Source organism: Pseudoduganella flava, from assembly GCF_007830495.1.
GTDB lineage: Bacteria > Pseudomonadota > Gammaproteobacteria > Burkholderiales > Burkholderiaceae_D > Rugamonas > Rugamonas flava.
Genome location: NZ_VLKW01000006.1, coordinates 341529 through 396329 on the forward strand (window position 1 = coordinate 341529; position 54801 = coordinate 396329).

The 54801-nt window shown below is 66.9% G+C and carries 60 protein-coding genes and 1 tRNA gene (2 of these 61 running past the window's edge); 41 read left to right on the forward strand and 20 right to left on the reverse strand.

What is annotated here, in order from left to right; genetic code table 11:
* The 3 genes from icmF to IP92_RS17515 all read right to left on the reverse strand — a co-directional run.
* Nucleotides 1-581, reverse strand: the start of a protein-coding gene (gene icmF, locus IP92_RS17505) for a fused isobutyryl-CoA mutase/GTPase IcmF (protein ID WP_145877300.1). 2719 nt of this gene lie to the left of the window's left edge; the window shows 581 of its 3300 coding nt (coding positions 1-581); the start codon lies at nt 579-581; its stop codon lies off the left edge, out of view.
* Between the two features lie 134 nt (nt 582-715).
* On the reverse strand, nt 716-4291 hold the full coding sequence (locus tag IP92_RS17510) for an indolepyruvate ferredoxin oxidoreductase family protein (RefSeq protein ID WP_145877302.1): 3576 nt from the start codon (nt 4289-4291) through the stop codon (nt 716-718).
* 228 nt (nt 4292-4519) lie between these two features.
* Nucleotides 4520-5446 carry a LysR substrate-binding domain-containing protein gene (locus IP92_RS17515; protein ID WP_145877304.1) on the reverse strand — a complete coding sequence of 309 codons (927 nt, stop codon included), beginning with the start codon at nt 5444-5446 and terminating at the stop codon, nt 4520-4522.
* A gap of 77 nt (nt 5447-5523) precedes the next feature.
* On the opposite strand from IP92_RS17515, the gene IP92_RS17520 reads away from it, so the two are divergent.
* Nucleotides 5524-6741, forward strand: a complete 1218-nt coding sequence (locus IP92_RS17520; RefSeq protein ID WP_145877305.1) for an HD-GYP domain-containing protein — start codon at nt 5524-5526, stop codon at nt 6739-6741.
* A 12-nt stretch (nt 6742-6753) separates the two neighbouring features.
* Here the strand turns inward: IP92_RS17520 and IP92_RS17525 are convergent, their stop codons facing one another.
* Nucleotides 6754-7803, reverse strand: coding sequence for a GGDEF domain-containing protein (locus IP92_RS17525; RefSeq protein WP_145877308.1), 1050 nt, complete (start codon nt 7801-7803; stop codon nt 6754-6756).
* Nucleotides 7804-8191: 388 nt separating this feature from the next.
* On the opposite strand from IP92_RS17525, the gene IP92_RS17530 reads away from it, so the two are divergent.
* The 14 genes from IP92_RS17530 to IP92_RS17595 all read left to right on the forward strand — a co-directional run bounded on the left by IP92_RS17530 (nt 8192) and on the right by IP92_RS17595 (nt 21063).
* Nucleotides 8192-8380, forward strand: coding sequence for a Flp family type IVb pilin (locus IP92_RS17530; protein ID WP_145877310.1), 189 nt, complete (start codon nt 8192-8194; stop codon nt 8378-8380).
* Nucleotides 8381-8437: 57 nt separating this feature from the next.
* Nucleotides 8438-8980, forward strand: coding sequence for an A24 family peptidase (locus IP92_RS17535; RefSeq protein WP_145877312.1), 543 nt, complete (start codon nt 8438-8440; stop codon nt 8978-8980).
* Between the two features lie 61 nt (nt 8981-9041).
* Nucleotides 9042-10403 (forward strand): ATP-binding protein, encoded by a 1362-nt coding sequence (locus tag IP92_RS17540; RefSeq protein WP_145877314.1) that lies wholly within the window; start codon nt 9042-9044, stop codon nt 10401-10403.
* Complete coding sequence (gene cpaB, locus IP92_RS17545) at nt 10400-11230, forward strand: Flp pilus assembly protein CpaB (protein ID WP_145877315.1); 831 nt, start codon at nt 10400-10402, stop codon at nt 11228-11230. The genes IP92_RS17540 and cpaB overlap by 4 nt, the downstream gene beginning before the upstream one ends.
* Before the next feature lie 19 nt (nt 11231-11249).
* Nucleotides 11250-12734: a type II and III secretion system protein family protein gene (locus tag IP92_RS17550; RefSeq protein ID WP_145877318.1), complete on the forward strand. Its 1485-nt coding sequence runs from the start codon at nt 11250-11252 to the stop codon at nt 12732-12734.
* A 10-nt stretch (nt 12735-12744) separates the two neighbouring features.
* Entirely contained in the window at nt 12745-13029 is a 285-nt protein-coding gene (locus IP92_RS17555; RefSeq protein ID WP_145877320.1) for a hypothetical protein, read from the forward strand.
* Entirely contained in the window at nt 13026-14423 is a 1398-nt protein-coding gene (locus IP92_RS17560) for a pilus assembly protein TadG-related protein (protein ID WP_145877322.1), read from the forward strand. The genes IP92_RS17555 and IP92_RS17560 overlap by 4 nt, the downstream gene beginning before the upstream one ends.
* Nucleotides 14420-14905: a TadE/TadG family type IV pilus assembly protein gene (locus IP92_RS17565; protein ID WP_145877324.1), complete on the forward strand. Its 486-nt coding sequence runs from the start codon at nt 14420-14422 to the stop codon at nt 14903-14905. The genes IP92_RS17560 and IP92_RS17565 overlap by 4 nt, the downstream gene beginning before the upstream one ends.
* Nucleotides 14875-15456 (forward strand): TadE/TadG family type IV pilus assembly protein, encoded by a 582-nt coding sequence (locus tag IP92_RS17570; protein ID WP_145877326.1) that lies wholly within the window; start codon nt 14875-14877, stop codon nt 15454-15456. Before IP92_RS17565 ends, IP92_RS17570 begins: the two co-directional genes overlap by 31 nt.
* 17 nt (nt 15457-15473) lie before the next feature.
* Nucleotides 15474-16649, forward strand: a complete 1176-nt coding sequence (locus tag IP92_RS17575; protein WP_145877329.1) for a CpaE/TadZ family protein — start codon at nt 15474-15476, stop codon at nt 16647-16649.
* 18 nt (nt 16650-16667) lie between these two features.
* Entirely contained in the window at nt 16668-18014 is a 1347-nt protein-coding gene (locus IP92_RS17580; RefSeq protein ID WP_145877331.1) for a TadA family conjugal transfer-associated ATPase, read from the forward strand.
* 9 nt (nt 18015-18023) lie between these two features.
* Nucleotides 18024-18998: a type II secretion system F family protein gene (locus IP92_RS17585; RefSeq protein WP_145877334.1), complete on the forward strand. Its 975-nt coding sequence runs from the start codon at nt 18024-18026 to the stop codon at nt 18996-18998.
* Nucleotides 18995-19939: a type II secretion system F family protein gene (locus IP92_RS17590; protein ID WP_145877336.1), complete on the forward strand. Its 945-nt coding sequence runs from the start codon at nt 18995-18997 to the stop codon at nt 19937-19939. The genes IP92_RS17585 and IP92_RS17590 overlap by 4 nt, the downstream gene beginning before the upstream one ends.
* 14 nt (nt 19940-19953) lie before the next feature.
* Nucleotides 19954-21063 (forward strand): LytR C-terminal domain-containing protein, encoded by a 1110-nt coding sequence (locus IP92_RS17595; protein WP_158206772.1) that lies wholly within the window; start codon nt 19954-19956, stop codon nt 21061-21063.
* A gap of 14 nt (nt 21064-21077) precedes the next feature.
* On the opposite strand, the gene IP92_RS17600 is transcribed toward IP92_RS17595, so the two are convergent.
* The 3 genes from IP92_RS17600 to IP92_RS17610 all read right to left on the reverse strand — a co-directional run bounded on the left by IP92_RS17600 (nt 21078) and on the right by IP92_RS17610 (nt 23327).
* On the reverse strand, nt 21078-21842 hold the full coding sequence (locus IP92_RS17600; RefSeq protein ID WP_145877340.1) for a GIN domain-containing protein: 765 nt from the start codon (nt 21840-21842) through the stop codon (nt 21078-21080).
* A gap of 32 nt (nt 21843-21874) precedes the next feature.
* Nucleotides 21875-22072, reverse strand: a complete 198-nt coding sequence (locus IP92_RS17605) for a hypothetical protein (RefSeq protein WP_145877342.1) — start codon at nt 22070-22072, stop codon at nt 21875-21877.
* Between the two features lie 169 nt (nt 22073-22241).
* Nucleotides 22242-23327 (reverse strand): tartrate dehydrogenase, encoded by a 1086-nt coding sequence (locus IP92_RS17610; RefSeq protein WP_260071376.1) that lies wholly within the window; start codon nt 23325-23327, stop codon nt 22242-22244.
* Nucleotides 23328-23427: 100 nt separating this feature from the next.
* Here IP92_RS17610 and IP92_RS17615 point away from each other — a divergent pair, with 100 nt between their 5' ends.
* Nucleotides 23428-24327 carry a LysR family transcriptional regulator gene (locus IP92_RS17615; RefSeq protein WP_145877347.1) on the forward strand — a complete coding sequence of 300 codons (900 nt, stop codon included), beginning with the start codon at nt 23428-23430 and terminating at the stop codon, nt 24325-24327.
* Between the two features lie 7 nt (nt 24328-24334).
* Here IP92_RS17615 and IP92_RS17620 read toward each other — a convergent pair whose 3' ends face one another.
* The gene (locus tag IP92_RS17620; protein WP_145877349.1) at nt 24335-26419 is read right to left on the reverse strand and encodes a TonB-dependent receptor plug domain-containing protein; all 2085 of its coding nucleotides are present in this window, start codon (nt 26417-26419) and stop codon (nt 24335-24337) included.
* 124 nt (nt 26420-26543) lie between these two features.
* Here IP92_RS17620 and IP92_RS17625 point away from each other — a divergent pair, with 124 nt between their 5' ends.
* Complete coding sequence (locus IP92_RS17625) at nt 26544-27647, forward strand: sensor histidine kinase (RefSeq protein ID WP_158206773.1); 1104 nt, start codon at nt 26544-26546, stop codon at nt 27645-27647.
* A complete protein-coding gene (locus IP92_RS17630) occupies nt 27644-28399 on the forward strand; it encodes a LytR/AlgR family response regulator transcription factor (RefSeq protein WP_199271791.1) in 756 nt (251 codons plus the stop codon). The genes IP92_RS17625 and IP92_RS17630 overlap by 4 nt, the downstream gene beginning before the upstream one ends.
* Here IP92_RS17630 and IP92_RS17635 read toward each other — a convergent pair.
* The 3 genes from IP92_RS17635 to mscL are packed head-to-tail and all read right to left on the reverse strand — an operon-like array spanning nt 28396 to nt 30698.
* The gene (locus tag IP92_RS17635; protein ID WP_145877353.1) at nt 28396-29091 is read right to left on the reverse strand and encodes a DUF2461 domain-containing protein; all 696 of its coding nucleotides are present in this window, start codon (nt 29089-29091) and stop codon (nt 28396-28398) included. The genes IP92_RS17630 and IP92_RS17635 overlap by 4 nt on opposite strands.
* 1 nt (nt 29092) lies before the next feature.
* Nucleotides 29093-30250 (reverse strand): Do family serine endopeptidase, encoded by a 1158-nt coding sequence (locus IP92_RS17640; protein WP_145877355.1) that lies wholly within the window; start codon nt 30248-30250, stop codon nt 29093-29095.
* A 19-nt stretch (nt 30251-30269) separates the two neighbouring features.
* Nucleotides 30270-30698, reverse strand: coding sequence for a large conductance mechanosensitive channel protein MscL (mscL, locus tag IP92_RS17645; protein WP_145877358.1), 429 nt, complete (start codon nt 30696-30698; stop codon nt 30270-30272).
* Between the two features lie 258 nt (nt 30699-30956).
* Between mscL and petA the strand changes: the two genes are divergently transcribed.
* The 21 genes from petA to IP92_RS17750 all read left to right on the forward strand — a co-directional run bounded on the left by petA (nt 30957) and on the right by IP92_RS17750 (nt 46654).
* Nucleotides 30957-31565, forward strand: coding sequence for a ubiquinol-cytochrome c reductase iron-sulfur subunit (petA, locus tag IP92_RS17650; protein WP_145877360.1), 609 nt, complete (start codon nt 30957-30959; stop codon nt 31563-31565).
* 1 nt (nt 31566) lies between these two features.
* A complete protein-coding gene (locus IP92_RS17655) occupies nt 31567-32979 on the forward strand; it encodes a cytochrome b (RefSeq protein WP_145877363.1) in 1413 nt (470 codons plus the stop codon).
* A 26-nt stretch (nt 32980-33005) separates the two neighbouring features.
* A complete protein-coding gene (locus IP92_RS17660) occupies nt 33006-33770 on the forward strand; it encodes a cytochrome c1 (protein WP_145877365.1) in 765 nt (254 codons plus the stop codon).
* Nucleotides 33771-33896: 126 nt separating this feature from the next.
* Nucleotides 33897-34508 (forward strand): glutathione S-transferase N-terminal domain-containing protein, encoded by a 612-nt coding sequence (locus IP92_RS17665; protein ID WP_090436157.1) that lies wholly within the window; start codon nt 33897-33899, stop codon nt 34506-34508.
* A 67-nt stretch (nt 34509-34575) separates the two neighbouring features.
* On the forward strand, nt 34576-35085 hold the full coding sequence (locus IP92_RS17670) for a ClpXP protease specificity-enhancing factor (RefSeq protein WP_145877367.1): 510 nt from the start codon (nt 34576-34578) through the stop codon (nt 35083-35085).
* 38 nt (nt 35086-35123) lie between these two features.
* Nucleotides 35124-35199 (forward strand) — tRNA-Thr (locus IP92_RS17675).
* A 130-nt stretch (nt 35200-35329) separates the two neighbouring features.
* Nucleotides 35330-35947 carry a cytochrome c biogenesis heme-transporting ATPase CcmA gene (gene ccmA / locus IP92_RS17680; RefSeq protein WP_145877370.1) on the forward strand — a complete coding sequence of 206 codons (618 nt, stop codon included), beginning with the start codon at nt 35330-35332 and terminating at the stop codon, nt 35945-35947.
* Nucleotides 35941-36609: a heme exporter protein CcmB gene (gene ccmB / locus IP92_RS17685; RefSeq protein WP_145877372.1), complete on the forward strand. Its 669-nt coding sequence runs from the start codon at nt 35941-35943 to the stop codon at nt 36607-36609. Before ccmA ends, ccmB begins: the two co-directional genes overlap by 7 nt.
* Nucleotides 36610-36617: 8 nt before the next feature.
* Nucleotides 36618-37376 carry a heme ABC transporter permease CcmC gene (ccmC, locus tag IP92_RS17690; RefSeq protein ID WP_145877374.1) on the forward strand — a complete coding sequence of 253 codons (759 nt, stop codon included), beginning with the start codon at nt 36618-36620 and terminating at the stop codon, nt 37374-37376.
* Complete coding sequence (gene ccmD, locus IP92_RS17695; RefSeq protein ID WP_145877377.1) at nt 37373-37525, forward strand: heme exporter protein CcmD; 153 nt, start codon at nt 37373-37375, stop codon at nt 37523-37525. Before ccmC ends, ccmD begins: the two co-directional genes overlap by 4 nt.
* Nucleotides 37522-37974 carry a cytochrome c maturation protein CcmE gene (ccmE, locus tag IP92_RS17700; RefSeq protein WP_145877379.1) on the forward strand — a complete coding sequence of 151 codons (453 nt, stop codon included), beginning with the start codon at nt 37522-37524 and terminating at the stop codon, nt 37972-37974. The genes ccmD and ccmE overlap by 4 nt, the downstream gene beginning before the upstream one ends.
* On the forward strand, nt 37955-39943 hold the full coding sequence (locus IP92_RS17705; RefSeq protein ID WP_145877381.1) for a heme lyase CcmF/NrfE family subunit: 1989 nt from the start codon (nt 37955-37957) through the stop codon (nt 39941-39943). The genes ccmE and IP92_RS17705 overlap by 20 nt, the downstream gene beginning before the upstream one ends.
* Nucleotides 39944-39945: 2 nt before the next feature.
* Nucleotides 39946-40473, forward strand: coding sequence for a DsbE family thiol:disulfide interchange protein (locus tag IP92_RS17710; protein WP_145877383.1), 528 nt, complete (start codon nt 39946-39948; stop codon nt 40471-40473).
* 1 nt (nt 40474) lies between these two features.
* A complete protein-coding gene (locus IP92_RS17715; RefSeq protein WP_307724858.1) occupies nt 40475-40903 on the forward strand; it encodes a cytochrome c-type biogenesis protein in 429 nt (142 codons plus the stop codon).
* Nucleotides 40900-42132, forward strand: a complete 1233-nt coding sequence (gene ccmI, locus IP92_RS17720) for a c-type cytochrome biogenesis protein CcmI (RefSeq protein ID WP_145877388.1) — start codon at nt 40900-40902, stop codon at nt 42130-42132. Before IP92_RS17715 ends, ccmI begins: the two co-directional genes overlap by 4 nt.
* Before the next feature lie 86 nt (nt 42133-42218).
* Nucleotides 42219-42383: a periplasmic nitrate reductase, NapE protein gene (locus tag IP92_RS17725; RefSeq protein WP_145877390.1), complete on the forward strand. Its 165-nt coding sequence runs from the start codon at nt 42219-42221 to the stop codon at nt 42381-42383.
* Between the two features lie 2 nt (nt 42384-42385).
* Nucleotides 42386-42655 (forward strand): chaperone NapD, encoded by a 270-nt coding sequence (locus IP92_RS17730; protein WP_145877392.1) that lies wholly within the window; start codon nt 42386-42388, stop codon nt 42653-42655.
* Nucleotides 42652-45150 carry a nitrate reductase catalytic subunit NapA gene (gene napA, locus IP92_RS17735; RefSeq protein ID WP_145877394.1) on the forward strand — a complete coding sequence of 833 codons (2499 nt, stop codon included), beginning with the start codon at nt 42652-42654 and terminating at the stop codon, nt 45148-45150. Before IP92_RS17730 ends, napA begins: the two co-directional genes overlap by 4 nt.
* 11 nt (nt 45151-45161) lie before the next feature.
* On the forward strand, nt 45162-45632 hold the full coding sequence (locus IP92_RS17740) for a nitrate reductase cytochrome c-type subunit (RefSeq protein WP_145877396.1): 471 nt from the start codon (nt 45162-45164) through the stop codon (nt 45630-45632).
* Nucleotides 45633-45641: 9 nt separating this feature from the next.
* Nucleotides 45642-46220, forward strand: coding sequence for a cytochrome c3 family protein (locus tag IP92_RS17745; RefSeq protein ID WP_145877399.1), 579 nt, complete (start codon nt 45642-45644; stop codon nt 46218-46220).
* A 104-nt stretch (nt 46221-46324) separates the two neighbouring features.
* On the forward strand, nt 46325-46654 hold the full coding sequence (locus IP92_RS17750) for a cupin domain-containing protein (RefSeq protein WP_145877402.1): 330 nt from the start codon (nt 46325-46327) through the stop codon (nt 46652-46654).
* Nucleotides 46655-46657: 3 nt separating this feature from the next.
* Here IP92_RS17750 and IP92_RS17755 read toward each other — a convergent pair whose 3' ends face one another.
* The 9 genes from IP92_RS17755 to IP92_RS17790 form a co-directional block, all read right to left on the reverse strand.
* Entirely contained in the window at nt 46658-48478 is a 1821-nt protein-coding gene (locus tag IP92_RS17755) for a hypothetical protein (protein WP_145877405.1), read from the reverse strand.
* Nucleotides 48475-48621, reverse strand: coding sequence for a hypothetical protein (locus IP92_RS29940; protein ID WP_158206774.1), 147 nt, complete (start codon nt 48619-48621; stop codon nt 48475-48477). Before IP92_RS29940 ends, IP92_RS17755 begins: the two co-directional genes overlap by 4 nt.
* The gene (locus IP92_RS17760) at nt 48618-49637 is read right to left on the reverse strand and encodes a glycosyltransferase family 2 protein (protein WP_145877408.1); all 1020 of its coding nucleotides are present in this window, start codon (nt 49635-49637) and stop codon (nt 48618-48620) included. Before IP92_RS17760 ends, IP92_RS29940 begins: the two co-directional genes overlap by 4 nt.
* On the reverse strand, nt 49586-50002 hold the full coding sequence (locus tag IP92_RS17765) for a GtrA family protein (RefSeq protein WP_145877410.1): 417 nt from the start codon (nt 50000-50002) through the stop codon (nt 49586-49588). The genes IP92_RS17760 and IP92_RS17765 overlap by 52 nt, the downstream gene beginning before the upstream one ends.
* Before the next feature lie 75 nt (nt 50003-50077).
* Nucleotides 50078-51127, reverse strand: coding sequence for an NAD(P)H-dependent glycerol-3-phosphate dehydrogenase (locus IP92_RS17770; RefSeq protein WP_145877412.1), 1050 nt, complete (start codon nt 51125-51127; stop codon nt 50078-50080).
* Nucleotide 51128: 1 nt separating this feature from the next.
* Nucleotides 51129-51572 carry an SH3 domain-containing protein gene (locus IP92_RS17775; RefSeq protein ID WP_145877414.1) on the reverse strand — a complete coding sequence of 148 codons (444 nt, stop codon included), beginning with the start codon at nt 51570-51572 and terminating at the stop codon, nt 51129-51131.
* A gap of 94 nt (nt 51573-51666) precedes the next feature.
* Complete coding sequence (gene secB / locus IP92_RS17780; protein WP_145877416.1) at nt 51667-52143, reverse strand: protein-export chaperone SecB; 477 nt, start codon at nt 52141-52143, stop codon at nt 51667-51669.
* Nucleotides 52144-52284: 141 nt separating this feature from the next.
* Nucleotides 52285-52545 carry a glutaredoxin 3 gene (gene grxC / locus IP92_RS17785; protein ID WP_145877418.1) on the reverse strand — a complete coding sequence of 87 codons (261 nt, stop codon included), beginning with the start codon at nt 52543-52545 and terminating at the stop codon, nt 52285-52287.
* 16 nt (nt 52546-52561) lie between these two features.
* The gene (locus IP92_RS17790; protein WP_145877420.1) at nt 52562-52963 is read right to left on the reverse strand and encodes a rhodanese-like domain-containing protein; all 402 of its coding nucleotides are present in this window, start codon (nt 52961-52963) and stop codon (nt 52562-52564) included.
* A 114-nt stretch (nt 52964-53077) separates the two neighbouring features.
* Between IP92_RS17790 and gpmA the strand changes: the two genes are divergently transcribed.
* On the forward strand, nt 53078-53824 hold the full coding sequence (gpmA, locus tag IP92_RS17795) for a 2,3-diphosphoglycerate-dependent phosphoglycerate mutase (protein WP_145877422.1): 747 nt from the start codon (nt 53078-53080) through the stop codon (nt 53822-53824).
* 7 nt (nt 53825-53831) lie between these two features.
* Nucleotides 53832-54801, forward strand: partial view of a murein hydrolase activator EnvC family protein gene (locus IP92_RS17800; protein ID WP_145877425.1) — the 5' portion only. 485 nt of this gene lie beyond the right edge of the window; only the first 970 of its 1455 coding nucleotides appear in the window; the start codon lies at nt 53832-53834; its stop codon lies off the right edge, out of view.

Sequence of the window (54801 nt, forward strand, 5' to 3'; positions counted from 1 at the left end):
TCGGGCGCTGCCTTGTCGTTCTCCAGCGCCGTGATCAACTGCGCCAGCGGGCGGTGACGGTCCACGATGTCGCCGCCTTGCAGCGGCGCCAGCGACGTCGGCGAATACTGCGACAGGTCGACGTCGCACTGCTGCACCATCCACTGGATCATGCCGGCAAGGCCCATGCGCTGGCCGTCCTCCGGGCTGAAGATGCGCGTCACGCCATAGTCGTGCAGTTCCGCGATCTCGGATGGCACGATGACGCCGCCGCCACCACCGAACACCTTGATGTGGGCACCGCCGCGCTGGCGCAGCAGGTCGATCATGTACTTGAAGTACTCGACGTGGCCGCCCTGGTAGCTGGAGATCGCGATGCCCTGCACGTCTTCCGCCAGGGCAGCGGTGACCACCTCGTCGACGGAACGGTTATGTCCGAGGTGCACGACCTCGACGCCATGCGACTGCAGGATGCGGCGCATGATGTTGATGGAAGCATCGTGGCCGTCGAACAGCGAAGCGGCCGTCACGAAGCGCACCTTGTTGGCCGGCCGCGCCGGCGTGTCGGCGGCGAGGGTCTTGGCGGAAGTCAGATCGTTCATGGGTGTCCCTGATAATTCTTCTATTACGTTAACGTAAACGTAAAATGGGGAAGGTTTCAAGCGGTTTTTCGCGCGCTCACCGCCCCCAAGAGGCAAATGCTGGGGTCAGACCCGGCGGGTCTGACCCCGAACTGCTAGGCTGCGTGCTGGTGCGAGCCGCCGAAGACGGACAGCAGCCGCGCCTGCTCGGCGTGGTAAGCCACGACGGCTTTTTCCTTCACGTGGCCGAAGCCGCGGATTTTTTCCGGCAGGGCGGCGATCAGCACCGCGGTGTCGTAGTTATCAGGCGTCAGGCGGGCCAGCACGTCGGCGATCGTCTGGCGGTATTCGGCGATCAGCGCGCGCTCCATCTTGCGCTCGGCGGTGCGGCCGAACACGTCGAGCGGGCCGCCGCGCAAGCCTTTCAGCTTGGCCAGCACCTTGAACGCCTTCCACATCCACGAGCCGTATTGCGCCTTGACGAGGTGGCCCTGTGCATCCTTCTTCGCGAAGATCGGCGGCGCCAGGTTGAACTTCAGCGTGAAGTCGCCTTCGAACTGCGTCTTCAGCTGCTCGACGAAGCGGCCGTCCGTGTACAGGCGCGCCACTTCGTATTCGTCCTTGTACGCCATCAGCTTCGCCAGCGATTTCGCCACCGCCAGCGACAGCTTGTTGGACAGGCCCAGCGCACTTTCGCGCGCCCGTACCTGCTCGACGAATTGCTGGTATTGCGAAGCGTAGGCGGCATCCTGGTAGCCCGTCAGGAACTTGACGCGCTTCTTGATCACGGAGTCCAGGCTCTGCGGCATTTGCAGCACGACCGGTTGTGCGGGCGTGGCGATCTGCTCGACGCGCTTCACGTCCACCGCGGCGCGGCGGCCCCACAGGAAGCTCTTCTTGTTCGATTCGACCGCCACGCCGTTCATCTCGATCGCCCGCAGCAGCGCCGCTTCCGACAGCGGAATGCGGCCGCGCTGCCACGCATAGCCCAGCATGAACAGGTTGGCGGCGATCGAGTCGCCCATCAGCGCGGTGGCCAGCTTCGTCGCATCGATGAAGTCCGCGGCGTCCGGCCCACCGACCGACTCCTCGATCAGCGCGCGCACGTCGCCGGCCGGGTATTCCCAGTCGGCGTTCTGCGCGAACGTGCCAGGCGGCTGCTCGTGCAGGTTGACGACGGCCAGCGTGCGGCCGGGGCGCATCTTCGAGACCGCGTCGGCGGCGCCGGCCGTCAGCATGTCGCAGCCCAGCACGAGGTCCGCCTCGCCGGTGGCGATGCGTTGCGCGCGCAGGTGGGCCGGCGACTTCGCGATCTTCACGTGCGACGTCACCGAGCCGTTCTTCTGCGACATGCCCGTCATGTCCAGCACCGATGCGCCTTTGCCTTCCAGGTGCGCGGCCATGCCCATCAACGCGCCGACGGTGATCACGCCCGTGCCGCCGATGCCGTTGATCAGGATGTTGTACGGCTGCTCGCAGTCGGGCAGCTTCGGCAGGGGCAGCGTGCCCCAGTCGTCCGTATTGCCCTTGCCGGCCTTGGACTTCTTCAGCGTGCCGCCTTCGACAGTGACGAAGCTGGGGCAGAAGCCCTTCGCGCACGAGTAATCCTTGTTGCAGCTGGACTGGTCGATGGTGCGCTTGCGGCCGAACTCCGTTTCCTTCGGCAGGATCGACACGCAGTTCGACTGGATGCCGCAGTCGCCGCAGCCCTCGCACACGGCATCGTTGATGACCATGCGCTTGTTCGGGTCCGGGTACTCGTTCTTTTTCCTGCGGCGGCGCTTCTCGGCCGCGCAGGTCTGGTCGTAGATCAGCACCGTGCAGCCCGGGATCTCGCGCAGCTCGCGCTGCACGGCGTCCATCTCCTTGCGATCGTGCAGCGTCACGAAGGCCGGCAGGTTCGAACGGTCTTCATAGCGCGACAGGTCTTCCGTCACCAGCGCGATGCGCTGGACGCCTTCGGCCGCCATCTGCTGCGCGATCATCGGCACGGACACGGTGCCGTCCACCGGCTGGCCGCCCGTCATCGCGACGGCGTCGTTGTACAGGATCTTGTAGGTGATGTTGACCTTGGCCGCGACGGCGGCGCGGATCGCCAGGTAGCCGGAGTGGAAGTAGGTGCCGTCTCCCAGGTTCTGGAACACGTGCGGCACTTTCGAGAACGCGGCCTGGCCGATCCATGGCGCGCCTTCGCCGCCCATGTGCGTCGTCAGCTTGTTCATCTCCGGGTAGATCGACGTGGCCATCACGTGGCAGCCGATGCCGGCCAGCGCGAAGCTGCCGTCCGGGACTTTCGTCGACGTGTTGTGCGGGCAGCCGGAGCAATAGAACGCGGGGCGGAACGGCGTGCTGATCGCCTTCTTCAGCACGGCGTCCTTCGCGTCGAGGAACGTCAGGCGCGCCTTGATCTGATCCTGGATATGCGTGTCCGTCACATAGCGCTTCACGCGCGAGGCGATCACGCGCGCCACCTGCGACACCGAGAAGTCGGCCTTCGGCGGCAGCAGCCATTCGCCGCGGGGCGCGACCCACTCGCCCTTGTCGTCGAACTTGCCGATCACGCGGGGGCGCACGTCGTCGCGCCAGTTGTACAGCTGTTCCTTCAACTGGTACTCGACGAACTGGCGCTTCTCTTCGACCACCAGGATCTCGTCGAGGCCCTGGGCGAATTCGCGCACCGAGTCCGGCTCCAGTGGCCACGGCATCGATACCTTGAACAGGCGCAGGCCGACCTTGGCGGCCATCTCCTCGTCGATGCCCAGCTCTTCGAGCGCTTCGAGCACGTCCAGATACGACTTGCCGGAGGCGATGATGCCCAGCTTCGCATCGGGGTTGTCGATCGTCGTGTGATTGAGCTTGTTCTCCCGCGCGTACGCGAGCGCCGCATAGATCTTGTAGTCCTGCATCAGCGCTTCCTGGTTGCGCGCCTGCTGGCCCAGCGGGATCGACGACAGCCGCGCATTCAGGCCGCCCTCCGGCATGTGGAAGTCCTGCGGAATCTTCACCTGCACGCGGAATGGATCGGCATCGACGGAGGCCGACGATTCCACGGTGTCGGCCAGTGCCTTGAACGCGACGGCGCAACCGGAGAAGCGCGACATCGCCCAGCCATGCACACCCAGGTCCAGGTATTCCTGCACATTGCACGGGTACAGCACGGGGATCATGCAGGCCGAGAAGATGTGGTCGGACTGGTGCGGCAAGGTCGACGAATAGGCGCCGTGGTCGTCACCGGCCACCAGCAGGATGCCGCCGTGTTTCGCCGTGCCGGCATGGTTCATGTGCTTGAAGACGTCGCCGCAGCGGTCGACGCCGGGGCCCTTGCCGTACCACATCGCGAACACGCCGTCGTACTTGGCCGGGCCGATCAAGTCCACCTGCTGCGAGCCCCACACGGCCGTCGCGGCAAGGTCCTCGTTCACGCCCGGCACGAACTGGACGTGGCTCGCTTCCAGGTGCTTCCGCGTCTTCCACAGCGTTTCATCGAGGCCGCCGAGGGGCGAGCCGCGGTAGCCGGAAATGAAGCCCGCGGTGTTCAGGCCGGCAGCTTCGTCGCGCTTTTTCTGCATCAGCGGGAGGCGGACGAGGGCTTGGATACCGGAGAGGAAGATCTTGCCGGAAGTGGCGGTGTACTTGTCGTCCAGGCTGACGTCGTTCAGACGGACTGGCTGCGCGGGGTCCGGGGCGCCGGGTAGGGGCGCGGCGGCACCCATTGCCGAGGTGTCGGGCATGGCTTGTCTCCAAAATGCTTATTTCGGTTGCGCCTGCGCCATCGCACGTCGGGTAGAAGCGATCCGGCCCAGGCCACTGTCGTGCCCGTACCGGTCTGCCGCCGGCTGGTGTCGGGCCCGTGACCGCTGTTTGCGGTCCTTCGGCTGCCAAGTCTACGCCCCGGTTGACGTATACGGAAATAGCGTTTGGGGATGGGGGTATAAGAAAAACTGATGGCCGCCGAGAGGCTACAGCAGTGTGGCACCCGGCCATGTGCCTTGGTCGCAGAGCCGGCGCACCACGTCGCTGGCCAGCCGGCTGACCGCCGCCGCCGCATTCGTCAGCGGCAGCGAGCGCGACGCGCACAGCACCACCGTGCGCGAGATCGCCGGGCTGTGGATGTCCAGCGAGCGCATCTGGCCCCGCTCGATTTCCGGCAGCACCGGCGCCACCGGCAGGATCGTCGCACCCATGTCGGCCATGATCGCGGACTTCAGGATCGCGATCGAGTTGATCTCGATGACCCCCGAGGTCACCAGTCCCGCCCCCCGCGCCACCGCCTCGATGCGCGGGCGCACGCCATGCTGCAGGCCGGGCAGGATCAACGTGGCGGACAGCGCCTCGGCCAGCGTGACGTCCTTGCGGCCGGCAAACCATGGCGCATCGGCGCGGCAGATGAAGCGCAGCGCTTCCTCGGCCAGCGGCGTCGTCGCGAACGGTGTCAGTTGGCCGTCGTCGAACAGCACGGCGAGGTTGACGCGGCCGGACTTGAGCTGTTCGGCCAGATTCCCCGTCAGCTCCTCGGTCAGCTGCAACGTGATGTCCGGGTACTGCTCACGGGCGGCGGACAGCAGCGGCAGCGCCAGCGCCGCCGAGATGCTGTGCGGCAGGCCCAGCGTGACCGTGCCGGACGGGCGGGCCGACTGGGTGACGGCCGAGCGGGCGTCCGCCACCTGCTTCAGGATCGCCTGCGCGTGTTCATAGAATACCTTGCCGGCATCCGTGCTGTGCACACCCTGGGCGCTGCGATGCAGCAGCTGGGCTCCCAGCTCCTCCTCGAGCTGGCGCAGTTGCTGCGTCAGCGCGGGCTGGGCCACGTGCAGCACGACGGCCGCCCGCGACAGGGAGCCGTGGTCGACGATCGCAACGAAATACCGCAGCTGGCGCAGTTCCATAATTTACAACACGTAATAGTGCATTTTGGAAACCTTTTGATATACTGGTATGGTAACCATCCTTATCGCTGTCCCGCATGCTCAAGAAAATCGCATCATCGCAGTTAAAGCCGGGCATGTACATCCACGATCTTTCCTGCGACTGGATGGACCATCCTTTCATGCGCAGCCGCTTCGCACTGTCGAGCGATGCGGAAGTGCGCAAGATCCTCGATGCCGGCATCCACACGGTGGTGATCGATACGGCCAGGGGCGACGACGTGGATGCGCCGACCGTCGAGGAGGCGGACGCGGCGCTCGAGGAGGAAGTGCGCCGGATCGCCGAGCAGCCGGTGCGGCCCGCGAAGGTGGCGTTGGGCGAGGAGCTGGAACGGGCCGCGAAGATCCGCCGCGAAGCATCGGACCTCGTGAAGAACGTGATGGCCGACGCGCGCCTGGGCAGGGCGATCGAGATCGGCCACGTGCAGCCGATGGTGCAGAACGTCACCGAATCGATCCTTCGTAATCCGGGCGCATTGACGGGGCTGCTGCGCATCAAGACGAAGGACGACTACACGTTCCTGCATTCGGTCAGCGTGTGCGCGCTGCTGGTCGCGTTCTGCCAGTCGCGCGGCATGGAGGCGGACCTGGTGCGCGAAGCGGGCCTGGGCGGGCTGCTGCACGATACCGGCAAGGCGCTGGTGCCGGATGCGATCCTGAACAAGCCGGGCCGGTTGACGGACGAGGAATTCGCGATCATCCGCCGCCACCCGGAAGACGGCTACAACATCCTGCGCCGCTCGCCCGAAGTGAGCGAGATCGCGCTCGAGATCACGCTGCACCACCATGAGCGGCGCGACGGCAGCGGCTATCCGCATAAGCTGGCGAGCGACGACATCAGCCTGCTGGCGCAGATGGCGGCGATCGTCGACGTCTACGACGCGATCACGGCGGACCGCTGCTACCACCGCGGCATCGCACCGGCCGCCGCGCTGCGCAAGCTGTATGAGTGGAGCAAGTTCCACTTCAACCCGCAACTGGTGCAGGAATTCATGCGCTGCGTCGGCATCTACCCGGTGGGCACGCTGGTGCGGCTGGAGTCGGGGCGCCTCGGCGTCGTCGTCGAGCCGCACGAGAGCAATCTGCTGGCGCCGAAAGTGAACGTGTTCTTCAGCGCGAAGAACAATGTCTACATCAAGCCGGAAACGGTGGACCTGGCGCGGGGCCTGGGCTTTGGCGGGGCCGACCGGATCGTCAGCCATGAGAATGCCGCGCAGTGGAACGTGGACCCGATGCGCTTCCTGACGCTCGGGTAGCAGCCAAGCCGCTCAGAAGAACTCGGCGGTGTCGTTCGATTCGACGGTCTGCAGCAGGCCGCCGCTGACCAGTTCGTCGTAATGGCACGCCATGTTGCGGCCGTGGCTCTTCGCGTAGTACAGCGCCTGGTCGGCGCGCCCCAGCACCACCACCGGCGGCTCATAGGCGCTGATCGCGACGAAGCCGACGCTGACCGTCACCTTGCCCACCTGCGGGAAATCGTGCTGCTCGACGTTCATGCGGAAGCGGTCGATGATCTTCTTCGCATTCGCCAGGGTGGACGAGCGCAGCAGCACGACGAATTCCTCGCCGCCGAAGCGGAATACGCGGTCCTGCGCGCGGAACGACGACGTCAGCAGGTTGGCGATCAGGATCAGCACTTCGTCGCCATACAGGTGGCCGAACTTGTCGTTGACGTGCTTGAAATGGTCGACGTCGACAACGGCCAGCCATTGCTTTTCTTCTTCCGAGTGCTGGCGCCGTTCCGGCTCGCCCGGCGGCAAGGTCAGCGAATCCTGTTCGGTCGACGAGGCCTGCAGCATCTTCGCCAGCTGGTCGTCGAAGGTCTTGCGGTTGAGCAGGCCCGTCAGCGAGTCGCGTTCGCTGTAGTCGAGCAGGTTCTGGAAATTGCGGTAGACGCTGACGATGCCGCCGATCACATGGATCGTGTCCGCCGTGTAGGGCGTCGGGTTGACGATCTCCAGGCACGTATCGGCCTTGTCGCCCAGCCAGATCGGCAGCCACAGCGTGTGCCGGCCTTCCGCGTCCATCTGGTCCGCCGAGGATTCGTGGCGCGCGATGCATGCCGCCAGTGCCGGGAAATTGCCGATCGGCTCGCCCGGACTGGCCGGGTCGGGATTCTCCTCCATCCGCGCCGGTTTGCCGGCGCTGATCACCGCACGGGAACGTACGTACAGCTGGCCGCGCACGCTGGCCAGCGTCAGGACGCGGGCACGGCTGGCGCCGGCCAGTTCCTGGACCGCCGAGATCACGGAGATGTCCAGCATCGTGTGATCGCGGTGACCGGTCATGTCCACCATGTGTTTCAGTAGGGAATCCATGCTCGTACTCTCAGTTGCGGCGAGTGTTTCCGAAAATCAAGGCACACAGTGACGCAAAGCACGAGGCCTTTCCCAAGGACAGCTGATCAGCATAAATCCTTTTTGCATTACTGGCAATTATCCTTAGCGAAAATTCTTGAAAAACGCCACGATTCTACCCTTTGTTCGCGGGGGAGAGCGCCTTCCTCCCGCCATTCCACGGTAGCGCTAGCCAGAATGCAACAAATGGGCTCCGGCGCCCCCGACGCCGGTGCGGACCCGGTTCTCAACGGAAAGCTTGTCGCTCATCAATATTTCTCTAAAGCATAAATCGTATAGTGACTGCAATGGCGCACGGTATGTTGCCAGAGGGAAGTCCATCAACAGGTTGTTCGTGACGGAGGGAATCATGAAGACGTTAATTGTTGCAGCCCGGGAGTTCGCCCGGGATGAAGAGGGTATCACCGCGATCGAGTATGGCCTGATCGCGGCGGTGATTGCCGGTGTGATCAGCGTTGCATTCACCAGCGTCGGCACCGCCATCAAGGGGGCGTTCGAGACGATCTCCACCAAGATCACCACTGCCGTCGGCAGCTGACGCCCGCGCGCTGCCCGCCGGCGACCCCGGCGGGCTTTTCTTTTTTGGGGTGGCGCGATGAACCTGGCACTTCAATCGATGCTGTTGTGGCTGATGGCCCAGGCCGCCATCACTGACCTGGCGCTGCGCCGCATTCCAAACGTTCTCGTGTTTTGCGGCTTGCTCATAGCGTTGCTGCTGCACGTGTTCACGGGCCGCGGGTACGACTGGCTGTCGATCTGGCTCAGCGGGCTCGGTACCGGTTTCTTCCTGTTCCTGCCGTTGTACATGCTGCGTGGCATGGCGGCCGGCGACGTCAAGCTGATGGCGATGACGGGCGCCTTTGTCGGGCCTGCCCTCACCGTCGAGATCGCCGTGCTGACGTGCCTGATCGGTGGCGTGCTCGCGCTGCTGATGGTCGCGTGCAGCGGCCGCTGGCGCATGTTGCTGCGTAACCTGAAAGTCATGGCGTGGCCGCTGCTGGGCCGCGCCGTCGGCTACCCGTTGGAACCCGTGCCGCTGCCGCGCGAAGCCAGTGCCGGCGGCATTCCGTATGGCGTGGCGATTGCGCTGGGAACGACGGCCGTGGTGCTGCAGCCACATTGGCCCTCTTTTGCTTGACGTCAATATCCACACGGAAACGCATCGCTATCATCGGCTCCTCTATAAGGGGGATCAGGCAATGATGGACCTTCAAACGAATCTGACGGGTGAACGGAACGAGGCACAGCCGCAGCTGCCGCCCCAGCCGAAAACAGTACGCGAGACGGGCCTGGAGCTGGCGCTGCTCGTCGAACTGGCGGCGAAAAGCCTGTTCAGTTCCGGCAAGACGCACCTGCCCGTCCTGACGACCCGGCTGCGCCTGTCGATCAATGTGCTGCGCGAAGTGCTGGACTTCATGGTGGCCGAGCAACTGGCCGAGGTGGCCTGGCGGGGCGAGGCGGACATCGACGTGCAGTACCAGCTGACATCCGCCGGTCGCCAGCGCGCCGTGGCAATGCTGGAACGATGTGCCTACGCCGGGCCGGCGCCGGTGCCGCTGGATGCCTACCGCGCCATGGTGCAACGCCAGTCGGCATTGCTGCCGGCCGTGACGGCCGCCGACGTGGCCGCCGAATTTGCCGACGACTGCCTGCCCGCCAGCGTGCGCCAGCTGGCCGGCGCGGCACTGCATGCGCACCGCTCGCTGTTGCTGCACGGCCCATCCGGCAGCGGCAAGACGACGCTGGCGCGGCGCCTGGGGCGGCTGCTGCAGGGCACGGTCGGCGTACCGTACGCCATCGCCGTCGGCCAGCAGATCGTGCAGCTGTTCGACGGTGCGATCCACCAGAGCCCGATGGCGCCGCCGCAAGGCCGTGCGCTCGGCGAGCGCCGCAGCACCGACAGCCGCTGGGCACTGTGCCGCCGGCCCGTGCTGCACATGGGCGCCGAGCTGACGCTGGACATGCTGGACCTGCGCCACGACCCGTTCTCCGGCAGCTACCACGCACCGCCGCACGTGAAGGCGGCCGGCGGGCTGTTCATCGTGGACGACCTGGGCCGGCACCGGGTGCCCGCGGCCGAGCTGCTGAATCGCTTCACCCAGCCGCTCGATACGGGGGCCGAGCACCTGAGCCTGCAGGGCGGCCACAAGTTCGCCGTGCCGTTCGACGCGACGATGATCTTCGTGACGAACTTCGAGCCGCAGGCGCTGCTCGATCCGTCTTCGCTGCGCCGGCTCGGCTACAAGGTGCACGTGGGGCCGATCGGCGAGGCGGCGTACCGCACGCTGTTCCGCCAGCAGTGCCGGACGTTCGGCATCGTGCCGGACGAGGTGGCGCTGTCCTACCTGATCGACGAGCTGCACCGTGGCGGTGGCCAGCCGCTGCTGGCCAGCTTCCCGCGCGAGATCCTGTCGCGCATCGCCGATTTCGCCGCGTTCGCCGGGCAATCGCCCGGCATGTCGGTGGCCACCGTCGACCAGGCATGGTCGAGCATGTTCGCCACCGAGGGACCGCTGTCGGCCGCGCCGGCCGACGCAAGCCTGTTCGAGAGGATAGGATGAAAAACCGCCGCGCCTACATGATGATGGCGTTCGCCATCGTGCTGGGTCTTGCCGCCGTCGCGCTGGCATCGCGCTGGCTGCTGGGCCAGACCCCGACTACCAGCGCCCGCATCGTCGTCGCCGCCAGCGACGTCAGCCTGGGTCAGCGCCTCGGGCCCGAGATGGTGAAACTGTCCGAGTGGCCGGCCGACAGCGTGCCGGCCGGCGCACTGCGCGATCCGCTGAAACTGTCGGGCCGCGTGCTGAAGACCAGCGTGCTGCGCGGTGAGCCGCTGACGGAAGTGAAGCTGGCCCCCGTGGGCACGCTGGGCGGCCTGTCGGCGCTGATCGGCGAAGGCAAGCGGGCGATCACCGTGCGGGTCAACGACGTGATCGGCGTGGCCGGCTTCGCACTGCCGGGCAACTTCGTCGACATCCTCGTCAGCACGTCCGACGGGGTCGCGAATCTCAATGGCCACGAGCAGGCGATCTCGAAGATCGTGCTGGAGCGCATTCTCGTGCTGGCCGTGGCCCAGGAAGTCAGCCGCGACGATACCAAGCCGCGCGTCGTCAACGCCGTCACGCTCGAGGTCGCACCGGCGCAGGCGGAAAAGCTGGACCTTGCCCGCAGCGTCGGCAGCCTGTCGCTGGTGCTGCGCAACCAGGTCGATCCGACGCCGGGCACGACGAGCGGCGCGACGAAGAGCAGCCTGCTGGGCACGGCCACTGCCGCATCGGAGAAGCCGGCGGAGCCGGTACGCCGCGCGCCGCAACAAGTGGCCGCAGGGGCGCCGCGCCACTGTGTCGGCACCATCGACGGGCTGAAAAGCCGCCAGGAATGCCTGTAACGGCATCGTGAGGACGCCCATGAATCCGCTACCGCGCCATATCCGCTTAGCCACCTTCGCTCTCGCCGGCGTGCTCGCCGCCCGCGCCGGCGCCGCCACGGACCCGGCAGCCAGCGAGCCCGCCGCCACGCCGGCGCCGGCCCGCAAGGCCGCGCCGGCGCACGTCGAAGGCCCCCGCTGCCGTGGCGAGGCGGCGGCGCCGGGGCAGCTCGCCCTGCAGCTGGGAAAATCCCGGCTGTTGCGGCTGCCCGAGCCCGTCGTCAACCGCAGCGTTGGCGACTCCGCCGTGCTGCAATCGATGCTGGTCGCGCCCGAGACGCTGTACGTGGTCGGCGTCGACGTCGGCAGCACCAACATGATCGTGCAGGGCAGCAGTGGCAAGTGCAGCGTCATCGAGGTGACCGTCAGCATGGACGTGTCCGCCCTGCAGGCCACCCTGGCGGCCGTGCTGCCGGAAGAGAAGGATATCCACGTGACCGCCGCGTCCGACTCCGTCGTGCTGAGCGGCACGGTGACGGATGGCGCAACGTTGGCACGCGTGCTGGAACTGGCGCAAGCCCACGTGCGCCGGCCCGTCAAGCCGCTGACGGACAAGGACGACAAGGCCGCGACCGCGGTGCAGGGCGGTTCGCGCATCGTCAACATGCTGGGCGTCAGTGCGCCGCAGCAGGTGATGCTCGAGGTGAAGATCGCCGAGGTGTCGAAGACACTGCTCGACAAGCTTGAAGCGGGTACGGCCGTGCGACTGCGCGGCGGCGAGTGGACGGCGTCCCTGCTGTCCAATTTCCTCACCGGTACGCTGAAGAGCGGCCTCACGCTGTTCAAGTCGGCGCAGAACCAGCTCAATCTGGACGCGCAGCGCGACGACGCGCTGGTCCGCCTGCTGGCCGAGCCGACCGTGATGGCGATCAGCGGCCAGGAGGGCAGCTTCCTCGCCGGCGGCAAGATCTTCATTCCTGTCGCCCAGGACAACAACAAGATCACGCTGGAAGAGAAGGAGTTCGGCGTCGGGCTGCGCTTCACGCCCACGGTGATGGCGGGCGGGCGCATCAGCCTGAAGGTGGCGCCGGAAGTGTCCGAACTGTCGCGCGAAGGCGTCGGCATCAGTGCGGCCGGTGTCAATGCGACGGCGATCATGCCCTTGATCACCACGCGGCGGGCAACGACGACGGTGCAGTTGTACGACGGACAGAGCTTCGCGATCGGCGGGCTGATCCGCAACAACCAGGTCAGCAACCTGAAGGCGCTGCCCGTGCTGGGCGAGGTGCCGGTGCTGGGATCGTTGTTCCGCAGCACCGATTTCCAGCAGGACCGCACCGAGCTGCTGTTCGTCGTCACGGCCCACCTGGTCAAGCCGCTGCCGCCCGGGTATGCGCTGCCGACCGATGCGTTGCAGCCGGCCAGCCGCGCCGACCTGTTCATGAACGGCAAGATGGAAGCGCCGGCGGACCGCCCCGTTGCGCCGCCCGTGCCCGCCGGACAGTCCGGTTTTCAGCTGAAGTAAGGAGACCGCCATGACCATTCGCCCCCTGTCCGCATTGCTGCTGCTGGGACTGCTGGCCGGCTGCGGCAATCCGATCCAGCGCACGACGCCGCACTGGGACGCCCGCTTCGGCGACGCGACGCGGGCCGCGTTCGCGCAGCAGGTCATCAACCCGGCCGCCGCGGCCGATCCCCGTCCCGTGACGGGAACGGATGGCCAGAGCGCGGCCGCGGCGCAACAGCGCTACCAGAAATCCTATACCGATCCGGCGCCAGTGCAGGGCTCGTTCACGATCGGGATCGGCGGCGGGAAATGACTACGCATGCACCCGGCAGCCCCGCGCGCCAGGGTGGGGCCGTCATGATCCTGTACGCCCTGGCGCTCGTGATGATCCTGGGCTTTGCCGGGCTTGTGCTCGACCTGGGCATGGCCTACGCGCGCATGGCCCAGTTGCAGATCGTTGCCGACCAGATTGCCCTGTCGGCCGCGACGCGCCTGGACGGTACCGCGGCAGGGGTGACGGCCGCCGCCAACTCGGCCGTGGATCGGTGGAAGTCAAGATGGGGAGTCAACAATACCGCGTGGGTGCCGGACGCGTTGCGCTTTTCCGACGATGCGAACGCCGGCGAGGCCGGCTGGCTGAGCGCCACCGCGGCAGCGACGGCGCCGGCCACGATGGTGTACGCCCGCGTCGATACCGGCCTGCTGGCCGCGCGCGTGCGCCAGGTGCAGCCAACCCTGATGAGCGTACTTGGCGTCACGGCACCGATGGATATTCGGCCGCGCTCGATCGCCGGCCGGCGGCGCCTGCGCGTGCTGCCATTCGGGATCTGCGCGATGGGCCCGGAAACGGCGACGCGCGGTTCGGGCAGCACTGCCGAACTGGTCAGCTATGGCTTCCGCTCCGGCATCGCCTACAACCTGCTGATGCTGAACACGACCGGCGCCGCGATGGGCGAGTACTTCTACGTCAACCCGCTGGTGAACGGCGATGCGCCAAACGACCCGAACGCGCTGACGGACGAGACGGTTGCCCCGTTCATGTGTTCCGGTACGCTGGCATATCCCCGCATCCCGGGGGGCCGGGTACACGTACGCCGGGCCGACGCGTTCAACCTGTGGAACCAGCTCAACTCGCGGTTCGAGGAATACCTAGGCGCGAATCCGTGTAACAAGCTCAACGGTCCGGCCGACACGAACATCAAGAACTACGTCGGCAACAATGTGTTGAGCTGGCAGGGCCCGACGGTGCCGCGTGCCACCGCATTGTCGAAAGTCGTCAACGGCAAGCTGGCGACCATTGCCGAACTGACCACCGGCCAGACGTATCTGCCGGCCGAGTACGGTACGCGCTGGGCGTACGGGCCGGCGAAGAATACGGATGGATCGAGCAAGCTGATGTCGAGCTGGGCCGCGCTGTACCCATCCAGCCCGGCGGCCACCTATACGCAGACAACCTCGCCATACCGCAGCTACACCCAGCCGGCGACCGAGATGGCCAAGGCACAGAACTTGCGCCGCCTGCTCTACGTGCCCCTGCTGCAGTGCCCCGTGCCAGCCGGGCTGTACGCCGACGCCACGATCCTGGCGTACGGCAGGTTCTTCTTGACGGCAAAGGCCAGTGCCGGAGAGCTCCCCGGCGAATTCGCCGGCGTGCTTGCGCGCGACGCCGAAGCAAGGCTGGCCGACGAAGCGGAGCTCCTCGAATGATCGGGCGTGACCGCCGCGAACAGGGCACCGCCGCGATCGAAATGGTGCTGGTACTCGTATTCGGCATGGTGCTGCTGGCGGGCATGGTGCTGTTCGGCCGCCTGACGATGCACATGATCGCGCTGGAAAAGGCGATCGGCAACACGACCCGGATCGTGGCGACGCTGCCGCGCCCGATGCTGACGGCCGAGAACGCCGACCTGACCATGCCGGCGCTGGGAGCAAGACTGGTGCGTGACGCGACTCTCTCGGCTGGCCTCGATATCCAGCCGAGGGCCTCTTCCATCGGAGTGCTGTGTGAAGAGATGTACTGCGGCACCGGCGTGGCCACCACCATGGTCTCCGTCAGCACGAACATTTCCTTCACGGACACCGTGTTCCGCAACGCCTACACGGCCACGATCATGCCTGCGTCCGGCAGCCTGCCGCTATCGTTCAAGTACTCCGAGCTATGTGCCATCCCCTTCACCGTCGCGCCCTGAGCCGCCGCCGCGACGCCGGCGTCGTCACCGTCGAACTGGCCATGGTCCTGCTGATACTGCTGTCGCTGATCCTGGGCACGCTGGAAGTCGCGCGTGCACTGTACCTGTTCAACACGGTGCAGGAGGTGACGCGTGCGGCGGCGCGGATGGCGTCGATCACGGATTTCTCCGACGCTGCCGCGATGGACGCGCTGAAGCGCAATGCGCTGTTTGGCCGCACCGCGCTGCCGCTGGCGCCGGAGATCGGCACGGCCCAGCTGCGCATCGAGTACCTGGCGCAAAGTGCGACCGGCGACCCGGTGGCGCTCACGCAGATGCCGGCCTGCCCGGAACGGAACATCGTCAATTGCGCGCAGAACCCGCAAGGCACGTCCTGCATCGCCTTTGTGCGGGCCAGCATCTGCGTTCCTGGCGGCGACTGCACGGCGCTGCCGTACCGCCCGCTGACGACGCTGCTGCCCAGGTTCGCGGACATGCACGTTCCCATCGCCGCCACGCTCGTCAAGGCCGAACGGCTCGGCTACCAGCCGGGCACCAACAACTGTCTCTGACCCAAAGGAAGAATCGTATGAAAGCGCTCATGATCAGCAAGGATAGCCTGTTGCACGCCGAGGTCGCCGCGCAGGGCTCGGCGCGCATGCCCGCGGTGCAGCTCGTCGCATCGCGCCAGGGCTTGCGCGATGCCGCCGAGCGGCCGCTGGCGGACCCGCCGGAACTGGTGATCTTCGATGCCAGCGACGTCGAGCCCGGCGAATGGGAGCTGGTGGAACGGCTCGCGCGGCACTACCCGCAAGCGCGCTTCATGCTACTGGCCCGCGAGGCGCACCAGGAGCTGCTGATCCGCGCGATGCGGGCCGGCATGCGCGAGGTGCTGCAGCTGCCGCTCGTGCACCGCGCGTTCCACGAGGCGATGGACCGGATCGAGATCGAGGCCGGCGTCACCCGCCTGCGCGACGGCAAGGTGCTCGCCTTCATCGCCTGCAAGGGCGGCAGCGGCGCGACGTTTCTCGCCACGAACTTCGGCTACGCGCTGGCCGCGCTGGCGGAAAAGAAGGTATTGCTGATCGACCTGCATGGCCAGTTCGGCGACGCCACGCTGTACGTGTCCGACCAGAAGCCGGCGATGACGCTGTCGGACGTCTGCCGGCAGATCAACCGCATCGATGGCGCCTTCCTCGAATCGTGCCTGGTGCACGTGACGCCGGCCTTCGGCGTGCTGGCCGGCGCGGACGACCCGGCCCAGGCCACCGACATGAAGCCGGAGCACATGGACACGATCCTGCGGGTGGCGCGCCAGCACTACGACTTCGTCGTGCTGGACGTGGGCCGCCAGATCGATGCGCTGTCGATGCGCGCGCTCGACAGCGCGGACACGATCTACCCGGTGCTGCAGCTGGCGCTGCCCGACATTCGCGACGGCCGCCGCCTGCTCGACATCTTCCGTTCGCTCGGCTATCCGGTCGAGCGCACGCGCCTGATCGTCAACCGCTACGAGAAGGGCGGCAAGCTGCGGCTGGCGGACCTGGAGCATGCACTCGGCGCGGACGTCGTGCACACGGTGCCGAACGACTACCTGTCGGCGACGGATTCCGTCAACCAGGGCATCCCCGTGCTGCAGCTGTCGCGCGGCAGTCCCGTCGCGCGCAGCCTCGCCGACCTGGTCGAACTCGTCACCGAGCGGCGCGTATCGGAATCGAAAGGGCTGTTCGACCGGCTGTTCGGCCGCAGCGACGCCGAACAGTAAACCACCAAGGAGCGGATCATGAGTTTGCGCGAACGCCTGGCCCTGGCGGAAGAGGGCAGGAGCACCGGAGTCACCTTGCCGGCGCAATCGCAGGCAGCCTACCAGGAGCTGAAGGCCACGATGCACCAGCTGATCCTGGAGCGGATCGACCTGGAGCGCCTGAAGCGCCTCACGCCGGAACAATTCAAGCACGAGCTGGCACTGCTGGTCCAGCGCATCATCGAGGACGAGCGCATCGTGCTGAACCAGAGCGAGCGCCATCAGCTGGTCCTCGACATCCAGCACGAGATGCTGGGCTTCGGCCCGCTGGAGCGGCTGCTGGCCGACCAGGGCATCTCGGACATCCTCGTCAACACGCATGCGAAGGTGTACGTCGAGCGCGCCGGCCGCCTCGAGCTGACGGACGTGACGTTCACCGACAATGCGCACCTGATGAAGATCATCGAGAAGATCGTGTCGCGCGTGGGCCGGCGCGTCGACGAGTCCAGCCCGATGGTCGATGCGCGGCTGCCGGACGGGTCACGCGTCAACGCGATCATCCCGCCGCTGGCGGTGGATGGGCCGATCCTGTCGATCCGCCGCTTCTCCGCCAATCCGCTGACGATGCAGAACCTGATCGAGTACAAGAGCCTGACGCCGCCGATGATGCAGGTGCTGCAGGCGCTGGGCCATGCCAAGATCAACATCCTGATTTCCGGCGGCACGGGCAGCGGCAAGACGACGTTGCTCAACGTGCTGTCCGGGTACATCCCGGCGGCCGAACGGATCGTGACGATCGAGGACGCGGCCGAGCTGGCACTGCGCCAGCCGCACGTCGTGCGCCTGGAAACGCGCCCGCCGAACATCGAGGGCAAGGGCGAGGTGAACCAGCGTGCACTGGTGCGCAATGCGCTGCGGATGCGGCCCGATCGCATCATCCTCGGCGAGGTGCGCGGCGCCGAGGCCGTCGACATGCTGCAGGCGATGAACACCGGCCACGAAGGCTCGCTGGCGACGATCCACTCGAACACGCCGCGCGATGCGCTGGCGCGGCTGGAGAACATGGTCGGCATGTCCGGCGTGAACCTGACGCCGCGCGCGACCCGGCAGCAGATCTCCTCCGCCGTCACCGTCGTGATGCAGGTGTCGCGCCTGACGGACGGCGCGCGCAAGCTCGTCAGCCTGCAGGAAGTCACCGGCATGGAAGGCGACGTGATCGCGATGCAGGAAATCTTCCGCTTCGAGCAGACCGGCGTGGACGCGAACGGCAAGGTGCAGGGGCACTTCTTCGCCACCGGCGTGCGGCCCCGCTTCGCCGACCGCCTGAAGATGTTCGGCATGCCGGTGCCGGACAGCGTCTTCGATCCGGACCGCGTGTTCGAATAGGAGGCGGCGATGGACACGATGTTTACGGCGTTCGCCGTGCTGCTGTTCGCCGCCGTGATCTTCATGGTCGAGGGAGCGTGGATGTGGTGGAGCACGAGCCACGGCCGCGGTGCACGCCGCATCGCCCGCCGGCTCGACCTGATGGCCGGCCGCAACGAAGGGGGCGAGCGGATCAGCATCCTGAAGCAGCGCCGCTACGCGACGTCGCCGGCGCTCGATCACTGGCTGCGCGGTATTCCGCGCATGGCCGCGCTCGACCGGTTGCTGCTGCAGGCAGGCATGCGCTGGCAGGTGGGCCAATTCCTGGCCGGGTCGGCTGGCCTGCTGGCGGCCGCGCTGTTCGCGTTGCCGATCCTCGCAATGCCCTGGCTGCCCTCCGCCATGCTGCTCGCCGGTGCGGCCGGGGCGCCGTACGGCATGCTGCTGCGGGCGCGCGCGATCCGGTTGAAGAAGATCGAGGAACAGCTGCCGGAGGCGGCGGACTTCCTCGCCCGCGCACTGCGCGCCGGCCACTCGTTCGCCAACGTGCTGAAGATGGTGGGCGACGAGATCCCCGACCCGATCGGCAGCGAGTTCAAGGCGACGTACGAGGAAATCAACTATGGCGCGCCGATGAACGAGGCGCTGCAGAACCTCGCCGCGCGCATCCCGCTGACCGACCTGCGCTACTTCGTGCTGGCCGTGCTGATCCAGCGCGAGTCGGGCGGCAACCTGGCCGAACTGCTCGGCAACGTCAGCCGCCTGACGCGTGCGCGCCTGAAGCTGCACGGGCAGGTACGGGTGTTGTCGGCCGAGGGCCGCATGTCGGCCTGGATCCTTGGCCTGCTGCCGCTCGTCATGCTCGCCATCATGAGCGTCACGAACTACCAGTACGTCAGCGTGCTGTGGACCGATCCTGCCGGTATCAACCTGTTGTGGACGGCCGGCGGCGCCATGGTGCTGGGATCGTTCTGGATGCGCGGCCTCGTCAGGATTCGCGTATGAACGGCCGCCAGCTTGCCTTCCTGCTGATCGTCTTCGTCGTCGTGGCCGGGCTGGCGCTGGCCGCGGTGGCGATCTTCTCGCCGGTGCCGCTGCGCGAGCGCCTGCGCGCCTTCCTCGGCACTGCCGACGAAACTCCCGGCGCCGGCGACGGCCAGTGGGTCGAGCGCGTGGCGCGCGCCGCGAAGCCGCTGACGAAGCTGTCGCTGCCGGAAGAGGGCTGGGAACGCTCGCCGCTGCGCACGAAATTCATCAACGCCGGCTGGCGCAGCGCGTCCGCCCCCACGCTGTATTTCGCGGCGAAGACGGTGCTGGCGCTCGGCACGCCCGCCATGCTGGCGATGCTGGTGGCGGGCATGGCCGGCGGCGTGTTGCGCAACGGATTCCTGCTGGTGATGTTCAGCGGCGCCGGCCTCGGCTACTACCTGCCGAACGTGGTCCTCACGCGCAAGGCGGCAAGCCGCCAGCGCGATATCTTCGAGAACATTCCGGATGCGCTCGACCTGCTGACGGTCTGCGTCGAGGCCGGCTTGTCGATGGAGCGGGCGCTGACGAAGGTGGCGGCCGAGATCGACGTGAAGAGCGTCGTGCTGGCGCAAGAGCTGCAACTGGTGCTGATGGAAATGCGCGCCGGCTTCTCGAAGGAGCGGGCGCTGCGCAACTTCGCGCTGCGCAGCGGCGTCGAAGACGTCGACACGCTGGTGGCGATGCTGATCCAGGCCGAACGGTTCGGGACCAGCATGGGCGACTCGCTGCGCGTCCATTCGGACAACCTGCGCCAGAAGCGCACGCTGCTGGCCGAGGAGGCTGCCGCGAAGATCGGGCTGAAGCTGCTGTTCCCGCTGATCTTTTGCATGTTCCCGGCATTGATGCTGGTGCTGGTGGGCCCGGCCGGCATCCAGATGGTGCGGGTCGTGATGCCGGCGATGATGGGCAACCAATGACAGGGAGAGGGACCATGCGATCGACACGTAACTGGGCGGGAGCGGCATGCATCGGCGCGCTGCTGCTCGCATGCGGCAGCCGGCAGCCGCTGGTCACCGCGCCGCCGGTGCCGGCCGCCAGCGCGGATGCCTATTACGCGCTGGGCCGGGCCGAACACGCGGCGCGCCGCTATGCGCTGGCGCGCCGGGCCTGGCAACAGGCACTGCAGCTCGACCCCGCCCACACGCAGGCCCGCAACGGCATGGCCGTGCTGCTCGCCGAGGAAGGGGACTACGCCCGCGCGATCGGGCTGTGGCGCGCGCTGGTGGACGAAGGGCGCGACCTGCCGCGCACCGAACTGGCCTTCCTGCTCGGGAACCTGGGCTATGCGTTGCACCTGCAGGGCGGGCACGACGAGGCGCTGACGATGCTGCGGAAGGCCTGCGTGCTGGACCCATACCAGCCCGCCACGTGGGAGCACCTGGCCGCCGTGCTGGAAACGCAGGGCGAGACGGACAAGGCGCTGCGGATGATGAAGCAGGCACGCATGCTGCGCAGTCACGACATCCGCGGCGACTACGCGCTGACGGGTGCCGAGCCGCCCGCCGCGGCCGCGCAGCCGGCCGTGCAGCCAGCCGAAGCGTCGCCGTGGCCGGCTGGCCTGGCGCGCACGGAGCTGCACCAGGCGGGCGGGGTGGTCGAAGTGCGGCACGTGCCGGCGGCCGCCAGCGGCGCCGAGCCGGCGGCCGTACCGCCCGCACCGCGCGTGCCGTCCGCCCCGTCAGAGGCGACAGCCGTGGGGCTGGAGATCAGTAACGGCAATGGTGTGCGCGGCATGGCGGCCGCTTGGGCGCGCCGGCTGCGTGATGTGCAGTGGAAGAGCGTGCGGCTGACGAACGTGAAGCCGTTCGCGGTGCCCGTCACGCGGATCGAGTACCGCGACGATCCCGCCGCGCAGGCCGTGGCGCGGAGTTTGGCCGAACGCCTCGGCCTGCCGGCACCGCGGCCGGCGGCGGCCGGCGCCTCCGACCTGCGCATCGTGCTGGGCTGGGACCAGCGCGATGCGGGCGGCACGTGGGCCGCGCAGGGGAGTGCGAAAGGTAGTGCGAAAGGGTCCGCGCAGGGCGCCCGCCGGGCACCCTGACGCGAGATTGATCTTCAGTGCCAGTTCACGTGGCCGAGGCCGCGCGCGCTGGCGCTGCGGCTGGCCGGCTGGCCATACACGGTGGCCGAACCCAGGCCCGTCAGGCGCAGGCTGGCGGACGTCTTCGCGTAGACGGTCGCGCCGCCCAGGCCCGTCATGTCCACGTCCACGCTGTCGGCCTTGAGCTGCTGCGCATCGAGGCTGCCGACGCCGCCGAGACGGGCGCGCAGGCTGCGGCTCTCGCCGCTGACGACCATCTGGCCGGCACCGCGCAAGTTCAGGTCGACGTTCTCGGCCAGCCCCGTGTTGACGGTCATGCTGCCCGCGCCGTTCAGGTTCGCGTTCAGGTTCCGGTATTGCGACGTCATGTGCACGGCACCGGCGCCGTCGAGCGCGATGCGCAGCTTGTCGCCCGAGAAGCCCTGCACCTCGGCCGAGCCGACGCCGGCCGAGACCAGCTCGGACAGGTTGGGTAACGTCAGCTCCGCACGCAGTTGCGGCCGGCCGATGTGGATGCCCTGCAGGTCGGTGCCGATGCGCAGCGTGTCGCCGCGCTGGGTCACGATGACTTTCGGCAGGTAGCGCCGGTCGCCGGAGATGACGAGCCCCGGCTGCGCGCCGTATTTCAGCGTCAGGTCGATGACGCCATCCAGTACCACCTTCACGATGCGCGCGTCGACCGCGCGGGACTCGCTGACGATATCGGCAGCCTGCGCGGCACCGGCCGCGTTCGCATACAGGGCAACTGCCATCATCGTTGCGTTGACAAAGCTGTTCATCAGGGTCTCCGTCCGTGCAGGTGGCGTGGCGATTACAGGGCGGCTTTTTCGGCAGCCGACAGGCGCTTCGCGGTGACCTTCACGACGGCGACCTGACCGTCGGCTGTGGCGACGATGGCGCCGCTGTCGCGGTGCTGCAGCTTGGTGACGGCGGCGGTGGCCATGCTGGTCGCGCCGATCAGCACGAGGGCGGCAACGAAGATGGTTTCCATGTGTTTGGCGATGTTCATGATGAGCTCCTTGGGTTGTCTGGTTCGTGTTGCGATGGTTGAACTATAGACAGGCCCGCGGCGGCTCACCATCGCCGTGCGACGAACGGTGGTTTTCGCGAGATGAACTGCGGATAAGGCGGGATTTTGCTGCGCGCGGCGGTGCGTGGGCACCGCCGCGACAAGGACATCAGATCAGTGCGGCGATCGCCTCGCCCATCCGCGTGGTGCTGGCCGTGCCGCGCATGTCCGGCGTGTGCGGCCCCGTGCGCAGCACCTGCTCGACCGCGGCCATGATCGCGTCGTGCGCCGCCCGATAGTCGCCCTGGCGTTCCGGCTGGGCGGCGCCAAGGAAGTCCAGCATCATCGCGCCGCTCCAGATCATCGCGACGGGGTTGGCGATGTTGCGGCCGGCGATGTCCGGCGCCGAACCGTGCACGGGCTCGAACAGCGACGGGAACTTGCGCTCCGGGTTCAGGTTGGCGGACGGCGCGATGCCGATCGTGCCCGTGCAGGCGGGCCCCAGGTCGGACAGGATGTCGCCGAACAGGTTGGAGGCCACGACGACGTCGAAGCGCTCGGGGCTCAGCACGAAGCGGGCGCACAGGATGTCGATGTGGTACTTGTCCCACTTCACGTCCGCATACGACGGGGCGATTGCTTCCACCCGTTCGTCCCAGTACGGCATGCTGATCGAGATGCCGTTCGACTTCGTGGCCGATGTCAGGTGCTTCTTCGGCCGCGACTGCGCGAGTTCGAACGCATACTTCAGGATGCGGTCCACGCCGTGGCGCGTGAACACGGCTTCCTGGAGCACCGTCTCGCGCTCGGTGCCTTCAAAGATCTTGCCGCCGACGGAAGAGTATTCGCCTTCGGTGTTCTCGCGCACCACGTAGAAGTCGATGTCGCCCGGCTGCTTGTTCGCCAGCGGGCACGGCACCCCCGGCATCAGCCGCACGGGGCGCAGGTTCACGTACTGGTCGAACTGGCGGCGGAACTGGATCAGCGAACCCCACAGCGACACGTGGTCGGGCACCTTGTCCGGCCAGCCCACCGCGCCGAAATAGATCGCGTCGAAGTCCTTCAGCTGCGCGTACCAGTCCTCCGGCATCATGCGGCCGTGCTGCAGGTAGTAGTCGCAATGGGCCCAGTCGAACGTCGTGAATTCCAAGGGCAGCTCGAAGCGGTGTGCGGCCGCCTGCAGCGCGCGCAGGCCTTCCGGCATCACTTCCTGGCCGATGCCGTCGCCGGCGATGACGGCGATGCGTTGTGCGATTCGTTGTTTTTCATGATGGTCTCCCGGTTGAATGAGACAAGGATAATGTGTGCGGTTGCGTTTACAATCACCTGACTCGTTACTTCATCATGCACGAATCGTGAACGATCTTCCGCTGCTGGACGATCTGCGCCTGTTCTGCGCGATTGTCCGCCATAAGAGCTTTGCCGCGACCGCCCGCGCACTCGGGGTGTCGAACGCCTATGTCAGCAAGCGCCTCGGCATCCTGGAGGAGACGATGCAGGCGCGCCTGCTGCACCGGACCACCCGCACCACGGCGCTGACGGAACAGGGCCAGGTCGTGCACGGCTGGGCTCTGCGCATCCTGGAAGACGTCGAGCAGATGGCGGAGGCCGTATCGACGGAGCAGATGGCGCCGTCCGGCCTGCTGCGCATCTGCACCAGCTCCGGTTTCGGCCGCAACCGCGTATCGCCGGCACTGTCCGCGCTCGCGCTGCGCTACCCTGCGCTGGAAATCCAGCTGGAGCTGCTCGACCGCGCCGTCGACCTGATCGGTGAGGATTTTCACCTCGACATCCGTGTCGGCCAGGCGCACGAGCCGCACCTGATTTCACGCCGTATCGCCCGCAACGCACGCGTGCTGTGCGCCGCGCCGGCCTACCTGGAACGGCACGGCATGCCCGCCACGCTGGCCGCGCTGGCGGCGCACCGCTGCATCGTGATCCGCGAGCGCCACGAGGAGTTCGGCCGCTGGACCTTGCAAGGGCCACGCGGGCCGGAAACCGTGAAGGTCGGCGGCCCGCTGTCGGCCGCCAACGGCGAAGTGGTGCACCAGTGGGCGCTGGACGGCCACGGCATCATCCTGCGCTCGCTGTGGGACGTGGGGCCGGCGCTGGCACGGGGTGCGCTGGTGCGCGTGCTGCCGGACTACGAGCAACCGGCGGACGTGTGGGCGATCTATCCATCGCGCCTGTCGACGTCGGCGAAGCTGCGCGTTTGCGTTGAGTTCCTCGAAGAGTGGCTGGCACGGCACCGCTGAGACGTGCTCACAGCGGCACTTCCGCCGCCAGGCGCAGCGTGCGGCCGCCGCTCGTCACCGTGGCGCGGCGCACGGCCGTGGCGCCGTCATCGAAGCGCAGCACGTCGTACGGCGTGGCGTTCAACAGGTCCGTGCCGGTCAGGCGCAGCGTAACGCCGTGGCCGGCCTGCCAGCTGGCGTACGCGGTCAACTGCCGCAGCGTGCCCCGCTCGCGCCATTGCGTGGCCGACGTGCGGGCCGTGCCGGCCCCCTGCACGTTCCAGTTGAACCCCGCCGTGGTGCCGGACCCGAAACGGTAGTCGAGGCCCGCGTTTGCCACCAGCGGCGTCTGTTCGCCCAGGCGATTGCCGGGGCCCGCGACCGCCTTCACGTCCGACCAGTTGCGCGCCAGCGTGAAACGGGCCGACGCCTGCTTGCTCAGGTTGAAGCGCCCGTCCAGTTCCACGCCGCGGGTGCTGGCGCGGCCGCCGTTGCCGGGCATTGTGACCCACTGGCTGCCGTCCCGGAACAGCTGCTGCAGGATGACGTCGGCGATGCGGCGCCCGTAAGCCGACACGCTCAGCATCGCATTGCCGGCGAAGTACCGTTCATAGGCCGCGTCGATACCCCAGGCCAGCTCCGGCCGCAGCGCCGGGTTGCCTTGCGCGTCAGGATTCGTGGGCCCGTTGGCGTTGTTGACCGTGTAGCGGCGCGGCATCAGGTCACGGGTCTCGGGTGCCTTGTAGCTGCGCGTCAGCGCTACGCGCATCTGGTCGCGGCTGTCCGGGATCCTCCACAGCAGATGTCCGACGGGACTCCACACGGCGGCCTGGCTGGCGACGCGCTCCATGGTGCGGCCGGCCGTCGTGGTCCGCAAGCCTTCCCAGCGCAAGCCCAGATAGAGGTCGAGCGCCGGCACGGGCGACCATTCGTCCTGCGCATACAGCGCCAGCCGCCGCACGCGCGCCGCGTAGCGCTGGTCGCGGTCGCCGAGCGGCGCGCCGGCCGCATCGGCATCCTGCTGCAGGCGCGTCTCGGCCCGCCGCGCAACGGTGCCGTCCCAGCCGGCGCTCAAGGCGTGGTGGGGCGTGCCGCCGAAGCGCAGCTTGCCGCTGCTGCCGGCGTTGTCGTCGCCCGCCGTCGAGAGCACGCGGCGCTGCCACAGCGGCGTGTCGCCGGCGTCGCTGCCGATGAAACGGTAGTCGCTGCGGCGCCGGTTGTGCGCCACGTTCAATTTCCATTCGAGGCGTACGTCCTCGCCCGGCCGGTGCGTGCCGGTGACGTCGCTGCGCGCCTGCGTGGTGCGCGCGTTCGACGCGTAGCCGTTGTGGGGGTACGCGCTGGGATCGCCCCACAGCGTGATTTCCCGCGCGCTGCCGCCGTTTTCGCTGCGCAGCAGGTCCAGCAAGCCTTGCCAGGCGAGCGTCGTGTCGGTGGATTTCCACGTCATGCGCGGCGTCAGCGCAGCCCGCTCGGTGACGGCGGCGTTGCGTTCGGCCGTGATGCGCTCGCCGTCCGGCGCCTCCTCTGTAACGGTGTCGTGCAGTGCGCGGCGCGTGCGGGCCAGCTGCGCGGCCAGCGTGCCGGACCAGGTGTCGCCGGGGCGTGCCAGGTCCAGCGTCGCCGTGGGCGACCAGCCTGCGGCGCTGCGTTCGGCCGCCACCGTGGCGGACGTGCGCCAGCGTGGCGCGGCCTTGCGCAGCACGATGTTGATGCTGCCGGCGATGCCCTGCGTGCTGCTGTCAGCGCTGGCGCTCTTCAGGATTTCGATGCGTTCGATCAGCTCGGGTGCGAGGCTGTCGGGCAGGAAGCCCGGTGGCGCGGGCGTGCCGTCGATGAGGAACTGCGTGCGGCCGCCACCCAGGCCGCGCAATTGCACCTGGCCGCCGTTGATGGCGATGCCGGGCTGGCGCCGCAGCACGTCGGCCACGCTGACGTCGCCGTAGCGCACCAGTTCATCGCGGCCGACGACGATGCGGCCGGCGCCGTCGTCGCGCCGTTGTTGTTGCGCCCCGGCGGCCTTCACCTCCACGCGGGCGATGTCATCGGCGGCGTGCGCGGCGCCGATCAAGAGGGGCAGGGACAGGCAAAGAGTCGGGTAAACGCGTGGCATGGCAGTGGTTGGAAGTGACGACGACGCGGATTATTGGCGGCCCGGCGGCACCCGCGGGGACGAGTGTGACGAACGCGGACACCTGGAGGACGAACGGGAAAAGGCGCTGCTATACTGCCCCGCCATGAAACCGCCGCTGACCTTACCCTCTTCCTGGCCGCTGTGGCTGCGCCTGCTGGCGATCCATTTTGGGTTGTGGACTTTGCTGTGCGCGGTCGCCGGCCTCACCACGTACGGCGATGCCGCGCACCATGGCGACACGCGCAGCTATTGGCAGATGACCTTCGGGTGGTGGTGCGGTTACGCGGTGATGATCGTGCAGAGCGCGTTGCTGCACCTGGTGTATCTGCGCCGCCCGCAGTGGCTGGTCACGACGGGCCGCCTCGTTGCCGGCTACGCATTGTTCGTGGCGCTGTGCTGGCCCGTCGCGATGCTGGGGCTGGCCCTGCGCCGCTGCGTCAAGCTCGACCTGGCGCCGACGCTGCCGAACGCGTGGCACTACTGGATCAGCATGGACAAGTTCGAATGGTTCGTCGTGTTCGTGCTGCTGACGATGGCCTATGGTGCCGTCGTGGCCCGGCTGCTGTGGCGTGCGCACCGGCGCCATGCGGACGAACTGGCCCAGGCCAGGCTGTCGCTGGAGCGCCAGCGCCTGGCCGCGCTGCGCGGCCAGCTCGAACCGCATTTCATGTTCAACACCTTGAGTGCCATCAGCGCGATGGTGCGCACGGACGACAAGCCGCTCGCCCTCGATGGCCTGGAACGGCTCGGCGACCTGCTGCAGTATGCATTGACCAGCAGCGAGCGGGACTGGGTCGGCATGGACGAGGAGCTGGCATTCGTCCACCATTACCTGGATTTGCAGGGCCTGCGCTTCGGCCCGCGCCTGCGCGTGCGCATCGATGGCGCGCACCTGCTGGACGACGGCATCGAATGCCCGCCGATGCTGCTGCAGCCGCTGGTGGAAAATGCGCTGCGCCACGATCTCGAATGCCATGAGGACGACAGCGACATCGCCGTCACGTTCGCCCGTACCGCCGACCGCCTGACGATCGACGTGTCGAACCCGATCAGTCCCCATGCGGCGCCGCAGGCCGGCCTGGGCATCGGCCTGCGCGGCATCGAGGCGCGCCTGCGCCTGGCCTACGGCGAACGCGCGTCGCTCGTCACGGCGCGAACGGACGGGCGTTTCGTGGCGCGCCTGTCGCTGCCGTGGGCAGCCGCATGAGCGGCGCGCTGCGGGTACTGATCGTCGACGACGAAGCCCATGCCCGCACCAACCTGCGGCTGGCGCTGGCGGCGTTGCCGGGCGGGGTCGTCGCTGCCGAATGCGCCGGTGCCGCGGCAGCACGCGCGTTCCTCGCCACCGATCATGCGGACATCGTGCTGCTGGACGTGCAGATGCCGGTGGAGTCGGGCCTCGATTTCGCCCGTGAGCTGAGCCGGCAGCCGCTGCCGCCGCTGGTGGTGTTCGTGACCGCGCATCGCGGCCATGCGCTCGATGCATTCGACGCGCACGCGCTCGACTACCTCGTCAAGCCCGTCAACGAACAGCGGCTGCGGCAGGCGCTGGAGCGTGCCGCGCAGCTGCTCGAGCAACGCGCCGCGTACACGCAGGCGCTGCGGCGGTTCGTCGATCCCGCGCCCGGATGGTGGACGGAAGTGGTGGTGCGGTCGGTGGGGCGGATGGACCGCGTCGACCTGGCCGACGTGCGCTGGATCGAGGCGGCCGGCAACTACGTCGAACTGCACGTGGCCGAGCGCACCTGGCTGCATCGCAGCACGCTGGCCGAGCTGGAAGCGCACCTGGATCCGGCGCAGTTCCTGCGCATCCACCGGCGCATCCTCGTGCGGCGCGCGGAGATGGCGGCACTGCGCCAGGTACAGGAGGGCAGCTGGATTCTCACGCTGCGCGGCGGCGGCGAGCTGCCCGTCAGCGAGCGCCACGTGGCCGCGGCGAAGGGGGCGCTCGGCGCTTAAGCGGCCTGCTCGTCTTCGTCGACCTTCGCCGTGCGCATCCACTGCACCAGCGGGTACGCATCCTTGAAGCCGCCCGCGATCGTCGGCAGCAGCGCGTCCGGATCGTTCAGGTCCAAGGCTACTTCGCGCCACACGAAAAAGCTCTTCAGCTTGATGAACTCGATGTGCTCATGGTCCGGGTCGAAGCCTTTCGGCGGGCGCTGCAGCTTGGCTTCCTCGGTGATGCTGCCGTACGTCGCCTTCAAGGCGCGGCTGTTCAGCGCCTTGCGAAAGCCCGCCGCATCCTCGACCATGTGGTTGCGCAGCGCGCGCAGGCGGTGCGGCGGCGGCATGTATTCGCCGGCGCCGTAGCCGAGGGTACCGTGGCCGTCCAGCTGGAAGTAGTAGGTGGGGCCGCCCGCCTGGCTGGGGCGGCGCAGGTCGTTCGGCGCGATCGCGGCCGAGAAATGCGTCTTGTACGGGCTCTTGTCGTGGGCGAAGCGCACGTCGCGGTTGATGCGGAACATCGCCTTCTTCGGATTGCAGAATTTGACTTCGCGATCGAACTTGCCGAGTTCGCCGATCACCTGCGTGACCAGTTCCAGGAATTCCTCCCGCAGGATGTCGTAGCGGGGCTTGTTCATGATGAACCAGGGGCGGTTGTTGTTCTCGGCCAGTTCGGAGAGGTAGCCGTTCAGGTCGCGCAGGTGCATGTCATTTTCTCGGTAAGGGGCGTTTGCCGACGGTCACGGACAGGTCGGCCTCGCGGTTCTTGCGCAGCACGCGCATCGTGGCCTTGCCGCCCGGTTCCAGCTGGGCGATCAGGTTCAGCATTTCATTCGTGTCGCGCACGGGCTTGCCTTCGACGGACAGCAGGATGTCGCCCGGCTTCATGCCCGCCTTGTCGGCCGGGCCGTTGCGCACCACGCCGGCGATGATCGCGCCGCTGTCGCGCTGCAGGCCGAAGCTCTGCGCCAGCTCGGGCGTGATCTCCTGCGATTCGACACCGATCCAGCCGCGCACCACGTGGCCGCTCTTGATGATCGACTCCATCACCGTCTTGGCGGTGCTGACGGGGATCGCGAAGCCGATGCCGACCGAGCCGCCCGTCTGCGAGTAGATCGCCGAATTGATGCCCAGCAGGTTGCCGTTCGTGTCGATCAGCGCGCCGCCGGAATTGCCGAAGTTGATCGCGGCATCCGTCTGGATGAAGTTCTCGAAATGGTTGATGTGCAGGTTGTTGCGGCCCAGCGCGGAGATGATCCCCATCGTCACCGTCTGGCCAACGCCGAACGGATTGCCGATCGCGAGCACCACGTCGCCAACCTTGGCCTGGTCGACATTGCCCAGCGCAATCGCCGGCAGCTGCTTCAGGTCGATCTTGATGACGGCCAGGTCCGTCTCCGGGTCGGTGCCGACCAGCTTGGCGGACGCCTTGCGGCCGTCGGCCAGCACGACGTCGATCTCGTCGGCTGCTTCCACCACGTGGTAGTTCGTCAGGATGTAGCCTTCCGGGCTGACGATGACGCCGGAGCCCAGGCTGTTCTGGTCGTCATCCTCGTCGTCGCCTTCACGGTCGCCGAAGAAGCGCTTGAAGTACGGGTCGCGCAGCAGCGGGTGCTGGCGCGGCATGGCCTTCGACGTGAGGATGTTGACGACGGCCGGCATCGCCCGGCCCGCGGCAGTGCGGAACGAGCTGGGCGTGGGCGCGGGCGCCGCCACGAGGGTCGAGGCGGGCTGTGCCGCCGTGCCGAGCTGCTGCACGGTGCCGGGGCGGGCGCGCGGCCAGTCGGGCCGCACGGCGGAATAGACGAAGTACAGTGCCAGGACGATGGTCACCGCTTGCGCAAACAATAACCAGAGTCGTCGCATGGGCTGTCGGGTAAGGGATCTATTTCTTCAGGGCGTCGCGGATCTCGCGCAGCAGCACGATGTCTTCCGGCGCCGCTGCCGGTTCGGCGGCGGCCGGTGCCGGTTCTTCCATGCGTGCGCGGGCTTTCTGCACCAGCCGCACCATCTGGAAGATCACGAACGCCAGGATCAGGAAGTTTAACAGGATGGTGAGGAAGTTCCCGTAGGCGAGCACCGCGCCCAGCTTCTTCGCTTCGGCCAGCGACAGGTTCGGGTCCTGGTGATTCAGCGGCAGGTAATAGTTCGCGAAATCGAGGCCACCGATCAACTTGCCGATCGGCGGCATGATGATGTCCTGCACCAGCGAATCGACGATCTTGCTGAAAGCCGCGCCGATGATCACACCGACCGCGAGGTCGATGACATTGCCCCGCATCGCAAACTGTTTAAATTCTTGCAACATCGCCATGGTGTTCTCCCCCGTAATGGTAACTGCCGGGATCATACTGTCTTTTGCCACCGTGCCCAAACCCCTACACGGTCAATCGGTCAACCGGCCTATTGCCCCGTTATTGGAATACGGTTTAACGTATTGCAACATGGGCGACCTTTTTACTCTTGCAACCTTTCGCTTCTAGAACACGTGGTGTTCACTTATAATTTCCTGTTGCAAGATGGTCTGTTGTCGCTTATCAAATATTCGAATTTTTATAAGATTGGGGTTTGTATGAGCATTGAGAAGCAGGTCGATCCCAGCCGGCGAGGTCTGTTAGCAGCTACCTGCGCCGCCGGCGGCGTAGTAGGACTCAGTACCGCAGGCGTTCTGGTCAGTACGTTTCAACCCTCCGAGCGCGCCAAAGCCGCAGGCGCTCCCGTCGAAGTAGACATCTCCACCTTGCAGCCCGGTGAAATGCGCACCGTCGAATGGCGCGGCAAGCCCGTCTGGATCCTGCGCCGCACGCCCGAGATGCTGGCGTCGCTGAAAAAGACCGATGCCGAAGTGGCGGACCCCAATTCGAAGCGCAATCCGGACGAATTCACCCCCGAGTACTGCGTCAACGAGCACCGCTCGCGCAAACCCGAATATTTGATTGCCATCGGCATCTGCACCCACCTCGGCTGTTCTCCGTCCACCAAATTCGTCCCGGGCCCGCAGCCTTCGCTGCCGGACAACTGGACCGGCGGTTTCCTGTGCCCGTGCCACGGCTCCACGTTCGACCTGGCCGGCCGCGTGTTCAAGAACAAGCCGGCACCCGACAACCTCGTGGTGCCGCGCCATATGTACCTGAGCGATACCAAGATCCTGATCGGCAAAGACGAGAAAGGCGAGGCATAACATGGGCGCATTCAAGGAGACAAAATTTCCGGCCGACGCGCCGGCCGCGCAAAAAGCCCTGGGCTGGGTCGACGATCGCTTTCCGCTGACGAAGCTGTGGAACGACCAGTGGGGCAAGTACTACGCGCCGAAAAACTTCAACTACTGGTACATCTTCGGCTCGCTGGCGATGTTCGTGCTGGTGCTGCAGATCGTTACCGGCATCTTCCTGACGATGCACTACAAGCCGGATGCGAACCTGGCGTTCAACTCCGTCGAATACATCATGCGCGAAGTGCCGTGGGGCTGGCTGGTGCGCTACATGCACTCGACCGGCGCTTCCGCGTTCTTCATCGTCGTCTACCTGCACATGACGCGTGCGCTGATGTACGGCTCGTACCGCAAGCCGCGTGAACTGATCTGGCTGTTCGGCTTCGCGATCTTCCTGTGCCTGATGGCCGAGGCATTCTTCGGCTACCTGCTGCCGTGGGGCCAGATGTCGTACTGGGGCGCCCAGGTGATCGTCAACCTGTTCGGCGCGATTCCGCTGATCGGCCCCGACCTGTCGCTGTGGATCCGCGGCGACTACGTCGTCTCCGACGCAACGCTGAACCGCTTCTTCGCGTTCCACGTGATCGCCATTCCGCTGGTGCTGCTGGGCCTGGTGGCCGCGCACTTGATCGCACTGCACGAAGTGGGTTCGTCGAACCCGGACGGCATCGAAGTGAAGGAAAACCTGGGCCCGGACGGCCACCCGGTCGACTCGATCCCGTCGCACCCGTACTACACGGTGCACGACATCTTCGGCGTGTCCGTGTTCCTGCTGATCTTCTCGTCCGTCGTGTTCTTCGCGCCGGAAATGGGCGGTTACTTCCTCGAGTACAACAACTTCCTGCCGGGCGACCCGCTGAAGACGCCGCTGCACATCGCGCCGACCTGGTACTTCACGCCGTTCTACTCGGTGCTGCGTGCCACCACCGCCGACTTCATGTGGGTGCTGATGGGTGCCGTGGCCGCGTACGTCGCGTTCCTGTGGCTGAAATCCCGCCTGGCGTTCCGCACCAAGGCGATCATCGCCGTGATCGCGCTCGTCGCCATCGTCGGCATGCTGCCGCAGGTGCTCGATGCGAAATTCTGGGGTGTCGTGTTCTTCGGCGGCTCGGTCGTGATCCTGGCGTTCCTGCCGTGGCTGGACCACTCGCCGGTGAAGTCGATCCGCTACCGTCCGATGTGGCACAAGTACCTGTACACGCTGCTGGCCATTGCATTCGTGGCGCTGGGCTACCTGGGCACGCAGCCGCCGTCGCCGATCGGCACGATCGTGTCGCAGGCGGCGACGCTGTACTACTTCGCGTTCTTCCTGCTGATGCCGTGGTGGAGCACGGCGGGCACCTTCAAGAAGGTTCCCGACCGCGTCACCTTCCACCCGCATTGATGCGATTCACTAGCAAAGGACACGAAATGAAATTCACGAAGAAGTTGTTCGCTGTGCTGGCGCTGCTGCCGGCACTGGCTTTCGCGAGCGAGGGCGGCCATCCGCTCGATCCTGCCCCGGACCGCTCGCACAATATGGCGGCCCTGCAGAACGGTGCGAAGTTGTTCGTCAACTATTGCCTGAACTGCCATAACGCCTCGTCGATGCGCTACAACCGGTTGCGCGACCTGGGCCTTTCCGAGGACCAGATCAAGAACAACCTGCTGTTCACCGGCGAGAAGGTGGGCGAACTGATGACGACGGCGATGCCGCCCAAGGATGCCAAGGCGTGGTTCGGCGTCGTGCCGCCGGACCTGTCCGTGATCGCCCGCGCCAAGGCGAGCTCGGCAGGCAGCGGCAGCGACTACCTGTACACCTACCTGCGCACGTTCTACCAGGACGAGACGCGCCCGACGGGCTTCAACAACCTGGTCTTGCCGAACGTGGCGATGCCGCACGTGCTGTGGCAGATGCAGGGCGTGCAGCGCGCCAAGTTCGTCGAAGAGAAGGACCCGCATGACGCGAACAAGACGGTGCACAAGTTCGCCGGCTTCGAGCAGGTGACCCCGGGTACGATGAGCAAGACGGACTTCGACACGGCAGTGGCCGACCTGGTCGGCTACATGGAATGGATGGCCGAGCCGGCGCAGCAGACGCGCAAGCGCCTGGGCGTCGTCGTGCTGCTGTTCCTGACGGTGTTCGCCTTCCTGGCCTGGCGCCTGAACGCATCGTACTGGAAAGAAATCAAATAAATTTGCTTTTTGCTGGCCGATTTTGGTAAGGTCAGGATTTTTGCGCCGTTCCGGCTCGTCCGGGATGGCCCAACTGGGGTGAACCGCTTGCGGTCTCGCCCCCTTTGTTTCTAAGGAACTACCAAAATGATGGTTCTCTACTCGGGCACCACCTGCCCATTCTCCCAACGCTGCCGCCTGGTCCTGTTCGAAAAAGGCATGGATTTCGAGGTGCGCGACGTCGACCTGTTCAACAAGCCGGAAGACATCTCGACGATGAACCCGTACGGCCAGGTGCCGATCCTCGTCGAACGTGAATTGATCCTGTACGAATCGAACATCATCAACGAGTACATCGACGAGCGCTTCCCGCACCCGCAACTGATGCCGGCCGACCCGCTGATGCGCGCGCGTGCCCGCCTGATGCTGTTTAACTTCGAGAAAGAGCTGTTCGTTCATGTTCACACGCTGGAAAGCGAGCGCAACAAGACGAACGACAAGAGCCACGACAAGGCACGCGCGGAAATCCGCGATCGCCTGACGACGCTGGCACCGCTGTTCCTGAAGAACAAGTACATGCTGGGCGACGAGTTCTCGATGCTGGACGTGGCCGTGGCTCCGCTGCTGTGGCGCCTGGATCACTATGGCATCGAGCTGTCGAAGACGGCCGCGCCGCTGATGAAGTACGCCGAGCGCATCTTCTCGCGCCCGGCCTACATCGAAGCGCTGACGCCGTCCGAGAAAGTGATGCGCCGCTAATCAGCGCTTCGCGCGTAAGCTAACACCGGCGCCGGTTTTTCCCGGCGCCGTTTTTACAAGAAGACTTATGGCAGAGATTTCCACGAAGCCCTATATGCTGCGCGCCATCTATGAATGGTGCACCGACAGCGGCTATACGCCCTACCTGGCCGTCAAGGTCGACTCCGCGACCCAGGTACCGATGGAATACGTGAAGAAGGGCGAGATTGTCCTCAACATCAGCTATGGCGCCACGTCCGGGCTGAAGATGGACAACGACAGCATCCGCTTCCACGCCCGCTTCGGCGGCGTGTCGCGCGAGATCTTCATCCCCGTCAATAACGTGATGGCGATCTACGCGAACGAGAACGGCCAGGGCATGGCGTTCGAGCCGCTGCTGGGCCAGCACGCGCCGGCCCCGGCACCCGCACCGGCCCCAGCCGAACCGACGGGCCCGGCGCTGGCCTCCGTGCCGTCGCCCGCCGCCGCGCCCGCACCGGCGCCGCGCGCCGACGACGGCAACGGCCCCGACGATGGCAATGGTCCGGACGGCGGCCCGAAGAAGGGCGGCCGCCCCACGCTCACGCGGATCAAATAGCGGGTCAAATAGGATATAATCGTTACTCTTCAGATCACGCCGGCTTAGCTCAGTTGGTAGAGCAGTTGATTTGTAATCATCAGGCCGCGGGTTCGATTCCTGCAGCCGGCACCACTGTCATGAAGCCCAGCCCAATGGCTGGGCTTTTTGCTTTCTACACCCTTCCAACCGTAACATGCCTCCCGGCCATACAGTGCTACCATCCCCCCGTCCGTAACTCAACCGTTACCCCGAGGGCGTACCTATGGTGCTTCGCTGTGTCGACGTTGCCGGCAGTCGCGGCGGCAATGTGCTGTTTTCCGGCATCGGCTTCGCAGTGGAGCCGGGGCAGGGCGTGCGCATCCATGGCGACAACGGCAGCGGCAAGACCACACTCTTGCGCATGCTGGCGGGGCTGACGCCGCCGCACGCCGGCGCCGTGCTGTGGGAAGACGAGGACATCCGCACCGCACGCCAGCGCTACTGCGCCAATCTGCTCTATCTCGGCCACGCGCCAGGCGTCAAGAACGAGCTACTGGCCTGGGAAAACCTCGTGTTCATGCAGGGCTTGCGGGGCCGGGCCGCCGAAGACGAAGCCCGCGCCTGCCTCGCCGAAGCGGGCCTGGGCGCGCAGGCGGACTTGCCCGCCGGTGCGCTGTCGCAAGGCCAGCGCAAGCGGCTCGCACTGGCGCGCCTGCAACTGGCGCACAACCGGCCCATGTGGCTCCTCGATGAACCCTTTGTCGGCCTGGACCAGGATGCCGTCGCGGCGCTGTGTGACCGCGTCGCCAGTCATCGCAAGGCCGGCGGCATGCTCGTCTATACGACCCACCAGGCGGTCGAGGTGCCGGATGCGCTCACGCTGCGGCTGGAAGCATGCTGAACGCGTTCGGCGCGTCGGTCCGCCTGGCCCTGCTGTGCGCGATGCGCCGGCGCGCCGACATGCTGGCGCCGCTGGCGTTTTTCGTGATGGTGGCGAGCCTGTTCCCGATGGGCGTCGGCACCGATCCCGACCTGCTGCGCAAGATGGCGCCTGGCGTCATCTGGGTGGCGGCGTTGCTGGCGTCGATGCTGGCGTTGCACCGCATGTTCGAGGCCGACCGGGCCGACGGTACGCTCGAACAGCTGATGCTGGCGCCCGAACCGCCGGTGGTGGCGGTGGCCGGCAAGATCGCCGCGCACTGGCTGACGTCGGGTCTGCCGCTGGCGCTGGTGGCGCCGCTGCTGGCCTTGCAGTACGGGCTCGATGTGCCTTCGCTCGGCGTCGTCGTCGCCAGCCTGCTGCTCGGCACCCCGGTGCTGAGCCTGGTCGGCGCCATCGGCGCGGCGCTGGCGCTGGGCACGCGTGGTGGCAGTGTGCTCGTTGCGCTGATGCTGATGCCGCTCTATATTCCGGTCCTGATCCTCGGCGCCGGCGCCGTGTCGGCGTGCATGGCCGGTATCGGCTTCAAGGCCCAGCTGCTGCTGCTCGCGGGCCTGTGCTGTTGCGCGGTAGCGCTGGCGCCGTGGGCCGTCACCGCCGCGCTCAAGCTCGCGCTGGAATAGGAGGAAGCATGTCCACGATCCCTACGCCGCCCGCCACGCTGTTCGCCTTTGCTTCGCCGCCCGCGTTTTATGCACTGGCACGCCGCCTGGTCCCGTGGCTGTTTGCCGTGGCCATCGCCACCGGCGTGGCGGGACTGGGTCTCGGCTTCCTGATCGCGCCGACCGACCACCAGCAGGGCGATGCCTACCGCATCATCTACGTGCACGTGCCGGCGGCCTGGATGTCGATGCTGCTGTACCTGGCAATGGCGCTGTGGGCCGGGATCGGCCTTGCCTACAACACGCGCGTGTCGGCGATGATGGCGGCCGCCATCGCGCCCACTGGCGCGCTGTTCACGTTCCTCGCGCTGTGGACCGGCGCCTTCTGGGGGCGCCCGACCTGGGGGACGTGGTGGGTGTGGGACGCGCGCCTGACGTCGGAGCTGATCCTGCTGTTCCTGTACCTGGGCTTCATGGCGCTGCACGCTTCGTTCGATGATGTGCGCCGGGCCGACCGCGCTGCTGCTATCCTCGCGCTCGTCGGCGTCGTGAACGTGCCCATCATCTACTTCTCGGTACGGTGGTGGAACACGCTGCACCAGGGCGCCTCGATCAAGCTGACGGAGGCGCCGACGATGGCAGCGCCGATGTTGACGGGCATGCTGTTGATGACGGTGTGCTTCTGGGCGTACGCGGCGGCGATCGTGCTGCGCCGCGCGTGCTGTCTCGTGCTGGAGCGCGAACGCGGTGCGGCCTGGCTGGCCGCGCTGGAACGGGAGGAACGATGAACTGGCAGAGCTTCGGCGAGTTCCTGCACATGGGCGGCTACGCGCTGTACGTGTGGGGCGCGTGCGCGATGGTCGCCGCGGCACTGGCCAGCGAGGTGATGCTGGTGCGCCGGCGCCTGCGGCTGGCCCGTCGCGGGGCGGCCCGTTGAAGCCGCGCCACCAGCGCCTCGCGCTGATCGGCGGGGCGCTGGCCATGCTCGGTCTCGGCGCGTGGTTCGTGCTGTCCGCATTCCAGAGCAATCTCGTGTTCTTCTTTACACCCACCCAGGTCAGCCGGGGCGAGGCGCCGCGTGCCGGCGTGTTCCGCGTCGGCGGGATGGTGGAGAAGGGCAGCGTGCGGCGCGCTGCGGACGGTGTGACCGTCAGCTTCGTCGTCACGGACCTGCAGCGCTCGGTGCCGGTGCGCTACCGCGGCGCGCTGCCGGACCTGTTCAAGGAGGGCAAGGGCGTCGTCGCGCAGGGCGAGCTGGCGCCGGGGAACGTGTTCGTTGCGCGCGAGGTGCTGGCCAAGCACGACGAGAACTACATGCCGCCGGAAGCGGCGTACGCGCTGGCGCAGAAGAACAAGGAGCAGGGCGATGCTGCCGGAGCTCGGTAACTACGCGCTGATGCTGGCCCTTGCGCTGGCCCTGGTGCAGGGCGTGCTGCCGCTGGCCGGCGCCGCCCGCGGTGCCGCGCGCTGGATGGCCGTGGCCAGGCCCGCGGCGGGTGCGCAGTTCGTGCTGGTCACACTCGCCGGCGGCTTGCTGGTGCACGCGTTCGTCGTCAACGATTTCTCCGTGCTGTACGTCGCGCAGAACTCCAATTCGCTGCTGCCGTGGTACTACCGCGTCACCGCCACGTGGGGCGGCCACGAAGGTTCGCTGCTGCTGTGGACATGGATGCTGTCCGCGTGGACCCTGGCCGTCGCGCTGCGCAGCAGCCAACTGCCCGCCACGTTCGTCGCGCGCGTGCTCGGCGTGCTGGGCCTGATCTCGGTCGGCTTCCTGCTGTTCATGCTGCTCACGTCGAACCCGTTCGCGCGGCTCCTGCCCGCGGCGCTCGATGGCCGCGACCTCAATCCACTGCTGCAGGACGCCGGCATGATCGTCCATCCGCCGCTGCTGTACATGGGGTACGTCGGCTTCTCGGTGGCCTTCGCGTTTGCCATCGCGGCGCTGCTGGCGGGGCAGCTCGACGCGACGTGGGCGCGCTGGTCGCGGCCGTGGACCCTGCTGGCCTGGAGCTTCCTGACGCTCGGCATCCTGATGGGCAGCTTCTGGGCTTACTACGAGCTGGGCTGGGGTGGCTGGTGGTTCTGGGATGCCGTGGAAAACGCGTCGTTCATGCCATGGCTCGTGGGCAGCGCGCTGCTGCATTCGCTGATCGTCAGCGAGAAGCGCGGCACGTTCAAGAACTGGACGGTGCTGCTGGCGATCCTGGCGTTCTCGCTGGCGCTGCTCGGCACGTTCATCGTGCGCTCCGGCGTGCTGACGTCGGTGCACGCGTTCGCCACCGATCCGCGCCGCGGCACGTTCATCCTCGTGTTCCTCACGCTCGTCATCGGCTCCTCGCTGCTGCTGTACGCGTGGCGTGCGCCGGCGATCGGCGGCGGCGGCCGGATTGGCCTGTTCTCGCGCGAGGCGCTGCTGTTGACGAACAATGTGGGGCTCGTCGTCGCCGCGGCCACGGTGCTGCTCGGGACGTTGTATCCGCTCGTCCTCGATGCGCTCAACCTCGGCAAGATCTCGGTCGGGCCACCGTATTTCGAAGCGGTGTTCGTGCCGTTGATGATTCCCGTTCTGCTGCTTGCCGCGCTGGCGCCGTTCGTGCCGTGGAAGTCGGCGCGGCTGCCGGCCGTGTTGCGCGAGGTGCGCTGGGTTGCGCTGGCCGCGTTCTTCGCGGCCGTCGCGGGCGGCGTCGCGGCGGGGGCGAAACCGCTCGTCGTGCTGGGGCTCGCGTGCGCGCTGTGGCTCGTCGCCGGCACGTTGTGGCAGGCGCTTGCGCGCCTCGGCAAGGGGGCGGCCGGGACTTCGCTGGTGCGTCGCGTGACGCGCGAGCCGCGCAGCTATTGGGGCATGGTGGTGGCGCACGCGGGGCTCGGCATATTCGTGGCGGGCGTCACGCTGGTCAAGGGTTTCGAGGAGGCGCGCGACGTCAACCTGGGGGCCGGACAGAGCGTCGCGCTGGCCGGCTACACATTCACATTGACCGGCTTGACGAATGCCGATGGACCGAACTACACGGCGGAGCGTGCCGCGTTCAGCGTGACCAGCGCAGGGCGCGCCATCGCGACGCTGGCACCGGAAAAGCGCTGGTATCCGGTGCAGCAGACGGCCATGACGGAAGCGGCGATCGATCGTGGCGCCACGCGCGACCTGTACGTGTCGCTGGGCGAGCGCACGGCGCCAGGCCGCTGGCTCGTGCGCGTGCAGGTGAAGCCGTTCGTCGGCTGGATCTGGGCGGGAGCGCTGCTGATCGCGACGGGCGGCTTCCTCGCGGCGGCGGACCGGCGCTACCGGCTGCGCCAGGCGGCAACGCTGCCCGCGGTGGACGTGCCGGCACCCGCGCTGGCGGCGGGGAGGTGACGATGCGCCGCTACCTGATGCCGTTGATCGTGTTCCTGGCGCTGGCCGGTTTTCTTGCCGCCGGCCTGCGCAACGATCCGCGCGAGCTGCCGTCCGCGCTGGTCGGCAAGCCCGCACCCGAGTTCACCGCGAGCCGCGTCGGCGCCGGCCAGGGCATCTTCTCGCCGCGCCAGATGGCGGGCAAGGTGTGGGTGCTGAACGTGTGGGCTTCCTGGTGCGCGCCGTGCCGCGTCGAGCATCCGCTGCTGATGCGGTTCGCGCAGCAGGGCCTCGCGCCCGTGGTCGGTCTCAATTACAAGGATGCCGAGGATGCCGCCACCACGTGGCTGCGTACCCAGGGTGATCCCTACGTCTTCTCGGCCGCGGACCCGGCTGGCCGCATCGGCATCGACTACGGCGTGTATGGCGTGCCGGAGACGTTCGTCATCGATGCGCACGGCGTGATCCGGCTGCGGCATGCGGGCCCACTGACGCGCGAGGTCGTCGAAGGGAAGATCGCGAAACTCGTGCGGGAGCTGAACGGTGCGTAGCGTGCTCGTTGCCATTTGCCTGCTGGCCGGCGCGGCCGGTGCGGCGCCATCCGGCGCGGAGCTGGACCGCCGCACTGCCGCCGTCGCCGAGGAATTGCGCTGCCTCGTGTGCCAGAACCAGACGATCGCCGATTCGCACGCCGAGCTGGCCGTCGACCTGCGCCGGCAGGTGCGCGAGCAGCTGGCCCAGGGCCGCACGCCGGACCAGGTGGTCGCGTTCATGACGGAGCGCTACGGCGACTTCGTCGTGTACCGGCCGCCGCTGCGCGGCAGCACCATGTTGTTGTGGTTCGGACCCGCGCTGCTGCTCGTTGCCGGGCTCGCGATGCTGTATCGGCGCCTGCGCGCACGCACCGCGCCGCCCGCCGTGCCGGACACGCGCCGGGCCGAGGCGGCGCGCCTGCTGGATGACGAGGAGGCCAAACCATGACATGGTTCGTGCCGTTCGCGGTGCTGATGACGGCCGCGGCGCTGTTCTGCGTGATCCACCCGCTGCTGCGCCAGCATGCCGGCCCGCTGCAAGGGCCGGCGCAGAGCAGCGCCAACCTGGCGATTCTGCGCCAGCAGGCCCGCGAGCTCGATGCCCAGCTGGCGGCGGGCGACCTTGCGCCGGCCGACCATGCGCAGGCGCGTGCGGAGCTGGAGCGCCGCGTGGCCGAAGAGGTGGCGGCACCGGCACCGCTCGTCCAGGCACCGCCGCAGCGCCTGCTCGCGGGAATCGTCGCGCTGCTGGTGCCGCTGCTGGCGGCCGGCTTGTACTGGTATGCCGGCAACCCGGCCGCGCACGCGGTGATGTCCGGCTCGGCACCGCCGCTGCGCCCCGATCACGAGATTTCGGCGGCGCAGGTCAGCACGCTGTTGCAGCGCCTCGCCGACCGGCTGCGCAACGCGCCGGACGATGCCGACGGCTGGTATATGCTGGCGCGCTCGTACACGGCGATCGGCCGGCATCACGATGCCGAGCTGGCGTACCAGCGCCTGATCGTACTGGTACCGGACGATCCGGATGTGCTGGCCGATTACGCCGACGCGGCGGCCACCGCGCAGGGCGGCTCGTTGCAGGGCAAGCCCGTGGAGCTGGTGCGCAGTGCGCTGGCGCTGCTGCCCGATCATCCGAAGGCGCTGGCGCTGGCCGGCAGCGCGGCATTCGAACGGGGCGACTTCAAGGCCGCCGCCAACTGGTGGGAGCGGATGCTGCCGGCGCTGGACGGCGACGCCGAGTTGCGCCGCACCACGTTGGCCAATATCGCCGATGCGCGCCAACGCGCGGGAGAACCAGTCAGCACCACCACGGAATCGCCCAGCGCCGGCGCGGGCCAAGCGATCAGCGGCACCGTGACCATCGCGCCCGAATTGCTCAAGCACGTGACGCCCGGTGCCACCGTATTCGTGTACGCACGCGCGCCGGGTGGCGCAGGCCCGCCGCTGGCGGTACAACGGCTGAGCGTCGGCCGCTGGCCGCTGGCGTTCCGGCTCGACGATACGATGAGCATGCTGCCGCAGCTGAAACTGTCCGGCGCAAAGGAAGTCGTCGTCGGCGTGCGGGTGTCGGCGCAGGGTCGCGCCACGCCGTCGCCTGGCGATCTGGAAGGGCACTCGCAGCCGATACGGCCGGGTACCGAGGGCGTCGTCGTGCGAGTGGACACGCGCCGTGAGTGAGTCATGCGCCACACTGGTGCAGTTGTGCGCGCCGTGTTTGCTCTCGCGACGATAATGCAACCGTTAGGAAGATCAGCGAGGAACGTATGGAAAGCGACCGTCCCGTCCCGACCAAGGCGGAAGAGATCAAGGTATTCCTGTTCATCACCGCCGTGCTGGCGCCAGTGCTGGCTGTCGGCTTCATCGCCGCCTACGGCTTCATCGTGTGGTTCTACCAGCTCCTGACGGGGCACCTGCCGGGAGCGGCCTGACGATGATTGACGAAATCCATATCGCCGGCATCATCGTGCACGCGTCGCGCGCGCAGATGGATGCCGTACGCACCCAACTTGCGCTGGTGCCGGGGGCGATCGTCCATACGGCAGCCGCGGATGGCCGCATGGTCGTGACGCTGGAAACCGATTCCGCACAGCGCACGCTCGACACGATGGATGTGATCCGTGTCATCCCCGGCGTGTTCAACGTCGCGCTGGTGTACCAACATGCCGAGCCCAGAGAGGCCATGGACGAGGAGATACGATGAGCTACACGCGCCGAGATTTCATCACGCAGACGGCCGCCGCGACGGCGGCGGCGACGGCCGGCATTCCGTTCGACGCGCCCGCCGCGTCGAACGTGACGACCGATGCCTCGAAGACCCAGCTGACCTGGAACAAGGCGCCATGCCGCTTCTGCGGCGTCGGCTGCGGCGTCAACGTCGGCGTCAAGGATGGCCGCGTCGTCGCGACGCACGGCGACATCAACGCCGAAGTGAACCGCGGCGTCAATTGCGTCAAGGGCTACTTCCTGTCGAAGATCATGTACGGGGCCGACCGCCTGACCCAACCGCTGCTCAGGATGACCAATGGCCGCTATGACAAGAACGGCGAGTTCGCGCCGGTGTCGTGGGACAAGGCGTTCGACGTGATGGCCGAACAGTTCAAGAAGGTGTTGCGCGAGAAGGGGCCGGGCAGCGTCGGCATGTTCGGCTCCGGCCAATGGACCGTGTGGGAAGGCTATGCCGCCGTCAAGCTGATGAAGGCCGGCTTCCGCTCGAACAACCTCGATCCGAATGCGCGGCACTGCATGGCATCTGCCGTCGCGGGCTTCATGCGCACGTTCGGCATGGACGAGCCGATGGGCTGCTACGACGACATCGAACAGGCCGACGCGTTCGTGCTGTGGGGCTCGAACATGGCCGAGATGCATCCGATCCTGTGGACGCGCGTGACGGATCGGCGCCTGTCCGCGCCGCAGGTGAAGGTGGCCGTGCTGTCGGTGTACGAGCACCGCAGCTTCGAGCTGGCGGACCAGTCGATCATTTTTCGGCCGCAGACCGACCTGGCGATCCTGAACTTCATCGCCAATCACATCATCAAGACGAACCGCGTGAACCGCGACTTCGTCAACCGCCACACCCGCTTCGTGCTGGGCAACCAGAACATCGGCTACGGCCTGCGGCCCGAGCACGCGCTGCAGCAGGCCGCCGCCAACGCGGCCGACGCCAGCGGCAGCAAGCCGATGACGTTCGAGGAATACGCCCGCTTCGTCAGCAAATACGACGTTGACTACGTGTCGAAACTGTCCGGCGTGCCGGTCGAGCGGTTGCAACGGCTGGCCGAGCTGTACGCTGACCCGAAGATGAAGGTGGTGTCGTTCTTCACGATGGGCTTCAATCAGCACACCCGCGGCACGTGGTGCAGCAACCTGCTGTACAACCTGCACCTGCTGACCGGGAAGATCTCGTCGCCTGGCAATGGACCGTTCTCGCTGACGGGCCAGCCGTCCGCATGCGGTACCGCGCGCGAGGTGGGTACGTTCTCGCACCGCCTGCCGGCGGACATGCTGGTGACGAACCCGAAGCACCGCGAGCATGCGGAGGAGATCTGGAAGCTGCCGCCCGGGACGGTGCCCGACAAGCCGGGCTTCCACGCGGTCGCGCAGAGCCGCGCGCTGAAGGACGGCAAGCTGAACGCGTACTGGGTCATGTGCAACAACAATATGCAGGCAGGTCCGAACATCATGGGCGAAATCCTGCCGGGCTTCCGCAATCCGCAGGCGTTCGTCGTCGTGTCGGACCCGTATCCGACCGCCAGCACGACCGCGGCCGACCTGATCCTGCCCACCGCGATGTGGGTCGAGAAGGAAGGCGCGTACGGCAACGCCGAGCGGCGCACGCAGTTCTGGCACCAGCTGGTGCGCGCACCGGGCGAGGCCCGTTCCGACCTGTGGCAGCTGATGGAATTTTCCAAGCGCTTCAAGATCGAGGAAGTGTGGCCCGGCCCGTTGCTGGCGGCAGCCCCGCAGTACCGCGGCAAGACGCTGTTTGACGTCCTGTTCCGCAACGGCCAAGTCGACAAATTCCCGACGTCGCAGATCGCCGCCGGTTACCTGAACGACGAGGCGAAGGCGTTCGGCTTCTATGCGCAGAAGGGCCTGTTCGAGGAATATGCATCGTTCGGCCGTGGCCACGGCCACGACCTGGCACCGTTCGACCGCTACCACGAGGCGCGCGGGCTGCGCTGGCCGGTCGTCAACGGCAACGAGACACGCTGGCGCTACCGCGAGGGCTACGATCCGTACGTGAAGAAGGGGGAAGGTGTGCGCTTCTACGGCATGCCGGACGGGAAGGCGGTGATCTTCGCGCTGCCATACGAGAAGGCGGCCGAGGAGCCGGACAAGGAATATCCGTTCTGGTTGTCGACTGGCCGCGTGCTCGAGCACTGGCATACGGGCACGATGACGCGGCGCGTGCCGGAGCTGTATCGCGCGGTGCCGAACGCCGTGTGCTTCATGCACCCTGAGGATGCGAAGGCGCTGGGCGCGCGCCGCGGCGACATCATCGAAGTGAAGTCGCGCCGCGGCTCGATCCAGACGCGGGTCGAGACGCGTGGCCGCAACCGGCCGCCGCGCGGGCTCGTGTTCATTCCGTTCTTCGACGCTGGTCAGCTCGTCAACAAGGTGACGCTCGACGCGACGGACCCGATCTCGTTCCAGACCGACTACAAGAAGTGCGCGGTCGCCATCCGCAAGATCTGAAAGGAGGCGATATGAAGAAGCTCATTACCTGCCTGCTGTGTTGCTGCATCGCGTTCGGCGCCCAGGCGCAACGGGCCCTCGACAATATGCGTGGCCCGACGCCGCTGGCCGAAACGGCCAAGCCGGCGCCGATGGTCAATCCTGACAACAGCGACGTGCGGCGCGTGCGCAACTACGCGATGCAGCCGCCCGTCATCCCGCACAAGATCGAAGGCTACCAGGTCGACAAGAGCGCGAACCGCTGCATGATGTGCCACGCGCGCACGCGCACGCAGGAAAGCGGCGCGCCGATGATCAGCGTGACGCACTTCCAGAACCGCGAGGGCAACTTCCTGGCCGAGCTGTCGCCGCGGCGTTACTTCTGCCTGCAGTGCCACGTGCCGCAGGCGAACCTGAACCCGCTCGTCGAGAATACGTTCAAGGACGTGGACACGATGCTGAACCAGGCGCCGCCGGCGGACGCGCCGGCCAAGCGCAAATAAGGGGGCGCCATGCTGCGGATCGTCAAACGCTATTGGGATGTGCTGCGCCAGCCGAGCGCGCACTTGAGCCTGGGCTTCCTGATCGTCGGCTCCTTCATCGCCGGCATCCTGTTCTGGGGCGGCTTCAACACGGCGATGGACTTCACCAACACGGAGAAGTTCTGCACGGGCTGCCACGAGATGCGCGACAACGTGTACCCGGAGCTGCAGCGCACGATCCATTTCACGAACCGCAGTGGCGTGCGCGCCAAGTGCTCGGATTGCCACGTGCCGCACAACTGGACGGACAAGATGGCGCGCAAGATGCAGGCGTCCAAAGAAGTGTGGGGCAAGATCTTCGGCACGATCGACACGCGTGAGAAATTCGAGGAACACCGGCTGATGCTGGCCCAGCACGAGTGGCGGCGGCTGAAGGCCAACAATTCGCTCGAATGCCGCAACTGCCACCAGTTCGAATCGATGGACTTCACGCGCCAGAGCCCGCGCGCCGCGAACGCGCACTCGACGCACCTGGCCAGCGGCCAGAAGACGTGCATCGACTGCCATAAAGGCATCGCGCACACGCTGCCGGACATGTCGGGGCAGTAAATGCGTTACGCCGCGCCGCCGTGGCGGCGCGGTGGCAAAGCCGCGCGTCACGATTTCGGCGCCCCTGCTAAGATGAGCCCAGCTTCGTTGACGAAGGAGAGCTCATGGCCCTGCAACACGCATCATCCGGACAAGTCATCGCCCTGCAGCATGCCGGCGAAGACGTCACCCAGTTTTCCTCGATCGCACTGGCAAAGACCGACGAGATCGAACTGATCCGCCTCGTACTACCCGCCGGCAAGACGATGCCGGAACACTGGGTCAAGGGCGAAATCACCCTGCAATGCCTGTCAGGCGAAATCGCCGTGGACGCGCACGGTCGTACCGCGACGCTGCATGGTGGCGAGATGCTGTACCTGGCCGGCGCGACCCCGCACGCGGTGCGTGCGGTCGCCGATTCGGTGGCGCTGCTGACGATCGTGTTGAAGGATTGACGCTCACGGGCACGGATAGCGCACCGCGTACAGGATGCGCGGCGCCCCCAACGGCGCGCCATTGACGGGATTGCGATCCAGGCGCCCGACGGCGTCGAGCGCGATGCAGGCGTCGTGCGACAGCGCCGCCCCGGCAACGAACACGTGGGTGATTCCGGCGGCCCGCAGCGGCGCAGCCCGCAACGTGGCGGCCTGCGGCGAGGTCAGCGAAGGTGGCAACCCCAGCAGGCGCCGCCCTTGCGGCATGCTGATCACCCGGTTCGCCAGCGATGATCCTGCCAGTGGATAATGCCAGCTGCGGTCCGCCAGATTCAGGATGACCGCACCGGCCGGCAGCGCGTCGATCTCCGGCGGATACTCATAGAACTGCGCCCGCGTGCTTTGCCCCGACAGCACGATCCGGTCGCCGAACTGCACCAGCTGGCGCGACAGGAACACCCCCAGCATGATCACGATGCACGCGGCCAGCACGCCGTCGAACAGCCGGCGCCAGCCGCCATGCGCCTGCGTCACGACCCACGCCAGCAGCGGCATCGCCAGCGGCAGCGCGGCCAGCACGTAGCGCGGCTGGCGGTCACCCAGCAACCACCATGCGCCGACGATGAGGCACACGGCAAACAGCAGCGCGGCGCGCACGCGGTGACGTCGCCAGCCGTCGCGCACGACCGCTGCGCCGATGGCGATGCCGGTCGCGGGAATGGCCGCGGCGACAAAGGCGCCCAGGCCGCCGCTGTGCTTGAAGTTCTGGCCGTAGCGCTGCGTTTCCGTCCACGGATAGGCAAGCCATTGCAGCGAGTGGTCGACCCATTCCAGCTGGGTCGTTGCGCGCAGCGACGTATCGAAGTCCGCCGCCGGCAGCCAACCGAACCAGGGGCCCACCAGCGGCACGCCGACCGGGTGCAGCGGGTTGCCGAACAACAGCGCGTTGCGGGCCAGCCAGAAGCCGCCGGCGGCCAATGCCGTCCCGCCGAACAGCGCGGCATGGCGCAGCATGCGCGGTCCGCGCGCCTGGCAGCAGACATTGATGCCGATGGCGGCCGCGCTGATCAGGTGCAGGCTCTTGAAGCCGAACGCGAGGCCGACGCACAGGCCCGCCAGCGGCAGCGCGAGCGCCGGCCGCAACGGGCACAGCACGAAGTACATCGCCAGCGCCGCAAAGGCGATGCCGCCGATGTCCGCGCCCAGTTCCACGGAAGAGAATGCGATCATCGGCACACCCAGCAAGCCGCAGCAGGCGTAGACCGACGCCCTGGCGTCCGCACCGGCGAGCCGGCACAGGCCGCGCACGGCCATCATGAGGGGCACCAGCAACAGCAGATTCGCCGCCGCCACCAGCCGTTCCGGCAGCACCTGCAGCAGCACGGCCCACAGGATGCTGGCGTTCGCCGGGAACGTGTGGGGGAAGTTGCCGTCCCATGGCTGCAACGACTGCGTCTGCAGCAGGTGCACCGACAACGGCAGGTGATAGGCCATCACCTCGTATCCCTGCGGCCGGCCGAACGCGAGCAGCACGCCGGCGAGCGCGAACGTCAACGCCGTCAGGCCGGCGATGGGAGACCAGCATTGCCGGGGCAGCGGGGCGAGCGGCGCAGGGCAGGGGACCAGCCGCAACGTCAGCGCAACGGCCAGCAGCAGCAACGCGGCGTTGGCGGTGGTGACGACGGGCGCGCCCGTGCCCAGTTCCACGGCACCCAGCACCTGGAACGCCAGCAGCAGCGCGGCAACGAACGTGACGAGCGCGACGGGCACCGCTTCGCCCGGTACGCGCCGCGCGGCCAGCACGGCGATCCAGCCGCACAGCGCGACGAGCATCCACGCCGTCATCGCGAGTGTTCCAGCAGCACCCGCGCCGCACGCGCCAGCAGCAGCACGTGGTTGCGGATGCCGTCGCTGGTGGCGAAGTAGACGAGCGCGGAAAGCGCGGCCGCGCATGCCGGCGCTTTCGATATCCAGGCCGACAGCGTCATGGCCGCTCCTTGTCGAAGCCTTCGCCGCATACGGCCTCGATGTGGAAACGGGGCCGCTTCTTCGTCGATTCGTACACCTTCGCCAGGTATTCGCCGATCACGCCCAGGCTCAGCAGCTGGATGCCGCCCAGCAGGTACATTGGAATGACGACGGACGCCCAGCCCGGCACCGCCTGGTCCGTGAATAGCCGGATGCCCAGCGCCCATGCCGACAGCAGCAGGCTGCCCAGTGAGACCAGGGCGCCGGCGCCGGTGATCAGGCGCAGCGGGTAGGCGGTGAACGACGTGACGCCTTGCCACGCCAGCGACAGCATCTTGCGCAGCGGGTATTTCGACGTGCCGGCAAAGCGCGGCGCCCGTTCGAATTCGACGACCGACGTACGGTACCCCAACTGCGGCACGAGACCGCGCAGGAACAGGTGCGTCTCCTCGTAGCCGCGCAGGCTCTCGATCGCGCAGCGGCTCATCAGCCGGAAGTCGGCATGGTTGAACTGCACCTGTACGCCGAGCAGGGCCAGCAACCGGTAATAGGCCTCGGCGCTGGTGCGCTTGAAGAAGCTGTCCTGCTCGCGGCTGCTGCGTACCGCATAGACGATCTCGCTGCCGGCGCGATAGTTGTCCAGCATGCGGGGGATCGCTTCCAGGTCGTCCTGCAGGTCCGCATCGAGGCTGATGAGTACGTCGCCCGGCACCGTCAGCAGGCCGCACAGCAGCGCGTTCTGGTGGCCGCGGTTGCGCGAGAGCTTGACGCCGCAAACGACCGGGAACGCGGCGGCATATTCGGCGATCAGGCGCCACGTCCCGTCACTGCTGCCGTCATCCACGTAGTAGATCGCGCTGCCGGGCGCGGCCTGCCCGTCCCCTTCGAGCCGGGCCATCAGCGCGACGAGGCGGCGCGTCGTCTCGGGCAGCACTTCCTGCTCGTTAAAGCAGGGCAGCACGAGGCTGACGACAGGCGCGGGCCTCAGCTCTGGCGGCTGCCGAAAGTCCAGGCGCCATGGATGCAGTAGTTCCATAGGATCACTCCCGCGGTGGTCAGCAGTTGGGCCGGCACGATCGACAGCCCGGCGTTCGTGAGCAAGGTCAGCAGCAGATGGTTCAGCAGCAGGCCGGACAGCGCGACGATCGCGAAGCGGGGCGCCGTCACGCCGTTGTCCTCATTGCTGCGGAACGTCAGCCAGTCATTCAGCAGGTAGTTCAGGACGGCACTGAGCGCGAAGCCGGCGCAGGAAGCGGGCACGGCGGGTAGTCCCGCGTGCACCAGCAGTGCCATCAGCCCGTAGTGGACGAGCGTGCTGATGCCGCCGACGCACAGGAAGGTGAGGAAGCTGCGCGCCGAGAAGTTGCTGCGCGCACCGGCAAGGGTGGAAGGATCGGCCATGGATAGCGAGACGGGCAAGCGTACCCGTCAAGTCTATCGAGCCGTTTCGGCGGCCGACCTCGATTGGATCAATCGTTACTTCGAAGCGGGCGCGAGTGTCTCATCGCGGGGATCGCGTGCCAGCATGCGGGTGACGAGGTCTTGCGGCTTGACGCCATCGAACAGCACGGCGGCGACGCCATTGGTGATCGGCATCTCGACGCCAAGCCGGCCGGCCAGCTCGCGCACGGCTTTCGCGCACGGCACGCCTTCGGCCACGTGGCCCAGCTCCGTCACGATCGTCGCCAATGCCTTGCCCTGCGCCAGCCCCAGGCCGACGCGGCGGTTGCGCGACAGGTCGCCCGTGCAGGTAAGGATCAGGTCGCCCATGCCCGTCAGGCCCATGAACGTCTCGATATTGCCGCCCAGCGCCGTGCCGAGGCGGGTGATCTCGGCCAGGCCGCGGGTGACGAGCGCCGCGCGGGCGTTCAGCCCGAGGCCCAGGCCGTCGGCGATGCCGGTGGCGATCGCCATCACGTTCTTCACGGCGCCACCCACTTCGACACCGACGATGTCCTCGCTCGAGTACACGCGCATCGTGCCGCCATGCACGGCTGCCACGACGCATTCGCGCAGGCCGGCCGAGCTGGAAGCGATCGTCAGCGCGCACGGCAGGCCCTTCGCCACTTCCTGCGCGAACGACGGGCCGGACAGCGCACCGTTGGCGATGCCCTCGCCCAGCACGTCGCGGAAGACTTGGTGCGGCAGCAAGCCCGTTTCGTATTCGAAGCCCTTGCACAGCCAGACGAGGTTCGGAATCGGCCGGCCTTTCAGGCTCTCCAGCAGCGGGCGCAGGCCGGCGACGGGCGTCGCGGCGATCAGCAGGCCGTCGTGGCCGTCCGCGTCGCGGTAGGTGTGGGCCACGGCCGCGTCGAAGTCGGCGCTCACCTTCAGGGCGGGCGGGAACGGGTAGCCGGGCAGGTAGTGCGTGTTCTCGTGGGCGGCGCCGATGTCGCGCATCGCGTCGGCATTGCGGCCCCACAGGATCACGTCGTGCCGGGCGGCGACGGCGATGGCGACGGCCGTGCCCCAGGCGCCGGCGCCCAGGACAGTGATGCGGCGCCGGTTCGGTTTGTTGTCTTGCATGTCAGATGCCCCAGATATCGCTGCTGCGTACGTAGCCGGCCAGGCCGTCGCGGTGGCGGACCTTGATCCAGCCGTTCGCGCCAGGTTCGCCCAGCTCCAGCAGCACGCCTTTGTCGGCCGTGAACACCACGGCCGACGCTTCATCCTCGGCAGCGCGTACCTTGGCGTTCGCCACGCGCACGATCACGTTGCGCCGGCCCGTCAGCGCGCGCGCCGGCGTCCACGCCAGGTCGCCCGCCACGTCGCGCACCTTGACCCAGTCGCCATAGGTCAGCACGATCTCGAGGGGCGTGCCGCGCGGCACGATGAAGAGTTTGCTCCCTTTTGTCGACGGGGCGTCGTACAACACGGCGGGAGCCGCGCCGACCGTCTTGAATTCGGCGGCCCAGGCACCGGCGCTCGCCAGCAGCAGGGCGACACTGATTATCAAGCGGGTAACACTCATTGCCAAAAACTTTCGTCCAAAATGATCAAAGGCCACGAAGGGCCTTTGAGATGGGAACTGCCGGGAGGCGCAGGCCCCCCATGCGTCAGCGCAATTACTGAACGGTGTTGGTGCCTTCGGCAGCCTTGGCTTGCTGTTCGGCGATCGCCTGCAGACGCTGCTGGTAGAACACCTCGAAGTTGATTTCAGCCAGGTGCACCGGCGGGAAGCCCGCGCGGGTGATCACGTCGGCGATGTTCGCGCGCAGGTACGGGTACACGATGTTCGGGCAACCGATGCCCAGCAGCGGATCCAGCTGGTCGGCCGGAATGTTGCGCGCTTCGAAGATACCGGCTTGCTTGCCTTCGACCAGGAATGCAACCTTGTCCTTGACCTTGGCGGTCACGGTGATCGTCACGGTCGACTCGAAGATGCCGTCCTGCAGCGGGGCAGCGCCCACGTCCAGCGCCACTTCGATCGTCGGGGCTTCCTGCTCCAGGAAGATCGCCGGGGAGTTCGGCTGTTCCAGCGACATGTCTTTCAGGTAGACGCGTTGGATTTGGAATACGGGTTGCAGATTTTCGTCAGACATGGAACGCTTTCAATGAATTGGACAGATAATTATCGTCGTCCGCCCAGGATGCCAACCGAACCTGGATCAAACGCGTGGGCAATTGTAGCAAAACAAATATGTTCGCCACCCTTTTTTTGCCCACGCATTAATAAATTTCCATCACCCCTTCAGCAGCGGATCGAGGCCGCCGGCCTGGTCGAGCGCGTACAGGTCGTCGAAGCCGCCCACGTGGGTTTCGCCCACATAGATCTGCGGCACGGTGCGGCGCCCCGTCTTCTGCATCATCACCTGGCGCTGCTCCGGGTCGAGGTCGACGCGGATCTTGTCGATGTTCTTGATGCCCTTGCTCTCGAGCAGCCGCTCGGCGCGGATGCAATACGGGCAAACGGCGGTGGTGTACATGGTTACTGGTGCGGTCATGGCGTATACCCTCCTGTTATTTGGTAATCGGCATTCCTTGGGTTTTCCACGCATCGATGCCGCCGTCCAGGACGACCACATCGGCAAACCCGGCCTTTTCCAGGATTTTTGCGGCGCCGAAGGCACGCGTCCCTTTTTGGCAGACGACCACGGCCGTCCTGTTCTTGAATTTTTCCAATTCGCCGCGGCGCTTGTCCAGCTCGCCCAGCGGAATGTTCCTGGCGTCGGGCAAATGACCTTCGCCGAAGGCCGCCGCGTCGCGTACGTCCACAATGGTGGCTTTACCGCGGTTTATCAACAGCGTGACCTGCTGCGGGGAGGCCTTTTTGCCGCGCTGGGTTAGAACCGGCCACAGCAACGCGCCGCCGGACAACACGGCAATGCCTACGAGCAAGAAATGGTCGATGATGAATTTCACTTAGCATCCATTGGTTGAAGTCAATCCGGCCATTATAAAATAGAAGGCGAACAACAGCTCCGGCAGCCCGCTGCCCCGGCCACTTCCCACTTTCTCAACCTAGAAGATTGTCAAATGTACAAAATCGTTTTCATGCGTCATGGCGAGTCCACCTGGAACCTCGAAAACCGCTTCACTGGCTGGACCGATGTGGACCTGACTGAAAAAGGTGTCAAGGAAGCCAGGCTGGCCGGCGAAGTGCTGAAGCAGGAAGGCTATACGTTCGACCTGTGCTACACGTCCGTACTGAAGCGGGCGATCCGCACGCTGTGGCTGACGCTGGACGAGATGGACCTGATGTACCTGCCGATCAAGAACGACTGGCGCCTGAACGAACGCCACTACGGCGCGCTGCAGGGCCTGGACAAGGGTGAGACGGCCGCCAAGTTCGGCGACCAGCAGGTGCTGATCTGGCGCCGCAGCTACGACATCCCGCCGCCCGCGCTGGAAGCGTCGGACGACCGCACGTCGTACAACGACCCGCGCTATGCCGGCCTGCCGAAGGAACAGATCCCGCTGACCGAATGCCTGAAGGACACCGTGGCGCGCGTGCTGCCGGCATGGAACGAGGAAATCGCACCGCAGATCAAGGCCGGCCGCAAGATCCTGATCTCCGCCCACGGCAACAGCCTGCGCGCACTGATCAAGATGCTCGATGGCATCAGCGACGAGGAAATCGTCGGCCTGAACATCCCGAACGGCCAGCCGCTCGTCTATGAACTGGATGCGGACCTGAAGCCGATCCGTCACTACTACCTGGGCGACCCGGCCGCGATCGCCGCCGCGCAGGCTGCCGTGGCCAATCAAGGCAAGGCCAAGTAAGACACCGATGGCAGTTAACCGTTCGCGGCGCGCCGGCGCCTGGTTCGCCGCGCTCGGCGTGGCCGCAACCCTCGCCTTTGGCGGGGGCGATGCCCTCGCGGCCAAGCAGCAGACCAATCGCAGCAAGCAGAAAGCGGCCGCCGAGGCGGAGCGCGTCGCGTTGCAGCAGAAACTCAATGCGCTGAAGAAGGACATCGGCCAGACCGAGAGTGCCCGCGAGGATGCGGCGGACACGCTGGCCGAATCCGAGGAAGCGATCTCGAACGCCAACCGCCAGTTGCGCGAGCTGGCGGCCGAGACGGCGGAAACCAATGAGCGCATCACCCGCCTTTCGGGCGAGCGCGAGCGGCTGGCCGCGACGATCGCCGGCCAGAAGCAGCAGCTCGCCAGGCTGCTGCGCGAGCAGTACGTGGCCGGCAATGAAGACCGCATCAAGCTGCTGCTGTCCGGCGACAATCCCAACCGCATCAACCGCGACCTGCAATTGATGTCCTATGTGTCGCAGGCGCAGGCCAAATTGATCGAATCGCTGCGCGCCAACCTGGCCGCCGTCGAGAACAACCAGGCCGAGGCGCAGAACGCGAAGGACGAGCTGGAAGAGATCGCCGAGGAAGAGCGCCAGCAGAAAGCCGTGCTGGAACAGCAGAAGGCGAAACACGCCGCGCTGGTGGCGAACCTGTCGAAGAAGCTCGACACGCAGCGCAAGGAAGCGGGCCGGCTCGAGCGCGACGAGCAGCGCATGGGCGCGCTGGTGGACCGGCTGAACAAACTGATCGAGGAACAGGCGCGTGCCGCCGCGGCCGAACAGAAGCGCCGCGAGCAGTTGGCGGCGCAGCGCGCCGCGAAAGCCAAGGCGGAAGCGGAAGCGCGCGCGCTGGCCGCGGCCAAGGCGAAGGCGGAACGCGAACGGCTGGCGCGCGAAGGCAAGCCGCCGCGCAGGGACGAACCGAAAGTGGCCGTCAAGCCAGAGCCGAAGC

What these genes read in the sequence shown, in the direction of transcription:
- IP92_RS17565 (WP_145877324.1), top strand. Translation starts at nt 14,420, where the DNA reads ATGATCGGGCGTGACCGCCGCGAACAGGGCACCGCCGCGATCGAAATG.
- IP92_RS17580 (WP_145877331.1), top strand. Translation starts at nt 16,668, where the DNA reads ATGAGTTTGCGCGAACGCCTGGCCCTGGCGGAAGAGGGCAGGAGCACC.
- IP92_RS17530 (WP_145877310.1), top strand. Translation starts at nt 8,192, where the DNA reads ATGAAGACGTTAATTGTTGCAGCCCGGGAGTTCGCCCGGGATGAAGAG.
- IP92_RS17765 (WP_145877410.1), bottom strand. Translation starts at nt 50,002, where the DNA reads ATGGCCGATCCTTCCACCCTTGCCGGTGCGCGCAGCAACTTCTCGGCG.
- secB (WP_145877416.1), bottom strand. Translation starts at nt 52,143, where the DNA reads ATGTCTGACGAAAATCTGCAACCCGTATTCCAAATCCAACGCGTCTAC.
- IP92_RS17670 (WP_145877367.1), top strand. Translation starts at nt 34,576, where the DNA reads ATGGCAGAGATTTCCACGAAGCCCTATATGCTGCGCGCCATCTATGAA.
- mscL (WP_145877358.1), bottom strand. Translation starts at nt 30,698, where the DNA reads ATGGCGATGTTGCAAGAATTTAAACAGTTTGCGATGCGGGGCAATGTC.
- ccmB (WP_145877372.1), top strand. Translation starts at nt 35,941, where the DNA reads ATGCTGAACGCGTTCGGCGCGTCGGTCCGCCTGGCCCTGCTGTGCGCG.
- ccmC (WP_145877374.1), top strand. Translation starts at nt 36,618, where the DNA reads ATGTCCACGATCCCTACGCCGCCCGCCACGCTGTTCGCCTTTGCTTCG.
- IP92_RS17590 (WP_145877336.1), top strand. Translation starts at nt 18,995, where the DNA reads ATGAACGGCCGCCAGCTTGCCTTCCTGCTGATCGTCTTCGTCGTCGTG.
- petA (WP_145877360.1), top strand. Translation starts at nt 30,957, where the DNA reads ATGAGCATTGAGAAGCAGGTCGATCCCAGCCGGCGAGGTCTGTTAGCA.
- IP92_RS17635 (WP_145877353.1), bottom strand. Translation starts at nt 29,091, where the DNA reads ATGCACCTGCGCGACCTGAACGGCTACCTCTCCGAACTGGCCGAGAAC.
- IP92_RS17640 (WP_145877355.1), bottom strand. Translation starts at nt 30,250, where the DNA reads ATGCGACGACTCTGGTTATTGTTTGCGCAAGCGGTGACCATCGTCCTG.
- IP92_RS17510 (WP_145877302.1), bottom strand. Translation starts at nt 4,291, where the DNA reads ATGCCCGACACCTCGGCAATGGGTGCCGCCGCGCCCCTACCCGGCGCC.
- IP92_RS17520 (WP_145877305.1), top strand. Translation starts at nt 5,524, where the DNA reads ATGCTCAAGAAAATCGCATCATCGCAGTTAAAGCCGGGCATGTACATC.
- IP92_RS17540 (WP_145877314.1), top strand. Translation starts at nt 9,042, where the DNA reads ATGATGGACCTTCAAACGAATCTGACGGGTGAACGGAACGAGGCACAG.
- IP92_RS17550 (WP_145877318.1), top strand. Translation starts at nt 11,250, where the DNA reads ATGAATCCGCTACCGCGCCATATCCGCTTAGCCACCTTCGCTCTCGCC.
- IP92_RS17755 (WP_145877405.1), bottom strand. Translation starts at nt 48,478, where the DNA reads ATGACGGCGTGGATGCTCGTCGCGCTGTGCGGCTGGATCGCCGTGCTG.
- IP92_RS17575 (WP_145877329.1), top strand. Translation starts at nt 15,474, where the DNA reads ATGAAAGCGCTCATGATCAGCAAGGATAGCCTGTTGCACGCCGAGGTC.
- napA (WP_145877394.1), top strand. Translation starts at nt 42,652, where the DNA reads ATGAGCTACACGCGCCGAGATTTCATCACGCAGACGGCCGCCGCGACG.
- IP92_RS17760 (WP_145877408.1), bottom strand. Translation starts at nt 49,637, where the DNA reads ATGGAACTACTGCATCCATGGCGCCTGGACTTTCGGCAGCCGCCAGAG.
- IP92_RS17710 (WP_145877383.1), top strand. Translation starts at nt 39,946, where the DNA reads ATGCGCCGCTACCTGATGCCGTTGATCGTGTTCCTGGCGCTGGCCGGT.
- IP92_RS17525 (WP_145877308.1), bottom strand. Translation starts at nt 7,803, where the DNA reads ATGGATTCCCTACTGAAACACATGGTGGACATGACCGGTCACCGCGAT.
- IP92_RS17560 (WP_145877322.1), top strand. Translation starts at nt 13,026, where the DNA reads ATGACTACGCATGCACCCGGCAGCCCCGCGCGCCAGGGTGGGGCCGTC.
- IP92_RS17660 (WP_145877365.1), top strand. Translation starts at nt 33,006, where the DNA reads ATGAAATTCACGAAGAAGTTGTTCGCTGTGCTGGCGCTGCTGCCGGCA.
- ccmA (WP_145877370.1), top strand. Translation starts at nt 35,330, where the DNA reads ATGGTGCTTCGCTGTGTCGACGTTGCCGGCAGTCGCGGCGGCAATGTG.
- IP92_RS17730 (WP_145877392.1), top strand. Translation starts at nt 42,386, where the DNA reads ATGATTGACGAAATCCATATCGCCGGCATCATCGTGCACGCGTCGCGC.
- IP92_RS17605 (WP_145877342.1), bottom strand. Translation starts at nt 22,072, where the DNA reads ATGAACATCGCCAAACACATGGAAACCATCTTCGTTGCCGCCCTCGTG.
- ccmD (WP_145877377.1), top strand. Translation starts at nt 37,373, where the DNA reads ATGAACTGGCAGAGCTTCGGCGAGTTCCTGCACATGGGCGGCTACGCG.
- IP92_RS17625 (WP_158206773.1), top strand. Translation starts at nt 26,544, where the DNA reads ATGAAACCGCCGCTGACCTTACCCTCTTCCTGGCCGCTGTGGCTGCGC.
- IP92_RS17535 (WP_145877312.1), top strand. Translation starts at nt 8,438, where the DNA reads ATGAACCTGGCACTTCAATCGATGCTGTTGTGGCTGATGGCCCAGGCC.
- IP92_RS17770 (WP_145877412.1), bottom strand. Translation starts at nt 51,127, where the DNA reads ATGCAAGACAACAAACCGAACCGGCGCCGCATCACTGTCCTGGGCGCC.
- IP92_RS17750 (WP_145877402.1), top strand. Translation starts at nt 46,325, where the DNA reads ATGGCCCTGCAACACGCATCATCCGGACAAGTCATCGCCCTGCAGCAT.
- gpmA (WP_145877422.1), top strand. Translation starts at nt 53,078, where the DNA reads ATGTACAAAATCGTTTTCATGCGTCATGGCGAGTCCACCTGGAACCTC.
- IP92_RS17740 (WP_145877396.1), top strand. Translation starts at nt 45,162, where the DNA reads ATGAAGAAGCTCATTACCTGCCTGCTGTGTTGCTGCATCGCGTTCGGC.
- IP92_RS17600 (WP_145877340.1), bottom strand. Translation starts at nt 21,842, where the DNA reads ATGAACAGCTTTGTCAACGCAACGATGATGGCAGTTGCCCTGTATGCG.
- IP92_RS17585 (WP_145877334.1), top strand. Translation starts at nt 18,024, where the DNA reads ATGGACACGATGTTTACGGCGTTCGCCGTGCTGCTGTTCGCCGCCGTG.
- IP92_RS17630 (WP_199271791.1), top strand. Translation starts at nt 27,644, where the DNA reads ATGAGCGGCGCGCTGCGGGTACTGATCGTCGACGACGAAGCCCATGCC.
- grxC (WP_145877418.1), bottom strand. Translation starts at nt 52,545, where the DNA reads ATGACCGCACCAGTAACCATGTACACCACCGCCGTTTGCCCGTATTGC.
- IP92_RS17595 (WP_158206772.1), top strand. Translation starts at nt 19,954, where the DNA reads ATGCGATCGACACGTAACTGGGCGGGAGCGGCATGCATCGGCGCGCTG.
- IP92_RS17555 (WP_145877320.1), top strand. Translation starts at nt 12,745, where the DNA reads ATGACCATTCGCCCCCTGTCCGCATTGCTGCTGCTGGGACTGCTGGCC.
- ccmI (WP_145877388.1), top strand. Translation starts at nt 40,900, where the DNA reads ATGACATGGTTCGTGCCGTTCGCGGTGCTGATGACGGCCGCGGCGCTG.
- IP92_RS17515 (WP_145877304.1), bottom strand. Translation starts at nt 5,446, where the DNA reads ATGGAACTGCGCCAGCTGCGGTATTTCGTTGCGATCGTCGACCACGGC.
- cpaB (WP_145877315.1), top strand. Translation starts at nt 10,400, where the DNA reads ATGAAAAACCGCCGCGCCTACATGATGATGGCGTTCGCCATCGTGCTG.
- IP92_RS29940 (WP_158206774.1), bottom strand. Translation starts at nt 48,621, where the DNA reads ATGACGCTGTCGGCCTGGATATCGAAAGCGCCGGCATGCGCGGCCGCG.
- IP92_RS17665 (WP_090436157.1), top strand. Translation starts at nt 33,897, where the DNA reads ATGATGGTTCTCTACTCGGGCACCACCTGCCCATTCTCCCAACGCTGC.
- IP92_RS17620 (WP_145877349.1), bottom strand. Translation starts at nt 26,419, where the DNA reads ATGCCACGCGTTTACCCGACTCTTTGCCTGTCCCTGCCCCTCTTGATC.
- IP92_RS17775 (WP_145877414.1), bottom strand. Translation starts at nt 51,572, where the DNA reads ATGAGTGTTACCCGCTTGATAATCAGTGTCGCCCTGCTGCTGGCGAGC.
- IP92_RS17745 (WP_145877399.1), top strand. Translation starts at nt 45,642, where the DNA reads ATGCTGCGGATCGTCAAACGCTATTGGGATGTGCTGCGCCAGCCGAGC.
- IP92_RS17570 (WP_145877326.1), top strand. Translation starts at nt 14,875, where the DNA reads ATGTGCCATCCCCTTCACCGTCGCGCCCTGAGCCGCCGCCGCGACGCC.
- IP92_RS17655 (WP_145877363.1), top strand. Translation starts at nt 31,567, where the DNA reads ATGGGCGCATTCAAGGAGACAAAATTTCCGGCCGACGCGCCGGCCGCG.
- IP92_RS17705 (WP_145877381.1), top strand. Translation starts at nt 37,955, where the DNA reads ATGCTGCCGGAGCTCGGTAACTACGCGCTGATGCTGGCCCTTGCGCTG.
- IP92_RS17725 (WP_145877390.1), top strand. Translation starts at nt 42,219, where the DNA reads ATGGAAAGCGACCGTCCCGTCCCGACCAAGGCGGAAGAGATCAAGGTA.